The organism is Knoellia sp. B-D-2, assembly GCF_057714695.1.
In genome coordinates this window covers 2,715,131-2,771,935 of sequence record NZ_CM173189.1, presented here as the reverse complement: position 1 = coordinate 2,771,935, position 56,805 = coordinate 2,715,131, and the positions used below count along the sequence as shown (strand labels likewise).

The 56,805-nt window shown below is 72.1% G+C and carries 50 protein-coding genes (2 of these 50 only partly in view); 17 read left to right on the top strand and 33 right to left on the bottom strand.

Features of this window, described 5'->3' with window-relative positions; translation table 11 throughout:
* Window positions 1-826, bottom strand: partial view of a sensor histidine kinase gene (locus tag AC3EU2_RS13100; protein WP_488176739.1) — the 5' portion only. It extends 653 nt beyond the left edge of the window; the window shows 826 of its 1,479 coding nt (coding positions 1-826); its start codon is at window positions 824-826; the stop codon falls past the left edge of the window.
* 25 nt (window positions 827-851) lie between these two features.
* A complete protein-coding gene (locus AC3EU2_RS13095; protein ID WP_488176738.1) occupies window positions 852-5,795 on the bottom strand; it encodes an NAD-glutamate dehydrogenase in 4,944 nt (1,647 codons plus the stop codon).
* A gap of 142 nt (window positions 5,796-5,937) precedes the next feature.
* Between AC3EU2_RS13095 and AC3EU2_RS13090 the strand changes: the two genes are divergently transcribed.
* The 3 genes from AC3EU2_RS13090 to AC3EU2_RS13080 are packed head-to-tail and all read left to right on the top strand — an operon-like array spanning window position 5,938 to window position 7,274.
* A complete protein-coding gene (locus AC3EU2_RS13090; RefSeq protein ID WP_488176737.1) occupies window positions 5,938-6,216 on the top strand; it encodes a hypothetical protein in 279 nt (92 codons plus the stop codon).
* Entirely contained in the window at window positions 6,213-6,737 is a 525-nt protein-coding gene (locus AC3EU2_RS13085; protein WP_488176736.1) for a hypothetical protein, read from the top strand. The genes AC3EU2_RS13090 and AC3EU2_RS13085 overlap by 4 nt, the downstream gene beginning before the upstream one ends.
* A gap of 48 nt (window positions 6,738-6,785) precedes the next feature.
* Entirely contained in the window at window positions 6,786-7,274 is a 489-nt protein-coding gene (locus AC3EU2_RS13080; RefSeq protein ID WP_488176735.1) for a DUF2505 domain-containing protein, read from the top strand.
* A gap of 68 nt (window positions 7,275-7,342) precedes the next feature.
* On the opposite strand, the gene pruA is transcribed toward AC3EU2_RS13080, so the two are convergent.
* From pruA to AC3EU2_RS13055, 5 genes are all read right to left on the bottom strand, one after another.
* Window positions 7,343-8,971: an L-glutamate gamma-semialdehyde dehydrogenase gene (pruA, locus tag AC3EU2_RS13075; protein ID WP_488176734.1), complete on the bottom strand. Its 1,629-nt coding sequence runs from the start codon at window positions 8,969-8,971 to the stop codon at window positions 7,343-7,345.
* Between the two features lie 339 nt (window positions 8,972-9,310).
* Window positions 9,311-9,727: a DUF6912 family protein gene (locus AC3EU2_RS13070; RefSeq protein WP_488179489.1), complete on the bottom strand. Its 417-nt coding sequence runs from the start codon at window positions 9,725-9,727 to the stop codon at window positions 9,311-9,313.
* A gap of 17 nt (window positions 9,728-9,744) precedes the next feature.
* Complete coding sequence (locus AC3EU2_RS13065) at window positions 9,745-11,175, bottom strand: WS/DGAT/MGAT family O-acyltransferase (protein ID WP_488176733.1); 1,431 nt, start codon at window positions 11,173-11,175, stop codon at window positions 9,745-9,747.
* Between the two features lie 63 nt (window positions 11,176-11,238).
* A complete protein-coding gene (locus AC3EU2_RS13060) occupies window positions 11,239-12,651 on the bottom strand; it encodes a CpaE/TadZ family protein (protein ID WP_488176732.1) in 1,413 nt (470 codons plus the stop codon).
* Complete coding sequence (locus AC3EU2_RS13055; protein WP_488176731.1) at window positions 12,648-13,352, bottom strand: hypothetical protein; 705 nt, start codon at window positions 13,350-13,352, stop codon at window positions 12,648-12,650. Before AC3EU2_RS13055 ends, AC3EU2_RS13060 begins: the two co-directional genes overlap by 4 nt.
* A 209-nt stretch (window positions 13,353-13,561) precedes the next feature.
* Between AC3EU2_RS13055 and AC3EU2_RS13050 the strand changes: the two genes are divergently transcribed.
* On the top strand, window positions 13,562-13,774 hold the full coding sequence (locus AC3EU2_RS13050) for a helix-turn-helix domain-containing protein (protein ID WP_488176730.1): 213 nt from the start codon (window positions 13,562-13,564) through the stop codon (window positions 13,772-13,774).
* 3 nt (window positions 13,775-13,777) lie between these two features.
* On the opposite strand, the gene AC3EU2_RS13045 is transcribed toward AC3EU2_RS13050, so the two are convergent.
* On the bottom strand, window positions 13,778-14,320 hold the full coding sequence (locus AC3EU2_RS13045; RefSeq protein WP_488176729.1) for a hypothetical protein: 543 nt from the start codon (window positions 14,318-14,320) through the stop codon (window positions 13,778-13,780).
* Between the two features lie 140 nt (window positions 14,321-14,460).
* Here AC3EU2_RS13045 and AC3EU2_RS13040 point away from each other — a divergent pair, with 140 nt between their 5' ends.
* Window positions 14,461-15,225, top strand: coding sequence for a LysM peptidoglycan-binding domain-containing protein (locus AC3EU2_RS13040; protein ID WP_488176728.1), 765 nt, complete (start codon window positions 14,461-14,463; stop codon window positions 15,223-15,225).
* The gene (locus AC3EU2_RS13035; protein ID WP_488176727.1) at window positions 15,222-15,767 is read left to right on the top strand and encodes an Rv3235 family protein; all 546 of its coding nucleotides are present in this window, start codon (window positions 15,222-15,224) and stop codon (window positions 15,765-15,767) included. The genes AC3EU2_RS13040 and AC3EU2_RS13035 overlap by 4 nt, the downstream gene beginning before the upstream one ends.
* A gap of 93 nt (window positions 15,768-15,860) precedes the next feature.
* On the opposite strand, the gene secA is transcribed toward AC3EU2_RS13035, so the two are convergent.
* Complete coding sequence (gene secA / locus AC3EU2_RS13030) at window positions 15,861-18,770, bottom strand: preprotein translocase subunit SecA (RefSeq protein WP_488176726.1); 2,910 nt, start codon at window positions 18,768-18,770, stop codon at window positions 15,861-15,863.
* A 179-nt stretch (window positions 18,771-18,949) separates the two neighbouring features.
* Here secA and AC3EU2_RS13025 point away from each other — a divergent pair, with 179 nt between their 5' ends.
* On the top strand, window positions 18,950-20,071 hold the full coding sequence (locus AC3EU2_RS13025; protein ID WP_488176725.1) for a GNAT family N-acetyltransferase: 1,122 nt from the start codon (window positions 18,950-18,952) through the stop codon (window positions 20,069-20,071).
* Here AC3EU2_RS13025 and AC3EU2_RS13020 read toward each other — a convergent pair.
* The 15 genes from AC3EU2_RS13020 to AC3EU2_RS12950 form a co-directional block, all read right to left on the bottom strand.
* The gene (locus tag AC3EU2_RS13020; protein ID WP_488176724.1) at window positions 20,061-21,281 is read right to left on the bottom strand and encodes a winged helix-turn-helix domain-containing protein; all 1,221 of its coding nucleotides are present in this window, start codon (window positions 21,279-21,281) and stop codon (window positions 20,061-20,063) included. The two genes, AC3EU2_RS13025 and AC3EU2_RS13020, sit on opposite strands and share 11 nt — an antisense overlap.
* A gap of 53 nt (window positions 21,282-21,334) precedes the next feature.
* On the bottom strand, window positions 21,335-22,048 hold the full coding sequence (locus tag AC3EU2_RS13015; RefSeq protein WP_488176723.1) for a response regulator: 714 nt from the start codon (window positions 22,046-22,048) through the stop codon (window positions 21,335-21,337).
* Window positions 22,049-22,115: 67 nt separating this feature from the next.
* A complete protein-coding gene (hpf, locus tag AC3EU2_RS13010; protein ID WP_488176722.1) occupies window positions 22,116-22,784 on the bottom strand; it encodes a ribosome hibernation-promoting factor, HPF/YfiA family in 669 nt (222 codons plus the stop codon).
* 95 nt (window positions 22,785-22,879) lie between these two features.
* Window positions 22,880-23,632: a ComF family protein gene (locus AC3EU2_RS13005; RefSeq protein ID WP_488176721.1), complete on the bottom strand. Its 753-nt coding sequence runs from the start codon at window positions 23,630-23,632 to the stop codon at window positions 22,880-22,882.
* A gap of 90 nt (window positions 23,633-23,722) precedes the next feature.
* Entirely contained in the window at window positions 23,723-25,501 is a 1,779-nt protein-coding gene (locus AC3EU2_RS13000) for an LpqB family beta-propeller domain-containing protein (protein ID WP_488176720.1), read from the bottom strand.
* A complete protein-coding gene (gene mtrB / locus AC3EU2_RS12995) occupies window positions 25,498-27,177 on the bottom strand; it encodes an MtrAB system histidine kinase MtrB (protein ID WP_488176719.1) in 1,680 nt (559 codons plus the stop codon). Before mtrB ends, AC3EU2_RS13000 begins: the two co-directional genes overlap by 4 nt.
* 2 nt (window positions 27,178-27,179) lie before the next feature.
* The gene (mtrA, locus tag AC3EU2_RS12990) at window positions 27,180-27,857 is read right to left on the bottom strand and encodes an MtrAB system response regulator MtrA (RefSeq protein ID WP_035937865.1); all 678 of its coding nucleotides are present in this window, start codon (window positions 27,855-27,857) and stop codon (window positions 27,180-27,182) included.
* 108 nt (window positions 27,858-27,965) lie between these two features.
* A complete protein-coding gene (locus AC3EU2_RS12985) occupies window positions 27,966-28,874 on the bottom strand; it encodes a type II secretion system F family protein (protein WP_488176718.1) in 909 nt (302 codons plus the stop codon).
* 1 nt (window position 28,875) lies between these two features.
* Window positions 28,876-30,825 (bottom strand): type II secretion system F family protein, encoded by a 1,950-nt coding sequence (locus AC3EU2_RS12980; RefSeq protein WP_488176717.1) that lies wholly within the window; start codon window positions 30,823-30,825, stop codon window positions 28,876-28,878.
* Between the two features lie 5 nt (window positions 30,826-30,830).
* Window positions 30,831-32,198: a TadA family conjugal transfer-associated ATPase gene (locus tag AC3EU2_RS12975; protein WP_488176716.1), complete on the bottom strand. Its 1,368-nt coding sequence runs from the start codon at window positions 32,196-32,198 to the stop codon at window positions 30,831-30,833.
* Window positions 32,195-33,358, bottom strand: a complete 1,164-nt coding sequence (locus tag AC3EU2_RS12970; RefSeq protein ID WP_488176715.1) for a CpaE/TadZ family protein — start codon at window positions 33,356-33,358, stop codon at window positions 32,195-32,197. The genes AC3EU2_RS12975 and AC3EU2_RS12970 overlap by 4 nt, the downstream gene beginning before the upstream one ends.
* Complete coding sequence (cpaB, locus tag AC3EU2_RS12965) at window positions 33,358-34,185, bottom strand: Flp pilus assembly protein CpaB (protein ID WP_488176714.1); 828 nt, start codon at window positions 34,183-34,185, stop codon at window positions 33,358-33,360. Before cpaB ends, AC3EU2_RS12970 begins: the two co-directional genes overlap by 1 nt.
* Window positions 34,186-34,217: 32 nt before the next feature.
* Complete coding sequence (locus tag AC3EU2_RS12960) at window positions 34,218-35,489, bottom strand: pilus assembly protein TadG-related protein (protein ID WP_488176713.1); 1,272 nt, start codon at window positions 35,487-35,489, stop codon at window positions 34,218-34,220.
* On the bottom strand, window positions 35,486-35,893 hold the full coding sequence (locus AC3EU2_RS12955) for a TadE/TadG family type IV pilus assembly protein (protein ID WP_488176712.1): 408 nt from the start codon (window positions 35,891-35,893) through the stop codon (window positions 35,486-35,488). The genes AC3EU2_RS12960 and AC3EU2_RS12955 overlap by 4 nt, the downstream gene beginning before the upstream one ends.
* Window positions 35,894-36,003: 110 nt before the next feature.
* Window positions 36,004-36,174, bottom strand: a complete 171-nt coding sequence (locus AC3EU2_RS12950; protein ID WP_488176711.1) for a Flp family type IVb pilin — start codon at window positions 36,172-36,174, stop codon at window positions 36,004-36,006.
* Window positions 36,175-36,694: 520 nt separating this feature from the next.
* On the opposite strand from AC3EU2_RS12950, the gene AC3EU2_RS12945 reads away from it, so the two are divergent.
* A complete protein-coding gene (locus tag AC3EU2_RS12945; RefSeq protein ID WP_488176710.1) occupies window positions 36,695-37,315 on the top strand; it encodes a methyltransferase family protein in 621 nt (206 codons plus the stop codon).
* A gap of 104 nt (window positions 37,316-37,419) precedes the next feature.
* Here AC3EU2_RS12945 and ahcY read toward each other — a convergent pair whose 3' ends face one another.
* Window positions 37,420-38,856 carry an adenosylhomocysteinase gene (ahcY, locus tag AC3EU2_RS12940; protein WP_488176709.1) on the bottom strand — a complete coding sequence of 479 codons (1,437 nt, stop codon included), beginning with the start codon at window positions 38,854-38,856 and terminating at the stop codon, window positions 37,420-37,422.
* Between the two features lie 168 nt (window positions 38,857-39,024).
* On the opposite strand from ahcY, the gene AC3EU2_RS12935 reads away from it, so the two are divergent.
* On the top strand, window positions 39,025-39,201 hold the full coding sequence (locus AC3EU2_RS12935) for a hypothetical protein (protein WP_488176708.1): 177 nt from the start codon (window positions 39,025-39,027) through the stop codon (window positions 39,199-39,201).
* 42 nt (window positions 39,202-39,243) lie between these two features.
* Here AC3EU2_RS12935 and AC3EU2_RS12930 read toward each other — a convergent pair whose 3' ends face one another.
* Window positions 39,244-40,203, bottom strand: a complete 960-nt coding sequence (locus AC3EU2_RS12930; protein WP_488176707.1) for a S1C family serine protease — start codon at window positions 40,201-40,203, stop codon at window positions 39,244-39,246.
* A gap of 171 nt (window positions 40,204-40,374) precedes the next feature.
* Here AC3EU2_RS12930 and AC3EU2_RS12925 point away from each other — a divergent pair, with 171 nt between their 5' ends.
* From AC3EU2_RS12925 to AC3EU2_RS12915, 3 genes are all read left to right on the top strand, one after another.
* On the top strand, window positions 40,375-41,379 hold the full coding sequence (locus AC3EU2_RS12925; protein ID WP_488176706.1) for a DUF808 domain-containing protein: 1,005 nt from the start codon (window positions 40,375-40,377) through the stop codon (window positions 41,377-41,379).
* A 5-nt stretch (window positions 41,380-41,384) separates the two neighbouring features.
* Window positions 41,385-41,924 (top strand): YbaK/EbsC family protein, encoded by a 540-nt coding sequence (locus AC3EU2_RS12920; RefSeq protein WP_488176705.1) that lies wholly within the window; start codon window positions 41,385-41,387, stop codon window positions 41,922-41,924.
* Window positions 41,925-42,027: 103 nt separating this feature from the next.
* On the top strand, window positions 42,028-42,648 hold the full coding sequence (locus AC3EU2_RS12915; RefSeq protein ID WP_488176704.1) for a pyridoxamine 5'-phosphate oxidase family protein: 621 nt from the start codon (window positions 42,028-42,030) through the stop codon (window positions 42,646-42,648).
* A 27-nt stretch (window positions 42,649-42,675) separates the two neighbouring features.
* On the opposite strand, the gene AC3EU2_RS12910 is transcribed toward AC3EU2_RS12915, so the two are convergent.
* Genes AC3EU2_RS12910 through AC3EU2_RS12900 form a run of 3 tightly spaced genes read right to left on the bottom strand, consistent with a single transcriptional unit; the run spans window position 42,676 to window position 45,516 of the window.
* Window positions 42,676-43,863 (bottom strand): SIS domain-containing protein, encoded by a 1,188-nt coding sequence (locus AC3EU2_RS12910; protein ID WP_488176703.1) that lies wholly within the window; start codon window positions 43,861-43,863, stop codon window positions 42,676-42,678.
* 19 nt (window positions 43,864-43,882) lie between these two features.
* Window positions 43,883-44,068: a Trm112 family protein gene (locus AC3EU2_RS12905; protein ID WP_035937822.1), complete on the bottom strand. Its 186-nt coding sequence runs from the start codon at window positions 44,066-44,068 to the stop codon at window positions 43,883-43,885.
* Entirely contained in the window at window positions 44,068-45,516 is a 1,449-nt protein-coding gene (locus AC3EU2_RS12900) for a phosphomannomutase/phosphoglucomutase (protein ID WP_488176702.1), read from the bottom strand. Before AC3EU2_RS12900 ends, AC3EU2_RS12905 begins: the two co-directional genes overlap by 1 nt.
* 84 nt (window positions 45,517-45,600) lie before the next feature.
* On the opposite strand from AC3EU2_RS12900, the gene AC3EU2_RS12895 reads away from it, so the two are divergent.
* Window positions 45,601-47,964 (top strand): ATP-binding cassette domain-containing protein, encoded by a 2,364-nt coding sequence (locus AC3EU2_RS12895; protein WP_488176701.1) that lies wholly within the window; start codon window positions 45,601-45,603, stop codon window positions 47,962-47,964.
* Between the two features lie 522 nt (window positions 47,965-48,486).
* On the opposite strand, the gene AC3EU2_RS12890 is transcribed toward AC3EU2_RS12895, so the two are convergent.
* A complete protein-coding gene (locus AC3EU2_RS12890) occupies window positions 48,487-48,867 on the bottom strand; it encodes a DUF3499 domain-containing protein (RefSeq protein ID WP_488176700.1) in 381 nt (126 codons plus the stop codon).
* A gap of 159 nt (window positions 48,868-49,026) precedes the next feature.
* Between AC3EU2_RS12890 and AC3EU2_RS12885 the strand changes: the two genes are divergently transcribed.
* Window positions 49,027-49,353, top strand: a complete 327-nt coding sequence (locus AC3EU2_RS12885; RefSeq protein WP_488176699.1) for a metallopeptidase family protein — start codon at window positions 49,027-49,029, stop codon at window positions 49,351-49,353.
* Between the two features lie 12 nt (window positions 49,354-49,365).
* On the opposite strand, the gene AC3EU2_RS12880 is transcribed toward AC3EU2_RS12885, so the two are convergent.
* From AC3EU2_RS12880 to AC3EU2_RS12870, 3 genes are read right to left on the bottom strand one after another with little or no spacing between them, the layout of a single operon-like run.
* Window positions 49,366-50,832, bottom strand: a complete 1,467-nt coding sequence (locus tag AC3EU2_RS12880; RefSeq protein ID WP_488176698.1) for a DUF5719 family protein — start codon at window positions 50,830-50,832, stop codon at window positions 49,366-49,368.
* A complete protein-coding gene (locus tag AC3EU2_RS12875) occupies window positions 50,829-53,870 on the bottom strand; it encodes a glycosyltransferase (protein ID WP_488176697.1) in 3,042 nt (1,013 codons plus the stop codon). The genes AC3EU2_RS12880 and AC3EU2_RS12875 overlap by 4 nt, the downstream gene beginning before the upstream one ends.
* Window positions 53,871-53,889: 19 nt before the next feature.
* A complete protein-coding gene (locus tag AC3EU2_RS12870; protein ID WP_488176696.1) occupies window positions 53,890-54,153 on the bottom strand; it encodes a WhiB family transcriptional regulator in 264 nt (87 codons plus the stop codon).
* A 200-nt stretch (window positions 54,154-54,353) separates the two neighbouring features.
* On the opposite strand from AC3EU2_RS12870, the gene cofD reads away from it, so the two are divergent.
* The 3 genes in view from cofD to AC3EU2_RS12855 are tightly spaced (at most 4 nt apart) and all read left to right on the top strand, a layout consistent with a single transcriptional unit that may run on beyond the window.
* A complete protein-coding gene (gene cofD / locus AC3EU2_RS12865) occupies window positions 54,354-55,322 on the top strand; it encodes a 2-phospho-L-lactate transferase (protein WP_488176695.1) in 969 nt (322 codons plus the stop codon).
* Between the two features lie 4 nt (window positions 55,323-55,326).
* Window positions 55,327-56,487 carry a coenzyme F420-0:L-glutamate ligase gene (locus tag AC3EU2_RS12860; protein ID WP_488176694.1) on the top strand — a complete coding sequence of 387 codons (1,161 nt, stop codon included), beginning with the start codon at window positions 55,327-55,329 and terminating at the stop codon, window positions 56,485-56,487.
* Window positions 56,484-56,805, top strand: the 5' portion of a protein-coding gene (locus AC3EU2_RS12855; RefSeq protein ID WP_488176693.1) for a hypothetical protein. The gene runs 293 nt beyond the window's last position; the window shows 322 of its 615 coding nt (coding positions 1-322); the start codon lies at window positions 56,484-56,486; its stop codon lies off the right edge, out of view. The genes AC3EU2_RS12860 and AC3EU2_RS12855 overlap by 4 nt, the downstream gene beginning before the upstream one ends.

Sequence of the window (56,805 nt, the reverse complement as noted above, 5' to 3'; positions counted from 1 at the left end):
ACACGTCTCGCAGGAGGAGCATCGCCCCGTCGCGCTGACCTCCATCGGTGAGCGGGATGGCACGCATGGTCACGCTGGCCGACAGCGTCGACACCTCGGTCCACCACGGGGCGCGGCCGGTGGTGACGACCGCCAGGGACTCGTCGACCGTGGAGCCGGAGGTCTGCAGCAGGTCGGCGACCACCGTCGCGAGGACCTCGCCGATGACGTCGCCGCGGTGCCCCAGGCGGTGGATGGCACTGATGGCGTTGGGACTCGCGTAGAGCACGGCGCCCTCGACGTCGAGGTGGACGACCCCGTCACCGACCCTGGGCGCGCCGCGGCGGGCGCCCGTCGGCGCGGACGGGCTGGGGAACTCCCCCGCCGCGATCATCCGGGTGAGCGACCCGGCGAGCAGGCGGTAGGTCAGCTCGAGACGGCTCGGGGTGCGGCCGCCCAGGACGTTGGTGTGCTGGGTCATCACCGCGAGCGAACGCCCCTGGCGCACGACCGGGACCGCCCGCTCCCGTACCGCCATCTCGTCCTGGCGCTCCGGCTCGCGACCGTCGACGATCCGCTGGTGCCGGAAGGCCTCTGAGAGCATCGGGTCGCGCCCGCTGCCGGAGCTGCGCCCCACGACGTCGTCGTAGAAGACCATCGGGCCGGTGTTGGGGCGCACGTGCGCCACCGCCCGCCAGCCGTCGAGGCCCGAGGGGACCCAGAGCACGAGGTCGGCGAATGACAGGTCGGCGATGAGCTGCCAGTCCCCGACGACGAGGTGCACCCACTCGATCTCGTGGTCCTCGAGTGTCGTGGAGGACCGGAGGGAGTCGGCGAGGGTGCTCACGCGCCGAGCCTAGGTCCTGCCCCGGTCAGCTCCCCGTGCGGACCACCGAGCGCAGCGAGCGGAGCGCGACCGACAGGGCCGCGATCGTCGGCTTCTCGAGCCCGAGGATGCCGGTGAGCTGGCTCTCGGCTCGCGCGACGCCGTCCTTGTTCGACCGGCACCACCCCTCGATCCGCTCGTCGGCGCTGACCGTGCCGTCACCATCGAGGTCGTCCTCGACCTCGAAGGCGTTGCGGGTGTAGGCCTCGAGGACGGCATACAGGTCGTCGCGCAGGGCGCCACGGGCGAGCGCGTCCCACCGGTCGTCGCGCGCGAGCTGCGCCACGCGGTTGAGCATCCCGTCGATCCCGAAGCGCTCCGACATCTTGAAGTACACCTCGGCCACGTCACCCGGGGTGCGGTCGAGGTCGGACGCGATCTCGACGACGTCGAGCAACGAGTAGCTGTCGAGCAGGGTCGCAGCCCGCGCGGCGAGGTCCGCGGGGACCCCGTCGTCCTCCCAGCCCGTCGTCTGGCTGACGACGCGATCGCGCTCGCTGCCCTGAAGGAGGTCGGGGATCCGTGGCGCGAGCTCGGCCACCACGGGGCCGAGTCGCGTCACCTCGGTGGTGATGTCGAGGGTCCCGGGCCGCGCGGCGAGCAGCCACCGGACCGACCGGTCGAGCAGCCGGCGGAACTCGAGGTAGAGCCTGGTCTGCACGGCCGTCGGCAGGACGTTGTCGAGCCCTTCGACCCGCTCGACGTAGGCACGCAGGCCGAAGACCTCGCGGGCCACGATGAAGGCCCGCGCCACCTGCTCGGGGCTGCCGGCCGCCTCCTCCTGGGTCCGGAAGACGAAGGTGATGCCACCCCGGTTGACCATCGAGTTGACGACCGAGTTGGTGATGATCTCGCGCTTGAGCGGGTGGCGGCCGAGCTCGGCGGCATACGTCTCGCGCAGCGCCTGCGGGAAGTAGTCGGCCAGGGTCGCCGCGAAGTACGGGTCGTCCGGGAGGTCGCTGTCGAGGATGTCCTTCTTGAGCGCCAGCTTGGCGTAGGCGACGAGCACGGAGAACTCCGGCGACTTCAGGCCCACGCCCTCCGACACCCGCTTGGCGATCTCGGCGTCGCTCGGGAGGAACTCGAGCGAGCGGTCGAGCTCACCGCGCTTCTCGAGCCAGCGCATGAGCCGCACGTGCACGGGCACCATGGACAGCTCCTGGGCGCGCGCGTTGCCGAGGAGGACGTTCTGCTCGTAGTTGTCGCGCAGCACGTGCTCGGCCACGTCGTCGGTCATCGAGGCGAGCAGCGTGTTGCGCTCCTCGGTGGTGAGGTCGCCACGGCGCACGACGTCGCCGAGGAGGATCTTGATGTTGACCTCGTGGTCGGATGTGTCGACGCCGGCACTGTTGTCGATGGCGTCGGTGTTGACCCGGACCCCGGACAGCGCGGCCTCGATGCGGCCGAGCTGGGAGAGGCCGAGGTTGCCGCCCTCACCGACGACCTTGACCCGCAGCTGTTTGCCGTCCACGCGGATGGCGTCGTTGGCGCGGTCGCCGATCGAGAGGTGGTCCTCGGACGCCGCCTTGACGTAGGTGCCGATCCCGCCGTTCCACAGCAGGTCGACCTCGGCGAGCAGCACCGCGTGGATCAGCTCGGTGGGGGTCATGGTCGCGACGTCGTCGGCGAGGCCCAGGGCCGCCCGCATCTGGGGCGTGATCTCGATGGACTTCAGGGAGCGCGAGAACACGCCGCCACCCTCGGAGATCAGCGACCTGTCGTAGTCGTCCCACGACGAGCGCGGCAGCTCGAAGAGCCTCTTGCGCTCCGGGAACGACTGCGCCGCAACCGGATCGGGGTCGATGAAGACGTGGCGGTGGTCGAACGCGGCGACGAGGCGGATGTGCTCGGAGAGCAGCATGCCGTTGCCGAAGACGTCGCCGCTCATGTCGCCGACGCCGACGACGGTGAAGTCCTCGGACTGCGAGTCGACGCCCATCTCGCGGAAGTGCCGCTTGACCGACTCCCACGCACCGCGGGCCGTGATGCCCATGGCCTTGTGGTCGTAGCCGGCCGAGCCACCGGAGGCGAACGCGTCGTCGAGCCAGAAGCCGTACGACTGCGCGACGCCGTTGGCGATGTCCGAGAAGGTCGCCGTGCCCTTGTCCGCGGCGACGACGAGGTAGGAGTCGTCGCCGTCGTGCCGCACGACCCGCTCGGGCGGCACGATGTCGGTGCCGTCGCGGTTGTCGGTGACGTCGAGCAGCGCGGAGATGAAGGTGCGGTAGGCGGACTTCCCCGCCTCCAGCCAGGCCTCGCGCGACACCGTCGGGTCCGGCAGCTTCTTCGCGTAGAAGCCGCCCTTGGAGCCGGTGGGGACGATGACGGCGTTCTTGACCATCTGGGCCTTGACCAGCCCGAGGATCTCGGTGCGGAAGTCCTCGCGGCGGTCGCTCCACCGCAGGCCTCCGCGCGCGACCGAGCCGAAGCGCAGGTGCACGCCCTCGACCTGGGGGCTGTAGACCCAGATCTCGAAGGCCGGCCGCGGGGCCGGGAGGTCGGGGATGACCGTGGGGTCGAGCTTGAGCGAGACGTAGGGCTTGGGTGCGGCCGCCACGGCCTGCCCGGCCTCCGCGCCCTGCGGTGCCTCCGCACCCTGCCCGCCAGACGCGACCTGGAAGAAGTTCGTGCGCAGCGTGCCGCGCATGACGGCGAGGAAGGACCGGATGATGCGGTCCTCGTCGAGCGAGCTGACGTCGTCGAGAGCGCCGGTGACCCGCTCGGCGATCTCGCCCTCCTCGGCGGCCCGGGCCTCGACGTCGCCCTGGCGGTCGGGGTCGAAGCGCGCCTCGAAGAAGGCGACGAGGTCGGCGGCGATGGCCGGGTTCGAGACGAGGGCGTCCTCGAAGTAGGACTGGCTGAAGGTGGCCTGGGTCTGGCGGAGGTACTTCGCGACCGTGCGCAGGATGACGACCTGGCGCCAGGTCAGCCGGGCGGCCAGCACGAGCTGGTTGAAGCCATCGGACTCGGCGCGTCCGTCCCAGACGGCGAGGACGGCGCTCTCGAAGAGGTCACGCAGCTCCTCGTGCGCGACCCGCGACCAGATCTCGGGGTCCTGGACCCGCATCCCGAAGTCGTAGACGTGCAGCAGGACGCCGTCGGAGCGCGTCACCTCGTAGGGCTGCTCGTCGACGACCTCCACCCCCATGTCCGTGAAGATCGGGAGGATGTCGGTGAGCGAGAGCGGGTCGACGCGGAACAGCTTGAACCGTCGGATGTTCTCGGGTGAGTCGCTGGGCCGGTAGAGCGCGACGCTCGTGCGCCGCCCGTCGCCGAGGCGGTCGAGGTGCTGGAGGTCCGCGACGCCCTGGACGACCGAGAACGTCTCCTCGTAGCTCGTCGGGAAGCCGCGCCCGAAGCGGTCGAGCAGCCGGTCGCCCTCGACCTCGCCGAGCCGGTCGCGCAGCCCGTCGCCGAGCCGGTCCGCCCAGGTGCGGCTCACCTCGACGAGCCGGCGCTCGAGGTCGGAGCGCTGCTCCTCGTCGAGGTGACGGACCCGCTCCCCCACGGGGACCCGCACGACGAACTGCAGCCGCGACAGCGCCCGCTCGCTCACCCGGGCGGTGAACTCGACGCTCTCGCCACCGAACGCGTCCTTGAGGATGGCGGCCATCCGGGTCCGCACGCCGGTGTTGTAGCGGTCGCGCGGGATGTAGACCAGGCAGGAGACGAAGCGACCGAAGTCGTCCTCGCGCAGGAAGAGCTTGGTGCGGCGGCGCTCCTGGAGCTGGGCCACGGCCATCGCCGTCTCGAAGAGCTGGTCGGGCGAGGCCTGGATGAGCTCGTCGCGGGGGTAGGTCTCGAGAACCTCGACGAGGTCCTTGCCCGTGTGCGAGTCGGGCGCCAGTCCCGAGCGGTCGACGACGGCCTTGACCTTCTCGGCGACGACGGGGAGCCGCAGCACGGACTCGGTGTAGGCGGTGGAGGCGTAGAGCCCGAGGAAGCGCCGCTCCCCCAGCGTGGTCCCGTCGGCGGTGTAGGTGCGGATGCCGACGTAGTCGAGGTATGCCGGCCGGTGCACGGTCGAGAGCGAGTTCGCCTTGGTGAGGACGAGCACCCCCTGCTCGCGCGCCTTCCGGCTGGACTGCGGCGAGAGCGGGGTCAGCTTCTTGTCCGCCGGCGGGTCCTGACGGAGGACGCCGAGACCGGTGCCGCCGAGCGGCCGGATGACGTCACCCTCCGGGGTCTCCTCGAGCGCGTACTCGCGGTAGCCGAGGAAGGTGAAGTGGTTGTCGGCCATCCAGCGCAGGAAGGCGATCGCCTGCGTGACCTCGTCCTTGTCGACCCCGCGCGGCGGGGCGCCCTCGAGCTCGGCGGCGATGACGAGGCAGCGGGTGCGCATCGTCGGCCAGTCGGTGACGGCTCCCCGCACGTCGGTGAGGACGTCCTCGAGGGCGGTCGCGAGCTCGTCACGGGCGGCTTCGTCGCCCACGCGGTCGATCGTCAGGAGGATCCACGACTCCGAGAACACGTCCGGCGCCTCGGCCCCCGGCCCGCCCGAGTCCTCGTCGCACGTCTCGACCAACTCGCCCGACGCGTCGCGGCGCACGCGCAGCTGCGGGTGGACGACGAGGTGGATGTCGAGGTCTCGCTGGACGATGGCCCCGGTGACGGAGTCGACGAGAAAGGGCATGTCGTCGGTGACGACCTGGATGACGGTGCGGGCGCTCGACCACCCGTCGGTGTCGGTCGTCGGGTTGAACACGCGCACGGCCGCCTGGCCCGGCGGGCGCGACTGGGCCAACTCGAGGTGCGACTTCACCGCGCCGGCGAGGGTCCGCGGCGGTCGCGCGCTGAGCTCCTCGTCGGGAACGTGCCGGAAGTAGCGGCCCACGACGACCGCCCCGTCGGGCCGTGGGTCGAGGGCGGCGAACGCCGTGCCGATGGCGTCGAGCGTGGCCGATCGGGGCTGGACCGATGACTCCGTCATGGTGCGCTGCAGATCCTTGCGTCGCGGCGTCGCCGATGGCCTCGGCGGGACACGTCACTGTGTCCTGCACCGAGACTACCCACCCTCGTGGGCCTGTGGACGAGGGGCCGGAGGTGTGGCGGGTGAGCACTAGAGTGACGACGTGCGACGGCCGGTGGACACCGAGGGGCTCACCGCGGTGGGCGCCGATCTCGGGAAGGTCGGACCGGGCCTCGCCGGGGCCGAGGACGACCTGCTGTCCTGCCTCGTCGTCATGGGCGAGCCCGACCCGCAGCGCTCCGTCGACGCCTGGGTCGACCAGGTCGCCGACGTGCTCCGGGCCGTCGACGAGGTCGTGACGCACCATTGCTCGACCATCGCCCGGTCCGTCGCCCGCCGCCCGGTCGCGGGCGCCGGACCTGTCAGGACGGCGCGGCGATGAGGCACCCCGTCCCCGGGGACCCCGCCTCCCTGGCCGCGGCCGGGGCCACGGCGCGCCGGGTGGCGCGCGAGCTCGCCGTGGTGCAGGGACGCGGCACGACGGCATACGCCTCCCTGGGGGAGGTCTGGACGACGTCGACCTCGGTGCGCACGCGCAAGGAGGGTCGCCGGGCGATGGCCGCGCTCGCCGACGTCGGGTACCAGACCGAGCAGGTGGGCGAGGCGCTCCAGGCGTATGCCGCGGAGCTGAGCGAGCTCCAGGCGCGGGCCCGCGCGGTGGTCGACGCCGCTGCGGCGCTCGGCCTGGTCGTCGCCGAGGGCCGGGTGCGCCCGGCGTGGGGGGTGACCGGCGAGGCCGACCCGCGCACCGCGAGCGAGCGCGACGCGCAGGCGGGTGCCCTGCAGGCCGAGCTCGACGCCGTCGCCGTCCAGCACCGGCGACGCCGCGACCGGCTGCTGGCCCGGCTCGCGCAGGCACGACAGGACCTCGAGGTCCTCGCGGCGGCGCTGCGGCTCGGGTGAGGCCGCGCGGTGGCAGGATCGGGGGTCCGACCACGTGAGGAGCCACTGGTGAAGTTCACCCACCGAGCCGAGTACCCCGCCGCCCCCGAGGCGGTGTTCGCCGTGATGTGCGAGCCGGAGTTCCAGGACGCGAAGTGCGACGCGACGACGACCGGGACGTGGAAGGCCGACGTGGTGACGGTGGCCGACCGCACGACGATCACGACCGAGCGGGTCCTGCCGACCGACGGGCTGCCCGACATCGCCCGCGGCTTCGTCGGCGAGTCGCTGACGGTCGTCGAGGTCCAGACGTGGGCGCCGGCCGCTGCGGACGGGTCGCGGGTGGCCGACCTCAACCTCCACGTCAAGGGCGCGCCGATGACGCTCAAGGGGACGATCCGCCTCTCCCCCACCGCTGCCGGGAGCGTGCACGAGGTGGACGCCGACCTCCGGGCCGGCGTCCCGCTCATCGGCGGCAGGCTCGAGAAGGCCGCCGCCGAGCCGCTCCTCGCCGCTGCCCACACCGAGACGACCCTGCTGCATCGCCGGGTCGGCTGACGACCCGACTGATGGCGCCCAGCGTTCACGCCGGGTCGGCTGACGTCCCGACTGTTTGGGTGTTGCGGTCAGCCCATGTGGGGGTAGGCGTGCTGCTTCGGCGGCACGAACGTCTCCTTGATCGAGCGGGGGCTCGTCCAGCGCAGGAGGTTCTGGGCCGAACCCGCCTTGTCGTTGGTGCCCGACGCGCGCCCGCCACCGAACGGCTGCTGGCCGACGACGGCGCCGGTCGGCTTGTCGTTGACGTAGAAGTTCCCCGCCGCGAAGCGCAGCCGATGGCTCGCCTCGGCGACGGCCGCCCTGTCCTGGGCGATGATCGAGCCGGTGAGGGCGTAGGCCGAGGCCGAGTCGATGGTGTCCATGACCTTGCCGAACTGGCGGTCCGGGTAGACGTGCACCGAGAGCAGCGGGCCGAAGTACTCGGTCGTGAAGATCTCGTCGTGCGGATCCTGGCCGACCATGATCGTCGGCCGGACGAAGTAGCCCTCGGAGTCGTCGTACCTGCCGCCGGCGACGACGTCGATGCCGCTCGTCGCCTTGGCCCGGTCGATGGCGGCCTTGTGCTTGGCGAACGCCCGGTCGTCGATGACCGCGCCCATGAAGTTGGACAGGTCGGTGACCTCGCCCATCGTCAACCCCTCGGTCAGGTCGTGCAGATCCTTTCGAATGACCTTCCAGATGCTCCGGGGGATGAACGCGCGTGAGGCGGCCGAGCACTTCTGGCCCTGGTACTCGAACGCGCCGCGGATCATCGCTGTGCGGACGACGTCGGGGTCGGCGCTGGGGTGGGCGAGGATGAAGTCCTTGCCGCCGGTCTCGCCGACGATGCGCGGGTAGTGGCGGTAGGTCGTGAGGTTCGCGCCGATCCGCTGCCACAGCTGCTGGAAGACCCGCGTCGACCCGGTGAAGTGCAGGCCGGCGAACTCCGGGTGGCCCAGCACGACGTCGGAGACCTCGGTGCCGTGGCCGGCGACGAGGTTGATGACGCCCGGCGGCATGCCGGCCTCCTCGAGGATCTCGAGGAGGAACTGGGCCGCGAGCTGTTGGCTGTGCGACGGCTTCCACACGACGGTGTTGCCCATGAGGGCCGGGGCGGTCGGGAGGTTGCCCGCGATCGCCGTGAAGTTGAACGGCGTGATCGCGTAGACGAAGCCCTCGAGCGAGCGGTAGTCGGTGCGGTTCCAGATGCCCGGGGAGTTCGCCGGGGGCTGCTCCTCGAGGATCTGGCGGGCGAAGTGGACGTTGAAGCGCCAGAAGTCGATGAGCTCGCAGGCCGCGTCGATCTCGGCCTGGTATGCCGTCTTGCTCTGTCCGAGCATCGTCGCTGCGTTGACCTTGGCGCGGTACGGGCCGGCGAGCAGGTCGGCCGCCTTGAGCAGGATCGCGGCGCGGTCGTCGAAGGACATGTCGCGCCACGCGGGGGCGGCGGCGGTGGCGGCGTCGACCGCGGCGGTGGCGTCGGCCTTGGTGGCGTCACGCAGGGTGCCGAGGACCTTGGTGTGCGCGTGCGGCTGGCGCACCGTGATCTTGGTGCCACGACCCTCGACGCGCACTCCCCCGATGGTGTGGGGAAGGTCCCAGCGGGTCCCGCCGACCTCGACGAGCGCCACCTCCAGAGCAGCGCGCTCCGGGCTGCCCGGCGCGTAGTCGCGGACGGGCTCGTTGGTGGGGGCGGGGACGTGGGTCACAGCGTCCATCGGTGTCTTCCTCGATTCCGTGGGTGGCGGGTTCGCCCCCATGCTCCCACGCCCCCCGGCACGCCCTCGCGCCCCCGGCTTGCTAGCGTCCGCAACCCTGGTCGCGATCCCGATCACCTTTGCGGACGCTGGGGAGGCCGGGCGGACGCTGAGGCCCCCGGCTTGCTAGCGTCCGCAACCTTGGTCGCGATCCCGATCACCTTTGCGGACGCTGGAGAGGCCGGGCGGACGCTGGGGAGCTCCGGCTTGCTAGCGTCCGTGACCCTGGTCGCGATCCCGACCACCTTTGCGGACGCTAGGGAAGCCGGGGGGCGGGCGGTGAGGGGGTGGGGCGGAGGGTTAGGGGGTGGGGCGGGCGGCGAGGGCGATGACATCGTCCAGCTCGGTGACGTCGTACCAGAGGAGGTCGGCCGTCTCGCCGCCCGGCTGCTCGTCGATGTGGAACGAGGCGATCCGCGACAGCGCGACGACGACGTCGAGCTCGACGGCGGTGGAGTCCTCGTCCTCGCGGCGGACCACGGCGGTGTCGACGTCGGCGGAGGCCACGACGCGCCGACCCCCGTCGGGGGCACGGTCGGCAGCGTCGGCTGCGGCGGCCCACCAGGCGGCGTACTCGCGATCCTCGTCGTCCTTGCCCGACGTGCGGGCCGCGATGTCGAGGGCAGCGTGCGCGCTGACCGGGACGGGGCCGACCTCACCGCGCCGGCGCAGACCCTCGAGGGCGGCAGGGTCGAGAGGAACGTAGACACGAACCATCGGCACGGCAGGTCCTCTCAGCGGGTCCGGGAACGAGGAGCCTCGAGCAGCTCCTGCAACGAGTCGACGATCGACTGCCCGAGGACGTCGACGTCCGGCAGGGCGTCGCGGTCGGCGTAGAGCCCGTAGTAGACCCCGCCGTCGTAGGACGTCAGCCCGATCGACAGCGCCTTGGACACCCCGAGCGGCATGACGGGGTAGGTCGAGGCCATCTGCGCGCCGGCGACGAAGAGCGGGTGCTGCGGGCCGGGCACATTGGTGATGGCGACGTTGAACAGCCGTCGCGAGACCGCGCCGCCGAGCCGGGCGGCAAGGGTGTGCATCGTCGGCGGCGCGAACCCGCCGAGCCCGACGAGGGTGTCGGCGCCGACGGCGCTGCCCGCCTCCATCTGCTGGCGCATGGCGAACGCGATCTGGTGCAGGCGCATCGATGCCCCGGACTCGCCGACCGGCAGGTCGACGAAGCAGGCCGTGAGGTGCCGGCCCGCGGACAGCTCGCTCTCGACGTCGTGCACGCTCACCGGGACCATGGCCCGGATCGTCGTCGCGCCGTGAACGCTCTCGCCGCGCATCATCAGCCAGGTGCGGAACGCGCCGGTGATCGTGGCGAGGATGACGTCGTTGATGCTGACGTCGTCGGCGAAGGCGCCCTGGGTGAGGCGCGAGCGCACCTTCTTGTAGTCGTCGAGGTCGGTGCCGACCATGACGTAGCGCCGGGCCCGCCCGACGCGGGCGTTGAGCGGCGACGTGGGTGCCGGGCTCGCCGACGCCCGGGCCACCGCGGAGACGACCTCGCCGGCGACGCCGAGCACCCGCCCGGCGGTCGCCTTGACGTCGGTGATCCCCGACTGGACCGTCTCGACGAGCTGGCCGGGCGCGCGCACCGTGTCGGCAAGGGCGCTGACGATGAGCTCGGTCTGCGACGGTTCGCGGCTCGGGCGCCACGTGTCGGCGACGCTCTGCGACCCGGGGTTCTCGGAGTCCTCGAGGATGAGGTGGGCGATGTCGACGGCGTTGACCCCGTCGACGAGGGCCTGGTGGGTCTTGGTGATGATCGCGAACCGGTCGTCGGCGAGCCCCTCGACGAGGTAGACCTCCCATAGGGGGCGGCTGCGGTCGAGGGGTCGCGGCTGGATCCGCGCGATGAGCTCCTCGAGCTGCTCGTCGCCCCCGGGGCGGGGCAGCGCCGAGCGACGCACGTGGTAGGTCACGTCGAACCGCTCGTCGTCGATCCACACCGGGTTCGCGAGTCGGCCGGGGACGGTGCGGACGCGCTGCCGGTAGCGCGGGACGTAGGCGATGCGGCGCGCGATGATGCCGACGAGCCGGTCGTAGTCGAACCCCTCGTCCGGAGCGTCGAAGACCATGACCGAGCCCACGTGCATCGGCGTGGACGGCTCCTCGAGCGCGAGGAAGCTGCTGTCGAGGGTGCTCATCCGGTCGGCCACGTGCCCATCGTGTCAGACGGGTGCACACCGCCGTGCCGGGCACGGAAAGGCCCGGGCCCGCGCTCAGGCGGACCGGTGTGACCCCCGTCGCCACCGCGCTCGCCGGCCGCGTCGAGCGGCCCGACCGGTGGGGGCCAGGCCGGGCCGGACCGACTCGGCGATCCGGGCTACGGCCGCGGTCACGGGCGCGGTCGGCGCCTGCTCGACGAGGCTGCGGCCGGCGAGGAGCGCCGCGTCGCAGTCCTCCGGGGCCCACGGGACGAAGATCGGGTCCTCGAGCCCGGCGAAGCGGGAGAGCACGTCGGCGAGCGCGTGCTCGGGCCTCGGTCCGGTCGCCGAGGCGCGCACCTTGTTGACGACGACGGTCGGCACGGGCGAGGGGACGACCCCGACGTCCTGCACGGCTCGGACGAGCCGCTGGAGGCCGATGGGGTCGGCGGCGCCGACGGCGACCAGCGAGTCGCTGCGCTCGAGCGCGGTCAGGGTCGTCGCGTTGCGGCGCGGCGCCGCCGTGTCGTAGCTGAGCTCCTCGTCGTCCTCGAGGGCGAACCCGCAGTCGACGACGACGTGGTCGACGAGGCCGCGGGCCTGCTCGAGGATGTCCTCGACCGCCCCGGTCCGGAGCTCGGGCCACCGCGACGGCGTGGGTATGCCGGTCAGTACCCGGAGCCGTGACGTCACCTCGGGTGCCACGCGGGACAGGGCGGCCACGTCGAGCGTCCCCTGCTCCGAGGCTCGCGCGGCCGCCGCCACCCCGGGAGCCTCGTCGATGAGGGCGAGGTACTGGGCGACGCTCGCGCCCCACGTGTCGAGGTCGACGAGCAGCGTGCGGACGCCCCGGCCCGCGAGGTGGGATGCCAGGGCCACGGCGATCGTCGTCCGCCCCGGGGCGCCGGTCGGTCCCCACACCGCGGTGACGAGGGCCCGCGCCGGCAGGTCGTCCTCCACCGCATCGTTCTCCGCACCGCCGTCCGCCTCGGATGGGCCGCCGTCGGAGGCGTGGCGGCGCGCGGGTCCGTCGAGCCAGCGCGTGAGCTCGTCGTCGGTCACCGTCGCGTGACCTGCGCTCACGCCGGCGCCGACGCCCGCACCTGCGCCCCGAAGCGGAAGCGGCCCACCCCGTCCCTCGGCCAGGTCGACGAGCGTCGCGGCGAGGTCGACCGGGTCGTCGGTCGGCCGGACCAGGGTGCGCACGCCCAGCTGGAGCAGCCGGGCCTCGGCCGCCTCGTCGCCGCTGCCGACGAGGCCGGCGACGCGCACCCCGTGGCCGGCCAGGTGCCGTAGCGCGTCACGGTCCAACCCGCGGAAGTCCGCCGAGACGACGGCGACGTCGGCCACCCCCGCGGCTCCGGTGGACAGCAGCTCGGCGACGTCGGCGCACCGCCGCACGACCACGACCGCGTCGGCGCTCTCGAGCAGCGAGACGAGCTGCTGCTCGTGGTGGTGGGACACCCCGGTGATGACGGCGGCGGTCATGACGCCTTCTGCGACACGGCGCCGGGGACGGCGACGAGGGTGATCCTCGCGCCCAGGTCGACGTCGCCGACGAGTCCCTGCACCTTGTCCTTGGGCACCATGACCTGGACGGCTCGAGTGTCCCCCCGTCCGCCCATGACGGTGTCGTCCTCGGAGAGCCCCAGGACCGTGACGCCCTCGAGGGCAAGCTCTGGGCCGGCGAGCGGGTGGGACCCGACCGGACCCGCTGCACCTGCCGCTCCTGCCGGGCCGGTGGCCGGCTCGACGGGGCGGTTCACGTAGACGTCGACGACCGAGCCCGCGCGCAGCGTCGACGCCGAGGTGGCGTCGACCTGCAGCGCGACGGGCTGGTTCGTCGCCCGCTCGCGGGTGCCGAGAGCGGTGCGCGGGATGAGCTCACCCGCGCGCACCTCCCGGAGGATGAAGAGGTTCGGCGCCACGTCCTGCTCCGCGCTCACGTAGTCGGCGGCCGTGTCGCCGAGCAGCACGTCCACCCGCACGACGTCCTGCGCCGACAGCGGCTGGCCGGGCACGAGACCGGACCTCGCGGCATACATCGGCACGCGGTCGTCGGCGCGGCTCATGACCCAGGCGCCGACGGCGGTCGACGCGAGCACGAGGAGCACCCCGACGAGCAGGCGGCTGTCGCGCCACGACGGCCGGCGCAGTCGCTGCGCGGCGGGCGTGGACAGGTCGGACATCGGCGAGGCTCCGGGTCGTGAGGAGGCTGGACGGGGGGTCGCGACACCTCCCCTTCCTGAGATTGTGGCGCAGGACGGCGCGACGCGCCCAGCGCATCAGGGGACCTGTGGACGGCGCCGCCCGCGGGTCGGTGCTGTGGACGAGCGCCACGAGCCCGGCCGGACCGCGTGGCAGACTGGCCGTCGCAGCCGACGAGAGGAGCCCGCCCGTGGCCAAGCGGTTCATCCCGCTCACCGAGGTGTCCGAGATCCTCGACATCTCCTCGGCGCAGGCCTACGCGTTGGTGCGGTCCGGTGACCTGCCGGCCATCAAGGTCGGGGGACGCGGCCAGTGGCGGGTCGAGACGACCGTCCTCGAGGAGTACATCCAGCGCATGTACACCGAGACCCGGAAGTTCGTCCGGTCCCAGGGCGACGACTGACCGTCACCGCGACTCGACGAGCACGAGCGCGCTGAACGGCACCGTGTGCCGTCCGGTGACGTTCTCCTCGCGCCGGCTCTCCCCCAGTGCGTGCTCGGTGAGGTCGAGGAAGTCCGCCCCGACGCCGTCGATGGTCCCGGTGAGGGTGCGCCCGCCCGCATCGGTGACCGCCACCTGCGCCCGGTCGCGGGAGAGGCCCCGCAGGGCGTAGCCGAGGGCGAACCGGCGTGCGGTCCGGGTGGGTGAGGCCCGGGTCGGCAGCCCGGTGACACCAGCCACGGCGTGCACCGGCACGACCGCTTCCCCACCGGACTCGGTGCGGACGAGCAGCCAGTCCTCGCCGAGGTCGAGCAGCTCCCCGCGGACCTGCGCACCGGTCACGAGCCGCAGGCGCAGGACGCTGCCCAGGGCCGCCGCGAACCGGGCGGCGAGCGCCACGGTGGCGCGTTCACGGCGAGTCCGGTCGGCCACCTCGGAGTCGCGCTCGCGCCGTTCCTGGGCTCCGAGCTGCGCCTCGAGGTCGTCGAAGAGCTGGTCCCACCGCATGCCGGGAGCCTAGGGCTCCCCTCGACTCACGATGCCTCTTGCGCCGTCGTGGATCGAGGAATATCGTCAAACACATGCAAACAGCATCAAACGACACCAAAGGCAGGTCGCACAGGCGTGTCGCCCGAGGAGTGCTCCTCGTGCTGGGCGTGCTCGGGGGCGGACGCCTCCTCGCCCTCGCCTGGACGTCCGCCTGGGAGCGGGTGCAGGCCCCGGGCCCGGCCGCCGCCGACGAGGTGGTTGCCCTCACGGCCGCAAGCCTCGCGGCAGGGATCGCGGCGTGGCTCCTGTGCGGCGTGGTCCTCGAGCTCGCCACCCGCCTCCCGGGCCGCTGCGGCCGAGCCGCCGGCCGGTGGTCGCGTCGGGTCACGCCGGGGCTGGCCCGGAGGGCGGTGGGCTTCGCCCTCGGCGTCGGGGTCGGCGTCCTGGGTGGCCCCGCCCAGGCCGTGGCGACCGGCTCCCCCACCCGCACCGTCGTGGCGGGCCAGCCGGGCGACCAGCCCGCCCCGGACCCGGCCTTCCGCGCCGCCGCCACCCCGGCTGCGTCAGCAGTCGCGTCGGCGCCCGCCCCCGCGCCCGCCGCCTCGTCCGCCGCGACGCCGCCGCCCGCGCCGGGCTTCACCCCCGCCGCTCCCCGCGTCCGCCCGCAGGCGGACCCCGGCCTCCTCGGTGCCCGCGGCGCGGCCCCCACCGAGGACGAGGTCGTCGTGCACCGCGGCGACTCGCTCTGGTCGATCGCCGCCCGCCACCTCGGCACCGACGCGAGCGCCGCCGAGATCGACCGCTCCTGGCGACGATGGTTCGCGCTCAACCGCGACCGGGTCGGCCCGGACCCCGACCTCATCCTCCCCGGGCAGGTCCTGCGCGTCCCCGGCCCCGAGCACGCCGGAGCCGACCTCCGGTGAGCCGCACCGTCCCGTCCCACCTGCATCCGGTGACCATCCAGCCGCCGGTGAGCCACCGCCCCGCGGCCGTCCCCCTCGCCGAGGCCCTGCGGAGGTCGGAGGACGAGCGGGGCCACCCGGCATACGTCCAGGACGCGCTGGCCCTCGACCTCGCGATGGCCAGCGACGAGCAGGTGTTCGGCCCGCAGAGCACCACCCGCGCGGACCTGCCCGAGCCGGGCCCGTGGGCCGGGCAGATCGCCCAGGCGATCATCGAGGTGATGTCGGGCCTGCGTCCCGCCCCGCAGGTCCTGCGGTGGACCACTCCCCCGGTGTATGCCGTCATCGCCCGTCGCGGGGCCCTCGCCGCCCGTCGCCGTGCGGCGGGGACGCGGTCAGCGGCGCGGCGCGCCGTGGTCCGGACGGTCCACGTGAGCGAGCCGGCCGACGGCGTCGCCGAGTGCAGCGTCGTCGTCAGCGAGGGCGTGCGGGTGCGGGCGATGGCCCTGCGCCTCGCGGGCCAGGACGGCCGGTGGCGGGTCGAGGCCCTCCAGATCGGCTGACGCCGCACCGGGCGACGCCGCAACCGGCTGCGCGTCCCGTCCCGGCGATGAGGGCCGTGGATGGAACGCGCAGTCGAGGGTGGAGCCGAAGGGTCAGGCCTTGGCGCCGTGGCACATCTTGAACTTCTTGCCCGAGCCACAGGGGCACGCCGCGTTCTTCGGTGTCCGCGCGAGCTGCTCGGCGGTGAGGCCGCCGGCCCCGCCGCTGCTGCCGTCCCCGGCGACGTCGCGCTCGACGACCTCGCCGGTCTCGGACGGCGCGGTGTAGTGCAGCTGCGCCGGCTGGCGCGGTCGCTCGATGCCGACCCCGGCCACCTCGACCCGCGGGGCGTGCTCGTGGTCGTGCTCGTGGTCGTGGTCCTCGCCGGCCGCAACGGCCGCAACGGCCTCCGGGGAGACGTCCGAGCCCGCGAGCCCACCGAACATGTCCGAGACGTGCTGCGGGGCGGCGGCCACCTCGGGCGCGGGCTGGTCGACCTGGACGTCGACGTGGAAGACGAGACCGACGGCCTCCTCCTTCACCGACTCGTTCATCGCCTGCCAGAGCTGGAAGCCCTCGCGCTGGTACTCGACGAGCGGGTCGCGCTGGGCCATGGCCCGCAGACCGATGCCCTCCTGGAGGTAGTCCATCTCGTAGAGGTGCTCGCGCCACTTGCGGTCCAGCACCGACAGCATGACGCGACGCTCCACCTCACGCATGACCTCGGTGCCGAGCAGCTCCTCGCGGGCGTCGTAGGCGTGGTGGGCGTCCGAGAGCAGCTCCTCCTTGAGCGTGTCGGAGTCGAGGCCGGAGCGACCACCGGCCGCCTCGACGACCTGATCCTGCGTCAGCGACACCGGGTAGAGCGCGCGCAGCGCGGTCCACAGGCGGTCGAGGTCCCAGTCCTCGGCGAAGCCCCCGGCCGTCTCGGCGTCGACGTAGCCACCGATGACGTCGGTGACGAAGAAGCGCATCTGCTCGTGGAGGTCCTCACCCTCGAGGACGCGGCGACGCTCGTCGTAGATGACGGTGCGCTGGCGGTTGAGGACGTCGTCGTACTTGAGAACGTTCTTGCGGATCTCGAAGTTCTGCGCTTCGACCTGGCTCTGGGCCGAGGCGATGGAGCGCGACACCATCTTGGACTCGATGGGCTGGTCGTCCTCCATGCCGGTCGAGCTCATGACCCGGTCGACCATGCCCGCGTTGAACAGCCGCATGAGGTTGTCCTGGAGGGACAGGTAGAAGCGCGACTCGCCGGGGTCACCCTGACGGCCGGAGCGACCACGCAGCTGGTTGTCGATGCGCCGCGACTCGTGGCGCTCGGTGCCCAGGACGTAGAGACCACCGAGGTCGGTGACCTCCTCGTGCTCGGTGGCCACCTTCGCCTCGGCCGCGTCGAGGGCCGCGTCCCACGCCGCCTCGTACTCGTCAGGCGTCTCGACGGGGTCCAGCCCGCGAGCCTTGAGCGCCGCGACGGCCATGAACTCGGGGTTGCCACCGAGCATGATGTCGGTGCCTCGACCGGCCATGTTCGTCGCGACCGTGACGGCGCCCTTGAGGCCGGCGTCGGCGACGATCGCGGCCTCGCGCTCGTGGTGCTTGGCGTTGAGGACGGCGTGCCGGATACCGCGGCGGCGCAGCTGCTCGGAGAGGTGCTCGCTCTTCTCGACGCTGACGGTGCCGACGAGGACCGGCTGGCCCTTCTCGTGGCGCTCGGCGATGTCGTCGACGACGGCGGTGTACTTGGCCTCCTCGGTCCGGTAGACGAGGTCGGCCTGGTCCTTGCGGATCATCGGGCGGTTGGTGCGGATCGGGACGACGCCGAGGCCGTAGATCGAGTTGAGCTCGGCGGCCTCCGTCATGGCCGTACCGGTCATGCCCGAGAGGGTGTCGTACATGCGGAAGTAGTTCTGCAGCGTGATCGTCGCGAGCGTCTGGTTCTCGTTCTGGATCGTCACGCCCTCCTTGGCCTCGATGGCCTGGTGCATACCCTCGTTGTAGCGGCGGCCCTTGAGGATGCGACCGGTGTGCTCGTCGACGATGAGGACCTCGCCCTCCATGACGACGTAGTCCTTGTCGCGGGTGAAGAGCTCCTTGGCCTTGAGCGCGTTGTTGAGGTAGCCGATGAGCGGGGTGTTGGAGGACTCGTAGAGGTTGTCGATGCCGAGGTAGTCCTCGATCTTCTCGATGCCCGGCTCGAGGACGCCGACGGTCTTCTTCTTCTCGTCGACCTCGTAGTCGCCCCGGCTCGGGATGCCGCGCATCTGGTCGGCACCCTCACCGCGCTCGAGGTGCATGACCGCCTTGGCGAACTCGGCGTACCACTTCGTCGGCTGGTCGGCCGGGCCGGAGATGATGAGCGGCGTGCGCGCCTCGTCGATGAGGATCGAGTCGACCTCGTCGACGATCGCGAAGTTGTGGCCGCGCTGGACCAGCTCCTCCGTCGACCACGCCATGTTGTCGCGCAGGTAGTCGAAGCCGAACTCGTTGTTCGTGCCGTAGGTGATGTCCTTGGCGTACTGCTCGCGCCGCTGGTCCGGCGTCATGTTGGCGAGGATGCAGCCCGTCTCGAGACCGAGGGCGCGGTGGACGCGACCCATGAGCTCGGCCTGGTACTCGGCGAGGTAGTCGTTGACCGTGACGACGTGCACGCCCTTGCCCTCGATGGCGTTGAGGTAGGACGGCAGGGTCGCGACGAGCGTCTTGCCCTCACCGGTCTTCATCTCGGCGACGTTGCCCATGTGCAGCGCCGCGCCACCCATGATCTGGACGTCGAAGTGGCGCTTGCCGAGGGTGCGCTTGCCCGCCTCGCGCACCGCCGCGAAGGCCTCGGGGAGGACGTCGGCGAGGGCCTCACCGTCGGCGAGGCGCGTCCGGAACTCGTCCGTCATGCCGCGGAGCTCCTCGTCGCTCATCGCGGCGAAGTCCTCCTCGATGGCGTTCACCTGGTCGGCGATGTTCTCGAGCTTCTTGATCGTCCGGCCTTCACCGGCACGCAGCAGCTTCTCGACGATCTTCACCACGGGTTGGACTCCTCGTTGCAACGGGCGCGTTCGATCTCGGCCGATGACGTCGACGAGACCCGTACAGGGTAGTCGAGCCGCGGCAGGGAGCCGTACCTGACGCGGCTCTCCACCCCACTCCAACGCGACGCCACGCGTAATCGTTTCCGGGCCCGCCGCCATCCGTGATGACATGCCGTATGCCGTTCCCCGACTCCGTCCCCCACCTCACCGACGGCGTGGTGCGCCTTCCCCCGCACTCCCCCGCCGACGTGGACCGCATCGTCGAGCAGTGCCTCGACCCGGCGAGCGTGCGCTGGACGCAGGTTCCGCGCGACTACACGGCCGACATGGCGAAGGAGTGGCTCACCGCCATCGCGGCCGGCTGGGACCAGGCCGACGGGGACGGCGACCGACTGTGGGCCCTCGAGGAGGTCGCCGACGACGCGCACCGATTCCTCGGGACCATCGACCTCCGGCTCCGGGCCGGTGGGCGCGCGGAGATCGGCTACGGCCTCCACCCGGACGGGCGCGGGCGGGGTCTCATGGCCCGGGCCCTGCGGCTCGTCGACCAGTGGTGGTTCGACCGGGGCGGCCGCCGGGTCGACTGGTACGCCGAGAAGGGCAACTTCGCGTCGTGGGCGGTCGCCCGCGCCGCCGGCTACGAGTTCGTCACCACCCTCCCCGAGCACGTCACCCACGGCGAGGGGCACCTCGTCGACGCGTGGTTCGCCTCGATCGGGCGCGACGACCCCGCCGAGCCGAGGGCGGCGTGGCTCGTCCCGCCGGTCCTCGAGGCCGACGGGGTCCGCCTGCGCGAGTGGCGCGACGACGACGTCGCGTCGGTGGAGGCACCCGACCACCCGCCGCACTTCCTGCCGTCGCGTGCGATCCCCACCGTCGACTCCTGGGACGCCTGGCTCACCCGCCGGCGCCTCTTCATGGCGCGCGGGTCGAGCGTCAACTGGTGCATCGCCGACGCCGCGACCGACGAGGCGCTGGGCGAGGCCCTCGTCTTCGTCCACTCCGGGGCGATCGCCGAGGGCGACACCGCCGAGCTCGGCTACTTCCTCCACCCGCGCGCCCGCGGCCGCGGCGCCGCCCGCACAGCGGCCCGCCTTGCCGTCGGCCACGCCTTCGCTCCCCACGAGCAGGGCGGGCTGGGACTGCGTCGCCTGCTCGCCGAGACGGCCTCGGACAACGTGGCGAGCAACGCGGTCCTCGAGTCGGTCGGGTTCACCCGCTGGGGGCACGAGGCCGAGGCGACCGCCCCGGACGGCTCCGTCGGCCCGGCCGACCACTGGGAGCTGCTCAGGCGCTGAGCGCGGTGACCTCGACGGCGACGAGGCCGAGCCAGTCGGCCATGAGCGCGAGCTCCTCGTGCAGCTCCCGCGAGTCCTCGGCGCCGCCGCGCCCCGCCTCCCACGTGAGTCGGCGCACGAGCAGCCGCGAACCCGCCCGGTCGGCCTTGAGGTCGACCCGCCCGACGAGGTCCTCGCCGAGCAGGAACGGCAGGACGTAGTAGCCGTGCACCCGCTTCGCCTCGGGCGTGTAGATCTCGAGGCGGTAGCCGAAGCCGAACAGCGCCGCGGTCCGGTCGCGCTGCCAGATGAGGGAGTCGAACGGTGACAGCAGTGCTCGCGCGACGATCCGACGTGGTCGCCGCGCGTCACGGTGCAGGTATGCCGGGCGCTTCCATCCGTCGATGACCACCGGCACGAGCTCGCCCGACTCGACGAGCGCGTCGATCGCCGGCCGGGCCTGCTCGGGCTTGAGCCTGAAGTAGTCGCGCAGGCACTGGGCGGTGCCGACTCCCATCGCCCGGGCGGCGATCCGGGTCAGCTCGAGGAACGCCTCGTCGTCCGGCAGCGGGGCCTCGATCGACTCGACCACGTCGCGAAGGTGCGGTGGGAGGACGCGGGACGGGACGGCATACCGGCGTTCGAACTGGCTCGTGCGCCCGGCCGAGCTGACCTCACCGGCCCAGAAGAGCTGCTCGATGGCGCTCTTGACGAGGGACCAGTTCCACCCCCACTGGTCGCGGTCGCGCGGCAGGTCGTGCTCGAGCGCGGCCTCGAGCTCCCGGCTCGTGAGCGGGCCGCGCCTGCGGACCTCCGTGAGGACGGCGTCGACGAGCGCGGGATGCTCGCGCAGGACGCTCCGCATCCCGCCCCAGGACTCGTCGTGGGCCCGGCGCATGCGGAAGGTGAGCAGCGGCCAGGTCGACGGTGGCACGAGCGAGGCCTCGTGCGCCCAGTACTCGACGAGCCGGCGCGGCGCCCGGTCGCGGGACCGGTCGACGAGGTCGCGGTCGTAGGGCCCGAGCCGCGAGTAGAACGGCAGGTAGTGGCTGCGCGAGACGACGTTGACGCTGTCGATCTGGACGACCCCGACGGTGTCGATGACTCGCTGCACCTGGCGCGAGGTGGACGTCCACGGCGCGGGCCGGGCACGGTCGAAGCCCTGCGCCGCGAGGGCGATCCGGCGTGCGGCGACCTGGCTGAGGCGGGTCACCGGCGCGGACGGGGTCATGGCCCCATCCTCGCGGGTCGCACCGACAGCGGTCGGCACCGACGGTGGTCCGCTCAGGCGTCCGGCTCGATGAGGTTGCGACGCATCGCGTAGAGGGCGGCCTCGACGCGCGAGTGGAGCTGGAGCTTCTCGAGGATGTTGCGGACGTGGTTCTTCACCGTGTTCTCACTGATGAAGAGCATCGACGCGATCTCCTTGTTGGCCTTGCCGCGCGCGACCAGGGCGAGGACCTCGAGCTCACGGTCGGTGAGGCGCGGGCCGGGCGCGGAGTCCTTGGCCGGCTCGTTGCTCAGGCGCGAGAACTCGGCGATGAGCTGGCTGGCCATGTGCGGCGGGATCATCGACTGCCCCGAGTGCACCATGCGGACGGCCTCGGCGATCTGCTCGGTCGGCAGGTCCTTGAGGAGGTAGCCGCTCGCCCCGGCCTTGATCGCCGAGAAGAGGTCGGACTCCTCGTCGGAGGCGGTGAGGATGAGGATCTTGGTCCGCGGCGCCTTCTCCTTGATCGCCGTGCACGCCTCGATGCCGCTGTTGCCGGGCATGCGGACGTCGAGCAGGACGACGTCGGGCTCGTACTCGAAGACCTTCTCGACGGCCTCGGCGCCGGACCCGGCCTCGGCCACGATCTCGAGGTCGGGCTCGAGGCCGATGACGGCCTGCATGCCACGGCGGTAGAGGTCGTGGTCATCGGCGATGACGATGCGGATGCGGCGAGCCTCCCCCGGGGACGAGGCCCGCTCCTCGGCTGCTGGCAGGGGCGGACTCACGTGGCAATCTTGACACGGGAATCCGCCCCTGTCGGTCAGTTCGAAAAACAGTGCCCTGCCACTCGGGTCACGAGACGGTGGCGCGCTCCGCGGACTCGGCGCTGGCGGTGTCCGCACCCGTGGGCGGCGACGGCGCGGCGCTGCCGTTGAGGTCGAGGTGGAGGACGCCGTAGGACCAGCCGCGGCGACGGTAGACGACGCTCGCCTTGTCGGTGTCGAGGTCGTGGAAGAGGTAGAAGTCGTGTCCGACGAGCTCCATCTCCTGCAGCGCCTGGTCGAGCGTCATCGGCGCGGAGGTGTGGACCTTCTCGCGGACCTCGATGGGCGAGTCGCCGTAGTCGGCGCCGACGTCACCGCTCTCGTCGCTCGAGGTCTCGGGCTCCGGGGGCACGAACGCGGTCTTGGCGGAGACCGACTCCGCGGGGTTCCGTCCGCGCTTCACGTGGCGGTCATGCTTGCGACGCAGCCGCTCGAGGAGCTTCTCGAGGGCCACGTCGAGCGCGGCGTACCTGTCCTCCTCGCACGCTTCGGCGCGCACGACCGGGCCCTTGATGTGACAGGTGATCTCCACGCGGTCACAGGCCTTGGCCTGGCGACGGTTCGGCTCGTGGCTGATGACCACCTCGATGCGGCGGGTGCGCGGCGCCAGCTGCTGGACCTTGTCCAGCTTCTCCGCGATGTGCTGCCTGAATCGGTCCGAGACGGTCGTGTGGCGTCCGGTGACGACAATGTCCACTGGTCCTCCTGGTTTGGGGTGCGTGCCCGTCGTGTGCCTGTCGAGGGCTAGGAGCGGCGGCACCACCTCCCGAGGATGTCTCTCATGCACTGACGTTAGACCCCTCTCGGGGGCCTTTCAACCGGGGGGTCAGGTCGAGTTTGGGCGGCGACGATCCGCCTCTGCGTGGCGCCGATCGCCGCGGCGAGGACCCGGGCGGCCCCGGCCCCCCGGAGGGCCCGCGCCGCCTCCGCGAGCGTCGCACCGGTCGTCACGACGTCGTCGACGACGACGCAGACCGCCCCCGACACCACCGGCTCGTGCAGTCGGCGCACCCGCATCGCGCCGCTGAGGTTGGCCGCCCGGGCTGCCGCGTCGAGGGTGGCCTGGTCCACCGTGACCCGGGTCGTCGTGAGGACGCTCGCGACGACGGCTCGGCCGGTGACTGCCCTCGCAGCGGTGTGGACCAGGGGCACGAGGGGTGCGTCGCCGCGGCGTCGGCGGGCGCGGGGTGACCCCGGCACGGGCACGACGAGGAGCCCCCGGTCGCGCAGGGCGCGGCGCGCCGACGGGTCCGCTCCGGCGACCGCCCGCAGGGCCGGCGCCAGCCAGCCGGCGAGCTGTGGCGCGAGGTCGCGCCGGTCCTCGTCCTTGTATGCCGTGACGACGGCCCGCAGCGCGCCGCGCGCCTCCCCGGTGACCCAGCACACCGGCATACCGGCTGGTGAAGGGGACGGCACGGCCGGCCTTGGGGACGGGTGCAGGCAGTCGGTCACGTCGCTGCGACAGCGGGCACAGAGGGAGTCGCCGGGACGGTGGCAGAGGGCGCAGGTCGACGGCAGGACGAGGTCGACGAGGTGGGACAGCACGACCCGACCCTGCCGCGCGCGGCCACGCCACGCCACCACCCCGGAACGCGCCTGTGGACCACGAGGCGTCCCCGGGTGGGCTGTGGACGGTCAGCGAGCGGGGATGGCGACGTCGGTGCCCTGACCGAGCGAGAGCCACTGCTGGCCCGCACGCCGCAGCACGGTCCCGCCGGAGGTCGTGACGATGATGTCGCGTTCGCCACCCGCCGAGGTGATGGCGACACCGGTGGGCGTCTCGGCGAGCGCCTGCTCCTCGCCGTCGACCGAGATGACGTAGGGGCGGAGCCGCTCCTTGCTCCCGACGCGACGCGCGAGGGTCGCCACGGAGAGGTCGGAGAGCCAGACCAGCCCGGTCGGCGCGACCAGAGTCGTCCCCAGCCGCAGGGGCTGCGCCAGCCGCTGGGGAATGCCGCCGGAGCCGCGGGTCACCCCGGTCACGTCGATCTGCGCGCCCGAGCCGTCCTCGGCCGTGTGCAGGATCGCGACCCGGTCGCCGTCGGGCGAGGGCTTGGCCTCGACGACACGGCGCTTGGCCAGCCACGGGGCGTCGAGGGCGGTGGCGGCGGGGCGGGCGACGGACGGGTCGCCGGTGACGTTGAAGACCCAGAGGCGCAGGGCGCTCTGGTCGTCGAGACCGATCCCCCCGGCCCAGAGGAACCCCCGCACGTCGTATGCCGGGTGGCCGACCTTGGTGCCGAAGAACGGCATCTCGTACCGCGTGGTCCCGCGGAACCGGGACAGCCCCTGGCCGTCGGGGTCGACCGCGGCGACGTCCGTGCCGTCCGCGGACAGGGCGAGCGAGTGGTAGCTCGGGATGACGTTGACCAGGCCCGACGGGCGGGGCTCCCGCTCGAGGGTGCTCGTGCTCGGGAGGAGGGAGAGGACGTCGCCGCGGCGGATCACCGGCTTGCCGAGCGGCACGTCGGGCAGGACGGGGAAGCCGACCTGCTCGACCGTGCGGACCGGGAGGTCGACGTCGGGCAGCTCGAGGGTGACGTCCCCGATGCGGATGGACACGCCCTGCACGGTCGGGTCCTGGAGGAGGGTGGACACGAGCTGTGCCCAGACGTTCTCGCGCTGCGTCTGGTCGGTGGGGACCTGACCGGTGATCTCGACGCGGGCGACACCGTCGGCGACGGAGACCGAGTCGGCGGTGAGGCGCGAACCGCGCGGGATGCTGCTGCGCACCGCACCGTCGAGGTATGCCGGTGGGTCGGCGAGCTGTGCTCGGGCGAGCCGGGTCGCGAGGTGGTCGCGGGCGAACCAGCGACGGTCGGGCACGAGGGCGCGACGGTCGGTCGCGACGTAGTGCAGGTCGTAGGGCTGGAGGAGCCGGCCGAGGTCGGAGGTCGTGAGCCACCGTCCGAACTCCTCGGGCACGGCGCTGATCCGCCACTGCCCGTCGATGCGGGCGAACTCGAAGGCTGCCTGCCGCCTCGCCGTCGCGGACGCTGCGACGTAGCGACCGTCGGCGCCGATCGTGGCCGCGACCGCCCCGGACAGGACGGCGGCGTTGGGGGCGCGCGGGGTCACGGTCAGCGGGGTGGTCGTCGAGTAGAGGACGACCTCCTTCTCCGGCGACCACGCCTTGACCGCGTCCGGGGTGAGGAAGCTGCGGGCGGTGTCGTAGTTGCCGTCGCTGGCCGCACCGGCTCGGACGAAGCCGCGCACGATCTGGTCCTGGGTCGCGTCGGCAGCGGGCCCGGGGAAGAAGGCGCGGACCGGCTGGACGTCCCCACCCTGCACCTCCAGCCCCGGCTGGACCGACGTGCCGCTGCCGATGCCGCTGCAGCCGACGAGGACCAGGAGCGCGCTGAGCAGGGCGCCCGTGGTGCCGAGCCGGGCGCGGCGGTGCTGGCCGTCGTTCACGACCGTTCACCCGGTGAGAGCGCCAGCGGTGACGCGGTGAGGGAGTGGCCGGCCTGCTGCGGCAGCGTCAGCCGGAAGCGCGACCCGACCCCGGGCTCGCCCCAGGCCTGGAGCCAGCCGTGGTGCAGCCGGGCGTCCTCGAGGGCGATGGCGAGGCCCAGGCCGGTCCCGCCGGTGGTGCGGGCCCGCGCGGGGTCGGCGCGCCAGAACCGCGTGAAGACCATCGACGCCTCGCCCGAGCGCAGCCCGACGCCGTGGTCCTCGACGACGATGGCCACCGCGCCGTCCTCCGCGCGCAGGCGGATGGTGACCGGCTTGCCGTCGCCGTGCTCGATCGCGTTGACCACGAGGTTGCGCAGGATGCGCTCGACCCGGCGCTCGTCGACCTCGGCCTCGATCGGGCCGCGGGCGAGCACCTGGACGGTGGAGCCACGGCGCTCCGCGAGGGGGCGGGCCGCCGCGACGACCTCGGCGACCGTGTCGCGCAGGTCGACGCGGTCGAGCTCGAGGGCTGCGGCCCCGGCGTCGAACCGGCTGATCTCGAGCAGGTCCGACAGGAGCGACTCGAAGCGGTCGAGTTCGCCCTGGAGCAGCTCGGCCGAGCGGCTCATCACCGGCTCGAAGTCGGCTCGTGCGTCGTAGATGAGGTCGCCGGCCATGCGGATCGTCGTCAGCGGCGTCCGCAGCTCGTGCGAGACGTCGGAGACGAAACGCTGCTGGACCCGGCTCAGTCCCTCGAGCTGGCGGATCTGCGCCTGGAGGCTGTCGGCCATCGCGTTGAACGACGTCCCGAGCAGGGCGAGGTCGTCCTCGCCGCGCGCCGGCATACGTTCGTTGAGCTTGCCGGACGCCAGTCGCTCGGCAACCTCGGCCGCGCGTCGGACCGGGGAGACGACCTGCTTGGTGACGACCCACGCCACGGCACCCAGGAGGACGGTGAGGATGAGCCCCGCCAGCGTGAACGCCGTGGAGATGAGGCTCATGGTCCGCAGCTCCTGTGTCATCGGGTAGATGAAGTACAGGTCGTAGCGGCCGGCGGTCGGCACCTCGACGCCGGTGCCCACGAACACCGCCGGGACCTGGGCGCCGTCGACGAGGACGTCGTTGACGACCGTCTGCTGGCGGCTGGGGTCGGCGGCCACGGCCTGCCGGAGCTCCTGGCTCACCGAGGCCAGCCCGAGGCCCCCGGACCCGAGCGGGTCGAGGACGGTCGGGCTCGTGTTCTTGGCGCCACGGATCATGACGACGTAGCGCGAGGGCTGCGGTCCGGCCGGTGTGAGCGTCGACCGCATGAGGTCGAGCGCGATGATGTTGAGCTCCTGCACCGTCGTCGCGGTGGTGTTGTCCCAGCGCTCCTGGGCCTGGGCCGTGAGCGTGCGGGCCTCGTACTCGCTCGTTGCGACCCGGTCACGGCGCAGGCCGTCGGCGATCTCGCTGTAGAGGTAGGAGCCGAGCAGGGAGACGACGACGATGCCGAGGACCACCGTCGTCGACACGACCCGGAACTGGAGCGAGCGCCGCCAGGTGCGCAGGAGCCAGCGGGCCAGCGAGACGACGGCGCCTCCGGCAACGCGCAGACCCTGCATCGCCCGGCCACCGATCTGCCGGACGTGCCCGGACAGGGTGGGTGACGGTGACGTCCCGGCGCCGGTGGTGGCGGTCGGCGTCCCCGACATGGTCAGGCCGGTCCGGCCCGGTAGCCGACCCCGCGCACGGTGACGACGATCTCGGGGCGCTCGGGGTCCTTCTCGATCTTGGACCGCAGTCGCTGGACGTGGACGTTGACGAGGCGGGTGTCGCCGGCGTGCCGGTAGCCCCAGACCTGCTCGAGGAGGACCTCGCGGGTGAAGACCTGCCAGGGCTTGCGGGCGAGCGCCACGAGGAGGTCGAACTCGAGCGGCGTGAGGTTGAGCGACTCCTCGCCGCGCTTGACCGAGTGGCCGGCGACGTCGACGGCGAGGTCGCCGATGGTGAGGCGCTCGGGCTCGGCGTCGTTGTCGCGGCGGAGGCGCGCGCGGACCCGGGCGATGAGCTCCTGCGGCTTGAAGGGCTTGACGACGTAGTCGTCCGCCCCGGACTCGAGACCGACGACGACGTCGATGGTGTCCGTGCGGGCGGTGAGCATGACGATGGGGACGCCGGACTCGGCGCGGATCCGTCGGCACACCTCGAGGCCGTCGATGCCGGGAAGCATGACGTCGAGGAGCACGAGGTCGGGCCTGGTCTCGCGGAAGGCGGCGAGCGCACCGGAGCCGTCGGCCACGTGGCTGACCTCCAGGCCCTCGTTGCGCAGCACGATGCCGAGCATCTCCGACAGAGCGAGATCGTCGTCGACGACGAGCACGCGACCCTTCACGGTCAGTCCTCCCTCAGTGGCTACACGGCTGGGGCGGCGCTGTCGCCGCGCCACTGGAGCAATGTTCGCACAGCGAACTGTGCCGGTCGGAGAGGCCCGACCCGACGTTCACCCGCCGCCGATCACCGACTGGTAGATGCTGATGGCAGCGGGGCCGAGGATGACGATGAAGATCACCGGGAAGATGCACAGCAGCACGGGGAAGACCACCTTGACGGTGACCTTCTGCGCCTTCTCCTCCGCCAGCTGGCGGCGCACGACGCGCATCTCCTTCGTCTGCTCCCGCAGGACCCCTCCGATGGGGACGCCGAGGCGGTCGGCCTGGACGATGGCGGAGATGAAGTTCTTGACCTCGGGTGCCGTGTTGCGCTGTGCCATCGCCTGGAAGGCGTTCGACCGGTTCTTGCCGATCTGGACCTCGGCGATGACGCGGGCGAACTCGCCGCCGATGGGACCGGGGACGGTCCGTGCGACCTGGGCCAGGGCCGCGTCGAACCCCTGCCCCGCCTCGACACACACCGTGAGCATGTCGAGGGCGTCGGCAAAGCCCCTGCGCAGCTGCTCCTGACGCCGCAGACCGATGTTGTAGACGAGCAGGTCCGGAAGGAAGAACAACGCCACGGCCATGACGGCCCCGGCGACGAGCCCGGTGAAGGTGACCCCTGCATACAGGACGCCGATGATGACACCCGCGACGAGCCCGAGACCCTTGGCACCGAAGAGCCGCTCGACCGGCCACGCCGCGGGGTTGCCCGCACGGTCGAGGTTCGCGGCCAGTCGCTCAGCAGTGCCGCCCGGGGAGAGCCGGTGGGCCAGTGACTTCAGGGCGGCCTCGAACGGGAGGACGAACCGGTCCCGCGCCGCGAGGTCCGCACTGGAGACGTTGCGGCTGTCGGGGCGGTAGTTGATCAGCTCGAGCGAGCGGGCGACACCGGTCGCGCCGACGTTGATGGTGCCCGCCAGCAGGGCGAGGACCCCGAGAGCCAGCGCGACGAGGAGAGCTCCGAGGACGAGCACGTCAGACCTCGATCCGGACGACTTTGCGCAACCAGAGTGCCCCGACGCACATGCCGACGACCGCGCCGACGAGCAGGATGACTCCCGGCACGGTGGTCCACAGGATCGCGATGTACTCCGGATTCACCCGCGTCATGTAGAGGAAGATGCCCACCGGCAGGGCCATGAGGATCCATGCCGAGAGTCGGCCCTCCGCGGACAGCGCGTTCACTTGGCGGTGGAGGGACTCTCGCTCTCGCAGCGTGTGGGCGGTCGTGCGCAGCGTGTCGGCGAGGTTGCCCCCCACCTCCCGCTGGATCCGGATCGCCATGGTCGTCCAGGTCAGGCTCTCGCTGCCCATGCGCTGGGCCGTGTGGTCCAGGGCGTCGGACAGGTCAGCACCGATGCGCGCCTCGGCCAGGGCTCGGGAGAATTCCTTGCCCGCCGGCTCGGCCGCATCCCTCGCGACGGAGTCGAGGGCCTGCGGAAGGCTGAAGCCGCTCGCCAGCGTGGTGGCGATGAGCATCATGACGTCGGGCAGCATCGCCTCGAACCTGCGCGCCCGACGAGCCGCGAGGGTGCGGAGGACAACGGCGGGCAGGAAGAAGCCGACGAGGAAGCTGGTCGGTGCTCCGATCCACCACGGGAGCGGCGCGAGCGTCGTCACGAGCGCCACGGCGACCACCACCGCGAGGATCCGCAGCACGAACCACTCCCCCGCGCGCAGTGGCAGGTCGGCCCGGCGGATGAGCTCCATGGTGCGTGCCGTCGACGAGCGCCCGGCCATGACCTTCTCGCCCATGCGCACCGCCGACTGCGCCACCGCGGAGGGTGTGGCCTCGACCTGCCTCGCTGACCCGCCGGACCCGACGAGCGTGTAGTTGGAGACTTCGGCAACGCGGTCGCGGCGTGACGACCGGAACGGGTCGGCGATGGCAATGACCAGCACCGCGACCGCGACGAACAGTGCCAACAGCCCCCCGACGAGCATCCGGCCCTGGCCTCCACCGACCCGGGTGAGCACCACCGGACCCGTGTCCGGAGCCGTGACGACGGTTGGCGATGGGGAGGCGGCGGCACTGGGCGACGCTCCCAGGTCGACGGTCGTCGCCATGGTGAACGGACGGCCGCTCGCCGTCCCGGTGAGCACGAGCGGCACGCGTCCCGTGACGTTCGCGGGGCGGGTCAGGTCGAACTCGCTCTGCGCGTCGAGCACCTTCGCCGCGACGAGGAACGCCGCGCGCACCGCTGCCGTGTCCGTGGCCTCAGCGACGGAGCCACCGCCCGCCTTGGCGAAGGCAGCCAGGGCGGCGGGATCGTTCTCACCGGTCGTGAACCGCACCACCTCGACGCGCACCCGCGAGCGGGTGAGCGCCGCGACCGCGGCCGCGAGCCCCGTGGTGCGGTCACCGACGGTGTTCTTGCCGTCACTGAGCAGGACGATGCTGCGGTCGGCCGCCGTGCCCAGCATGCCGACGGCCTGGGTGACACCGGCGAAGAGCGCAGTCTCACCGTCGGCTCGGAGTCCGTCCACGGCGCGCTGGACCGCGGGCCGGTCGAGGGTGGGCGCCAGCTCCGGGCCGGCCGTGTTGCCGAAGGAGACCACCCCCACCTTGACGTCCTGGGGGGCGGTCGCGAGGAAGTCCTTCACCGCCGACCGCACGGTCGCCATGCCGGACCGGCCCATGGAGCCGCTCGCGTCGATGAGCAGGACGGTGGTGCGCCTCGCCGGGGCGAGCTGCTTCGTCGACACCGACGCGTCGGCGCCCCCCAGCGTGGCCGTCAACCCCGGGTCGACGGACACGACCTGCTGCCCCGCCCTGAGGTTGAGCACGCCGGTGACGTGCTCGCCGGTGACCCGGACGTTCCCGATCGAGCCCGGGACGGGCGGCACCGGGGCGGCCACGGCCTGCCCCACGCCAGCGGCGCAGGCGGCCGTCAGGAGCGCGGCCACGAGCCGGGAGGTGCGCACCAGCTTCATGGCAGGGGGGGCGCGAAGAGCGGGATCGGCAGCTCCACGCCGAGATCGTTCAGCTCTTGGGTGAACCTCGGCCTGATCCCCGTGCTGCGCAGCTCGCCGAGGAACCGGCCGGTGTGGTCCCGACCCGCGCCGTAGTCGAAGGTGAAGAGGTCCTGGAGCGTGATGATGTCACCCTCCATCCCCACCACCTCGGTGATCTGCGTGATGCGGCGCGACCCGTCCTTGAGGCGAGCCTGCTGGATGATGAGGTCCACGGCACCCGAGACCTGCTCGCGGATCGCCCGGATCGGCAGCTCGATGCCGGCCATTAGGACCATGGTCTCGAGCCGGGACAACGAGTCGCGAGCGCTGTTGGCGTGAACCGTCGTGATCGAGCCGTCATGGCCGGTGTTCATGGCCTGCAGCATGTCGAGGGCCGCGCCGTCCCGGACCTCTCCGACGACGATCCGGTCGGGGCGCATCCGCAACGCGTTGCGCACGAGGTCACGGATGGTCACCAGTCCGGTGCCCTCGATGTTCGCGGGACGGGACTCCAGGCGCAGCACGTGCTGCTGCCGCAGCTGGAGCTCCGCCGCGTCCTCGATGGTGACGATGCGCTCGTCGTCGGGCAGGAAGGACGAGATGACATTGAGGGTCGTCGTCTTGCCCGAGCCGGTGCCCCCGGAGATGATGATGTTGCGACGTCCTCGGACACAGGCGAAGAGGAAGTCCCGCACCGGTGGCGTGAAGGTCCCGAAGGACACGAGGTCCTTGTCGGTGAACGGGTCCGGCGAGAACTTGCGAATGGTCAGGATGGCGCCATCGAGGGCGATGGGCGCGACCACGGCGTTGACGCGTGAGCCATCGGGCAACCGGGCGTCGACCAGTGGACTGGCCTCGTCGACGCGCCGTCCGATCCGTCCGACGATCTTGTCGATGATCCGCCGCAGGTGGGTCTCGTCACCGAACCGGGCGGTGGTCGGGTAGATCTTCCCTGCCCGCTCGATGAAGATGCTGTCGGGTCCGTTGACCATGATCTCGGTCACCTCGGGGTCGCGCAGCAGCGGCTCGAGTGGTCCGTGACCGAGGATCTCGTCGGAGACCTCCTGGGCGATCTGCGTCCTGTCGGCCAGCGACAGCGGCGTGTGCTCGGCGTCGATGACCTCCTGGAGGGTCTGGCGCACCTGGCCCGCGAGCACCGACTCCTTGAGGTGGGGGTCGTACAGCTGAGGGCCCAGAGCGTCCATCAGCCCCTGGTGCACCCGCTCCTTGACCGCCACCAGGGGGCTGGCCCCACGGCGGCGCTCGACGGTCGACCCCGAGGACGCACCGATCGGGTCCTGGGCGCGCCGTGCGCTGTCGAGGCGGTCTGCCAGGGTGCTCACCGGCTTCTCCTGCTGAAGAGGCTGCGGCGCTGGGGTTCCTCGACCGGCCCGCCGAAGCGGGCCCGGATGTGGGTGTCGGCGATCTCGCGCAGGGCCACGCTGACGGGGTCGCGCGGCGACTCCAGCACCAGTGGCACGCCGCGGTTGACCGACGCCGGGACGCTCGTGCTCGCCGGGATGCTCACCGCGATGGGAGCGCCAATGGCCTGCACGACGTCCTCGAGGTCGAGGCCCACCTTGACGTCCGCACGGTTGAGCACGATGACGCGAGCCTCCCGGGGACTGCCGAGGGCGTCGAGCGTGTCGAGGGCGAGCTTGAGGTTCTTCACCGCGGGGATGTCGAGCGTGGCGATGAGGATGAGCAGGCTGCTCAGGTCACAGGCAGCGAGCACGTGCTCGGTGAAGGAGGGCGGGGTGTCGACGATGACGAACTCGTATGACCCTGCAGCCACGCGTAAGAGCTCGGTGACGACCTGGGCGCTGATGCGGTCCGCCAGTGACGGGTCGATCGGCGCGGCCACGACGTCGAGCCCGCTCGGCTCGTGCCGAGTGACCAGCTGCGCGAGACCCTCGGCGTCGAGGTTCCCGCCCATGGCCACCGCGTCGTGCACCGAGCTCGTGGGCATGAGCTGCATGCTGATGCCCACGTCGCCGAACGAGAGGTCGAGGTCGACGAGCAGCGTGCGCAGGCCGCTGAGCGCCAGGTGGGTGGCGAGGTTCGTCGACAACGTCGTCTTGCCGACCCCACCCTTGGCCGAGAAGACGGTGACGATGCGACCCTGGGTCGACGTCGCGCCGTGGTGGCCCGCGAGCTTCGCGGTGAGGTCGCGGCTGCGGCGCACCGCGTCGGACAGCGCGGGCGCGTCGTCCGAGGCGATGACCTCACGGAAGCCGCTGCGCAGTGCCTGGCTCATCGTCGTGACGTCGAGGCGGTGACGCAGCAGGATGAACCCGATCTCGGGCCGGTCGGCCCGGACCGACTCGACGAGGCGCGAGGCCTCATCCAGGTCGACCAGGGGCCCGATGACGACGAGGTCGGCGTGCTGGTCCTCGTCGAGCGCTCGGTGCACGAGCGGCGCGGACGCGAGGAGGTGGACCCGACCCAGGGCGAACTGGTAGCGGTCCTCCGCCCCGGCCTCGTTCGCCCAGAGAATGGTCATCAGGGAGCCCCGTGGTAGCGGAAGTCGTCGGTGGTGAGCTTGGGGTCCACGGTGGTGTCTGATCCCTCGAGTCCGAAGTAGATGTGCTTCGCCGGGTTGTTCTGGGACTCGCCGTGCTGGATCGCGTGGACGAGCTTCAACGACTCGGCGGGGGTCACGGCCACGGTGACGAGGTAGCTCTGCACCGGAGTGGCCGTCGTCGTCGCGGTGCCTCCCTGAGCGTCCTCGGCGGACGTCGGCGAGACCGTCGCACCGGACAGGCTGGAGGTGCCGATGCCGATGACCTGGACCTTGGTGAGCAGCACGGACGTCCCCTTGATCTTCAGCTCGTTGTACTGCTTCGTCGCCTCGTCGGTCCCGAGCTTCTCCAGGTCGTACGTGTCGTAGAGGGTGATGGTGCTGCCCGGTGTGACGAAGGCCCCGACCCGGTTGGGGTCCTCGAGACTGACCGAGATGGCCACCTTCCCGGCCGGGACGCCGATCGCCTTCTGCCCGATCCGCTCGCTCCCGAAGGCCGCGTCGAGCACCACTTGACCGGGGGCGATGTCCGCGACGGCGACCAGCCCACTGTTGTCACCGTGCACCTCCGCGAGGGCGCCCGCGGGCTTGGCCTTGGCCGCGACTTGCGTGCGCCTGAGGAGCCCGCCGCGCTCGGCGTCCTTGAGCGTGGTGCCCGACGGCACGAGCTGCTCGGCCACGAAGACCGTCTGGGGCTGCTGGCCCCGGAGCGCCCGGTCGTCCGCACCGCGTGCGTAGAGCAGGACGAGCGACGCGCCGACGAGCGCGAGCACGACTGCGGCGATGAGGGCGAGAACGCGACGACCCATGAACTGATGGCCTTTCGGGAGCGGAGAGTGGCTCAGCCGGCGGCGATGACGGCCGAGAGGCCGAAGCCGGGGTGGGAGGCGGTGGGCGGCACCACGGTGCCGGCGGGGTTGTTGAGCACGCCCTGGACGAACCAGCCCGAGATGCACCGGACCGAGCCCGAACAGGGGACCGCTCCCGTGACCCGGCTCGGTCGCGTCTCGCCACCGGTGATGCGGTAACCACTGAGATAGAAGCGGGCGATCCCAGCCAGGTGATACGTCGCGTTGGACCCGTGGCCCGAGCTGCAGTCGGTCGCCGGTGTCACGGCTCCTGACCCGTTGTTGACGATGCAGTCGAACACCGGGAGGTCCATGACCGGTCCGTTGTCCCGAAGGCTGGCGATCGCCGGCCTGCACGGGTTGGGTGCCGAACTCCCCGTGTCGACGAAGGCCCAGTAGTCGACCCCGTTGGTCGTCGTGGTCGACACGGTGCAGGGGGACGTCGTCGCGAGGTATCCGAAGCCACCCGGCGCGTCACCGCCGCTCGGCCCCGCCGGACACTCCCCGTCCGCCGGGTTGTGGAGCGTGATGACGATCTCGCGTCCGGGGGTGTTGGGCGTCGTCGGACCCAGCGGCCACGCGGACTGGCCCGCTCCGCCGTACCCCGGCCACGCTCCTGCCGGCGCGGGGTGGTAGATGGTCCCACCGTTGGAGAACTTGTTCCACTCACACGTGGAGATGGCGATCGGGGCGGTGAACGTCCCGGACGTGGGTATGCCCCAGGCCGCGCGGGAGCAGGACAGGACGTCGCTCGTGTCCGGTCCCGTCGTGTTGACCCTGGTGAACGGGTTGGGGATGCTGGCGGCGCCACCGTCGTTGGCCCGGACCCGCACCTCCACATAGGGCAGCGGGCCGACTCCCGACGGCAGCGGTGGGCACTCACGCAGCACGACATCCTGCGGCGTCGTCGGGGACGGCACCGGAGTCGGGCATTCTGGCAAGTTCGTGACCGCACCCGCCGGCAAGTTGCGCCTGCACTGGCGCTCGATGGCGTGGGTTCGAGTGCCGTTGTTGACCGTGTTGGCACCGACCAGCGCCGGGAGGCTGTCGGCGTCCACGGTGCAGTTCGAGCTGGCACAGCTCTGGGCGAGCGCGAGGGCGGCGGCGTCCGCGGCGTTCTGGGTCTGGCGCCGCTCCCAGAACACCTGGCCGGCGTCAACCGACCACGCGAGCAGCCCAGTGACGACGAACAGACCGACGAGAGCCGCGACCAGGGTTGCCACGGCGCCGCGCTCGTCGCGCTGCCGGTGGGGTCGGGGGCTCATCCGCCGCACCGCATCGAGGACGTCGCTCTGGGGATCGGTGTGGGGATCGCCCCGCCCAGCGCGCCGAGCCCCACCCAGGCGAAGCCCACCGTCTCCACCCTGACCGTCGCGGCGGACGTCGGGGTGCGCGGCGTCGGACAGGGCGTCACGACGATCACGCGTGTGCCACCGGGACCCGAAAGGGGGCCCAGACCTGGCATGGAGGCGTCGACCCGCGTCGTCAGGCCGGCGTCGACGATGTTGAGCGACGCCATCCGGGCCCCTTCACGGGCACCGTTGGTGACCATCGCCTGCACGAGGAACATCCGCCCCATGTCGATGAGGCCGAAGAGGACCAGCAGGAGGAGAGGGGTGAGCAGGGCGAACTCGACCATGGTCGCGCCGCGGTCGTCCCGTCGCCTCATGTCGTGCCCCCTGGATGTCATCGTGACGTGCTGTGGTCGTGCAGATGGGCGATCGGCTGCTGGTGGTGGGTCGCCGTCCGCGAAGGCCGTCGACCCACCGTCAGCACTGCTCAGATCGCTGCGGTGATGGTCCCGAACATCGCCGCGATGGCGGTGCCGAGGGGACCGACCGCGGCCATGACGATGACCGCGATGAGCGCGACCATGAGGCCGTACTCGACCATCGTTGCGCCCTTCTCGGAGGTGACGCGGCGACGGAGGCGCAGGAGCGAAGAGGACATGTCGTGACTTCTTTCTGTTGGTGTGGAAGGGGTGACGAGGGAGGACAAGCTCAGAGGGAGCTCCGAAGCCGGTACACGGCAAGGGGACAGCCGTGCCGGAGACCGGTGCCTCCCCGAAGCCGGGCACGGGTGGAACGTCACCAGCACGTCGGGCTCGGTTTGCCCCGTCTGAGGGTGTTGCACTGAGCGCCCGGATTCCCCCGGCTCCCGCGGACCATCGTGGAGGGTAGCGACTCTCGGTAGCCATGGTGCTTACTAGCCATCTTGTACTAGTTCATTTGAGCCATTATCGAGTAGTCATCACATGAACGTATCCGGCCTGACACCGGCGGACCGGGTGCCAGGCGCCCTCCACGCTTCGAATTCGTGCTCAGACTCGTGGCACGACGGAGAGTATGCGGTGTTTGAGCCCAAATCTGCCTCTGAGCAGTGACCCCTTTTGAAGATGACAAGACTGAACTAGGTGACGATATCGCTGAAACCGGGACATCGAGGGCGGTCCGCAGTGATACTGCGGTCCATGCGCCCCACACCTGGGCCGGACCTCGGCCGCGCGATCCTCGTGCCGGTCTGCGCCGGTCTGATCGCCCTCAACGTCGCGAAGCTCCTCGGCGACGACGCACGCTCGAGCGTCGCCACGCTCGGGACCGCGGCTGCCCTGGCCTTCTACGCCGTCCTCGCGGTCATGTACCTCCGGCGCGGGACGGCGTCCCGCACGGACCGACGGCCGGAGGTGTGGATGGTGGCAGGAGCAGCGACGTTCTCGCCCTTCATCATTCCCGTCGTGGCGCCGGGTGGGGCGAACGCGAGCGCGGCAACCGCCGGATCCTTGCTCGTCGTAGGCGGAGTCGCCCTGTCGACGTGGGCGCTGCTCGTCCTCAACACCAACATCAGCGTCGTGCCGCAGGCACGGGAGCTCGCCACCAGCGGGCCGTACCGCGTCTTCCGGCATCCGCTCTACGTCTTCGAGTACCTCGCTTCCATTGGCCTCGCGCTGGTCGCAGGTGGGGGCTGGGCCTGGCTCGTCGTCGGGTTCCTCGGGATGTTCCAGGTGCTGCGCGCCCGGTGGGAGGAGAAACTGCTGCGAGACGAGGTCGCCGGCTACGCGGCCTACGCCCTGCGCACGCCCGGATTCTCGTGAGCAGCCGCTGAGGACAGGCGTCCTCAGCGCCCGGAGACGCAGGTATGCCGTCCGCTCGAGGTGAGCAGACGGCATACCCGGGGTGTGGCTGCGAAAACCTCGGCTCAGTACCGGTAGTGGTCCGACTTGTACGGGCCGGCCACGTCGACGCCGATGTACTCGGCCTGCTCCTTGGTCAGCTCGGTGAGCTCGACCCCGACGGCCTCGAGGTGCAGGCGCGCGACCTTCTCGTCGAGGTGCTTGGGCAGGACGTAGACCTGCTTGTCGTAGTCGTCGTTCTTCGTGAACAGCTCGATCTGGGCGATCGTCTGGTTCGCGAAGGAGTTCGACATGACGAAGCTCGGGTGGCCGGTGGCGTTGCCCAGGTTGAACAGCCGGCCCTCGGACAGCACGATGATGGATGTGCCGCCGGAGAAGGTCCACTCGTGGACCTGGGCCTTGATCTCGGTCTTGGTGATGCCCGGGACCTTGGCGAGGCCGGCGATGTCGATCTCGTTGTCGAAGTGGCCGATGTTGGCCACGATCGCCTTGTTCTTCATCTGCTGCATGTGCTCGGCGGTGATGATGTTGAAGTTGCCGGTCGTCGTGACGTAGATGTCGGCGATGCCGATGACGCTCTCGAGCTTGGCGACCTGGTAGCCCTCCATCGCGGCCTGCAGCGCACAGATCGGGTCGATCTCGGTGACGATGACGCGAGCACCCTGGCCGCGCAGCGCCTCGGCGCAGCCCTTGCCGACGTCGCCGTAGCCGCAGACGACCGCGACCTTGCCGGCGATGAGCACGTCGGTCGCGCGGTTGAGGCCGTCGATGACGGAGTGGCGGCACCCGTACTTGTTGTCGAACTTGCTCTTGGTGACCGAGTCGTTGACGTTGATGGCCGGGAACAGGAGCTCTCCGGCGCGGGCGAGCTCGTAGAGGCGGAGCACGCCCGTGGTGGTCTCCTCGGTGACGCCCTTGATCTCGGCGGCGACGGTGGTCCACTTCTGCGGGTCGGCGGCGAGGGTCTTGCGCACGAGCTCCTTGAAGACACCGACCTCCTCGGAGTCCGCGTCGTCGGTGGGGGGCACCTGACCGGCGGCCTCCCACACGCGACCCTTGTGGACGAGCATCGTGGCGTCACCACCGTCGTCGAGGATCATGTTGGCGCCGTGGCCACCGGGCCAGGTGAGGATCTGCTCGGTGCACTCCCAGTACTCGGTGAGCGTCTCGCCCTTCCAGGCGAAGACGGGGACACCCTGGAGGTCGTCGGCGGAGCCCTGCGGCCCGACGACGACGGCCGCGGCGGCCTCGTCCTGGGTGGAGTAGATGTTGCAGGAGGCCCAGCGGACCTCGGCGCCGAGCGCGGTGAGGGTCTCGATGAGCACGGCGGTCTGCACGGTCATGTGCAGCGAGCCGGCGATGCGGGCGCCCTTGAGCGGCTGGGACGCTCCGAACTCCTCGCGCAGGCTCATGAGGCCGGGCATCTCGTGCTCGGCAAGACGGATCTGGTGACGGCCGGCCTCGGCGAGGCTCAGGTCGGCAACCTTGTAGTCGAAGGACATGCGAAATCTCTTCCCTGTCGAATGTGGTTGTCAGACCCGGCGCAGCCCATCTGGGCGTTCACGAGAACGGGGTATCACCCGCGCCGGCAGCCCCCATCGTACCGACTCGACGCGGTAGACATGACGTGTGCGGGGCCGGCCCGCGCGGGGACGAGCGGAGCGCACGCGATGAGTGAGACCTTCGCCAGCGGCGACAACGGCGACGAGGTGCGGGACGAGGTCCGCCTCGACCTCGACGAGGACAAGCTCGACACGTGGGAGGACGTGCGCGGCGACTACGCCGTGGACCCCGACTCCGAGGTGGCCCGTCCTGCCGTCGTCGAGGGTGAGGACGGCGAGAGCTGAGCACGCAGGTCTGCGATCCGAGCGCGTCCCGGACCCCCGCCCCTACCTGATCGGCGACTCGTCGGGAAGCTCGCTGGGCAGCACGACGGCGTCGACGAGGGCGCCGTTGCGCAGGACGGTGATCTCCATGCGCCTCCCGATCGCGTCGGCGAAGAGGTGCCTCTGCAGCGACTGGGCATCACCGAGCGGCGCGCCGTCGATCGCGAGGACCAGGTCGCCCGCCCGCAGACCGCTCTGGGCGGCCGGGCTCCTCTCCAAGACCTCGACGACGCGCAGCGCGACGCGCTGCCCGTAGTGCTCCGCCTGGGCCGGCATGAGCCGTGCTGGCGTGCTCACCACACCGAGGTAGGCACGCCGCACCCGCCCGTCGTGCATCAGCGTGTAGATGATCCGGTGGGTCGTGGCGTTGATCGGAACCGCCAGGCCGAGGCCCGCTCCGGCGACGGCCGTGTTGATGCCGACGACGCGACCGCGGCTGTCGGCCAGGGCGCCGCCGGAGTTGCCGGGGTTCAGCGCGGCGTCCGTCTGGATGACGTCCTCGATGAGGCGCGCCGAGGTGCGGGTCCGCACCGGCAGGCTGCGCCCGAGCGCGCTCACCACTCCCGCCGTCACCGTCCCGGTGAGTCCGAGCGGGTTGCCGACGGCCACGACGAGGGACCCGACGAGCAGCGCATTCGCATCCCCGTACTCGGGCGGGCTGGGCACCGCTCCGTCAGCCCTGATGACCGCGATGTCGGACAGCGCGTCGCGGCCCACGAGCTCGAAGTGGGCGACCGTGCCGTCGGCGAACTCCGCGTCACCACCGGTGGCGTCGCCGACGACGTGGGCGTTGGTGATGAGGTGGGAGTCCTTCGTGAGGACGACGGCGGAGCCCGCCGTCTCGCCGCGCCGCGACCGGATCCGGAGCGCCGCGACCTTCGGTGTCAGCTGGGCCGCGACGGAGGTGACGATCGCCGAGTAGGCGTCCAGCGCGGCCGACTCCGCGCCCGGGTCAGTGCTCATGGTGTGACAACGGCCGGAAGGCGCGACGGAATTCCTGCCCGGAACGGCACCCGACGGCCCGCCCTCCCATCCGCGCCCGCGCCCTCCTTCGCGTCCGTTCCACCCGCCGGCCCGTGGGTAGGCTGTCCGGGTGCTGCACCTCTTCCCCCTCACAGACCGACAGGTGACCTGATGGCCGGCGGTCTGTTCGCCCTGCTCGACGACATCGCGGTGCTCGCCAAGGCGGCCGCCGCCTCGATCGACGACGTCGCCGCCGCAGCCGGACGCGCCAGCGTCAAGGCCAGCGGTGTCATCGTCGACGACACCGCGGTGACGCCGCAGTACGTCCAGGGCATCGACCCCAAGCGCGAGCTGCCGATCATCAAGAAGATCGCGATCGGGTCCCTGAAGAACAAGCTCCTCTTCATCCTCCCCGCTGCCCTGCTGCTCAGCCAGTTCCTCCCGCAGGCGCTCACGCCGCTGCTCATGATCGGCGGCACCTACCTCTGCTTCGAGGGCGTCGAGAAGATCTGGGAGCGGGTCAGCGGCCACAGCGAGGACGCGGCCGACAAGGCTCACGAGGCCGGGGAGGTCGCCGACGAGGACACCATCACGAGCGGCGCGATCCGCACCGACTTCATCCTCTCGGCCGAGATCATGGTCATCTCGCTCAACGAGGTCAAGGACGAGGGATTCGTCCTTCGCGCGGCGATCCTCGCCGTCGTCGCCATCGCCATCACCGCGCTCGTCTACGGCGTCGTCGCCCTCATCGTCAAGATGGACGACGTCGGCCTCCACCTCGCCGGCAAGTCCGGCACCCAGGCCACGATCGGTCGCGGCCTCGTGGCGGCGATGCCGAAGCTCCTCAGCACGCTCTCCGTCGTCGGCATCGCCGCGATGATCTGGGTCGGCGGGCACATCATCCTCGTCGGGCTCGACGAGCTCAGCCAGTACTGGTCGCCGCTGCACTACCCCTACGAGTGGGTCCACCACGCGGAGGAGGCGGTCCACGAGGCCACCGGGGCCCTCGGCGGCGTCCTCGGCTGGGTCACCAACACCATCGGCTCGGCCATCCTCGGCCTCATCATCGGCGCCGTCGTCGTCGCGATCATGCACGTCGTCCCGCGCAAGGGCGGCCACGGCGAGCCCGAGGGCTCCCACCCCAAGGCGGACGTCCCCAGCGACGAGAAGCATTGACCCGTATGCCGTCCGCCCGCGGATCGCTCGACTGGTCACCTGCGCTCGCACACCCGGACCTCCTCGCGGCCCCGGTCGCCGCCGCTTTGGCGGCGTCCGCGGGCATCGCGGCAGCGCAGGTGGCGCCCATCGACGCGACCCTCGCGGACACGGCAGCGTTCTGTGCGGCATACGACGTCTCGCCGCAGGCGAGCGCCAACTGCGTCATCGTCGCGGGCAAGCGCGCGGGTGAGACGACCCACGCGGCGGTCCTCGTCCTCGCGACGCACCGCGCCGACGTCAACGGGGTCGTGCGACGGCACCTGGGGGTCCGCAAGATCTCGTTCGCCGCGCACGACGACGCGGTCTTGCTCACCGGCATGGAGTTCGGCGGGATCACCCCGGTCGGGCTCCCGGCCGACTGGCCGCTCCTCGTCGACGCCGCCGTCGTCGCCGCCGGTGACGTCGTCATCGGCAGCGGCATCCGCGGCAGCAAGATCCTCGTCAGCGGCGCCGCCCTCGCGGACCTGCCGACCGCCGAGGTCCTCGACCTCGCCCAGCACTGAACCGACGCGTGACGGCGCACTGAGAACGTCGCATACTCGGAAGGTGAGGCACGGTGGGCTCGCCCGGGGTGGTCCGAGGCGCCGGGCCGGAGTAGGAGGAGCCATGGGCTCGGGATACCACGACGGCAGCCGCGGCCTGCAGGACCGCTTCGACACGAGGGCCCTGGCCGACCGCATCGACGGCCTGCTCGTCGACGACACGATCGACGACGGCGACCGCGCGTTCATCGAGGCGTGCGACATGTTCTTCCTCGCGACGGCCGACGCGCAGGGCCGGCCGACCTGCAGCTACAAGGGCGGCGACCCGGGCTTCGTCAGGGTGCTCGACCAGCGCACGGTGGCGTTCCCGAACTACGACGGCAACGGCATGTACCTCTCGACCGGCAACATCCTCGTCAACCCCGCCGTGGGGATGCTCTTCATCGACTTCGTGCGCGGCCACCGGATGCGCCTCGAGGGCGAGGCGAGCATCGACCTGGACGACCCGCTCCTCGGCGAGTGGCCCGAGGCGCAGTTCGTCGTGCGGGTGCACGCGACCAGGGTGTACCCGAACTGTCCGCGCTACATCCACCGCTACGAGCTGATCCGGCGCTCCCGCTTCGTCCCCCACGACGACTGCGCCACGCCCGTGCCGGAGTGGAAGCGCTCGGACTGGGCATTCGACTCCCTGCCCGAGCACGACCCGGCTCGGGACCCGGGCGACCGCGAGGTCCTCGGCCGCTGATGCTGCTGCTCGGCCGGTCCGGCGTGCTCAGCTGGTGCGGTCGCGCAGCTCGGTGACGTGGCGCGACACGGCGGGGTCCAGCCCGAGCCCGAGCGCGAGGTAGGTCGCGGCGTAGTCGGTCATCGCGATGAGCGAGGCCAGCCGCTCGATCGGGTGCCCGGCGAGGGCCTCGACCTCCCAGACCTTGACGCCGGCGTCGCGCGCGGACTCGGCGACCGCCTCGGCGAGGTCGACGGCCGGGAAGCCCGACACCGGGGCGCCGCGCTCGCGGTGAGCCTCCAGGTGGTCGCGGAGGAGGAGCAGGCCCAGCTGCGGCGCGGGCGGACCGTCGAGGAACGGGTCCGCGAAGATGCCGCTGCCCGCCGACCCGTTGCCGGTCGGCTCCCCCGACCTGCCGAACGGCCCGTCGAAGCAGGCGACGACCTGCGAGGCGGCGTCCGGCAGCGCGCCGTGGGTGGTGGGCACCCCCGCGGTGCGCGCGAACATCGCCGCGGTCCGGCTCGCGGCCACCCCGGTGAGGGCCCCGTCGCCGAGGACGACCGGCACCGTCTCGGCCAGTCCGATGGCGAGGATCTTGGCGGGATTGACGAACGACTCCGACGACGGCCGGCACTCCTCGGCGCGCCCGTCGAGGAGGTCGGCGACCCGCTCGAGCACCTGCTCGGAGCACTCGACGAGGCCGAGGCGGTCGGCGGCGAGCAGCACCGGCGTGAGCATCGACCACAGGGCGGCGCGCGACGTGGGGACCGACGCGGCGATGTCGACGTGGACCCCACGACCGCGGGCGCAGACGTCGGCGAGCGGGGAGTCGGGGGCGCCGACGGTGAGCAGCGACGCACCGCGGCGCGCAGCCTCGGCCGCGAGCGCGAGCGGGCCCGCGGCGCGGCCGGACTGGGAGACGGCGATGACGAGGTCGAGCGGCCCGATCCAGCCGGGGAGCGGCGCCTCGCGCCGCGTGGTCAACGGGACCGGTGAGCCGGGCTCGGCGAGCACGTCGAGGACGTCGCAGACGACCGACGAGCCGCCGAGGGAGGCGACGAGCACCGACCGGGGCCGGTCGCCACCGGCGACCCGGTCGATCCCGGCCTCACGTGCGGAGACGATCGCCCGCCGCACCTGGGCGCCCGCGGACGCGAGCGCGCGCAGGGACCCGCGGCTGTCGAGGGCCTCGAGGGACTGGGCGGAGTCGAGGAACGCCTCGTCGAGGTGCGGCACGGTCGTGCGGCGCGGCCGGTCAGACCGGCTTGCGCGCCTCGTCGACGAGCAGCACCGGGACGCCGTCGTCGATCCGGTAGACGAGCCCGCACGTGTCGGAGGTGCAGGCCAGCTCGGGGCCGGTCTCCCCCGTCTCGTCGCGCAGCTCGGAACGGCAGCTGGGGCAGCGCAGGATCTCGCGCAGCCAGGGCTCCATCGTTGACATCAGCTGTCTCCTCTCGCAGTGCGTCGTACAACGCTCAGCACATCGTCGCGGATCGCGGCCATCGTGGCCACATCGGCTGCCTCGACGTTGAGTCGCAGCAGTGGTTCGGTGTTGGAGCCGCGCAGGTTGAGCCACCACATCGGGTCGCCCTCCCCGCCGGCGTGGGTCAGGGTCAGCCCGTCCAGCTCGTCGACCTCGACCTGCTTGTCCCCCGCCCAGGCGCGCACCGCCTCGGTGCTCGCGGCCTGGTCGTCGACGGTCGAGTTGATCTCGCCGGAGGCGGCGTATGCCGCGTAGCCGGCCATGATCTCGCTGAGGCTGCGTGGCTGCTCACCGAGGGCGGCGAGCGTGTGCAGCGCCGCGAGCATTCCCGTGTCGGCGAACCAGAAGTCGCGGAAGTAGTAGTGCGCGCTGTGCTCCCCGCCGAAGACGGCATTGGACCGGGCCATCTCGCCCTTGATGTAGGAGTGCCCGACGCGGGTGCGGACGGCCTTGGCCCCCAGCGCGGCGATGACCTCGGGGACCTGCGCCGAGGTGATGACGTTGTGGACGATCGACACCTCGCTCGCCAGCGTCCCGGTCGCGACCTCGCGGGCGACCTCACGGGTGGCGATGAGCGCCGTGATCGCGCTCGGGCTCACCGGCTCCCCGAGCTCGTCGACGACGAAGCAGCGGTCCGCGTCACCGTCGAACGCGAGCCCGATGTCAGCGCCGTGCTCGAGGACGGCGGCCTGGAGGTCGCGCAGGTTCGCGGGCTCGAGCGGGTTGGCCTCGTGGTTGGGGAAGGTCCCGTCGAGCTCGAAGTAGAGCGGGACCACCGTGAGCGGCAGCGCCGGGAGGCCGGCGCCGGTCTCGAGGACCGCCGGGACCGTGTGTCCGCCCATGCCGTTGCCCGCGTCGACGACCACCGTGAGCGGCCGGATCTGCGAGAGGTCGACGAGGTCGCGCAGGAAGGCGGCGTAGTCGCGCAGCACGTCGCGCTCCTCGCTCGTCCCCAGCTCCGCGTGGCGCTGCTCCGCCGTGCCGTCGAGGAGCTCCTGGGCGAGGTCGCGGACGTCGGCGAGGCCGGACTCCAGCCCGACCGGTGCGGCGCCCGGCCGGCACAGCTTGATGCCGTTGTAGGCCGCGGGGTTGTGGCTCGCGGTGAACATGGCGCCGGCCAGCCCGAGGTGGCCGCTGGCGAAGTAGAGGCCGTCGGTGCTCGCCAAGCCGATGTGGGTGACGTCGACGGCGCGGCTCATGACGCCGGTCCCGAAGGCCCGGGACAGCTCCGGTGACGAGGCGCGCATGTCGTGACCGATGACGCAGCCGCGTCCGCCCTCGCGCAGGACGACGACCTCGGCGAACGCCGCCCCGAGCGCCCACGAGACGTCGACGTCGAGCTGCTCGGGGACCAGGCCGCGGACGTCGTAGGCCTTGACGAAGTCGGAGAGGTGGTGAGGCGGCACGCAGTGACCCTACTAGGAGGCACGATCGTCGGAGCTGGCCGCTAGCGTGGCCTGAGCCCGCCGTCCCACCAGCCTGGAGACCCGATGAGCCCCACGTCGCACCCCGCGGACACCCACGACCTCATCCGCGTCCAGGGCGCCCGCGAGAACAACCTCAAGGACATCAGCCTCGAGCTGCCCAAGCGCCGCCTCACGGTCTTCACCGGCGTCTCCGGGTCGGGCAAGAGCTCGCTCGTCTTCGGCACCATCGCGGCCGAGTCGCAGCGGATGATCAACGAGACCTACAGCGCGTTCGTCCAGGGCTTCATGCCCTCGCTGGCGCGCCCCGAGGTCGACCACCTCGACGGGCTGACAACCGCGATCATCGTCGACCAGGAGCGCATGGGGGCCAACCCGCGCTCGACCGTCGGCACCGCCACCGACGCCAACGCCATGCTCCGCATCCTCTACAGCCGCATCGGCGCGCCCTACGTCGGTCCGCCGACGGCATACAGCTTCAACGTGCCGACCCGGAAGGCGAGCGGCGTCATGACGACCGAGAAGGGCGGCCACACCGAGAAGCGCGTCGCCCAGCAGCAGGTCTACCTCGGTGGCATGTGCCCGCGGTGCGAGGGCATGGGGCACGTCAGCGACATCGACCGAGCGGCGCTCTACGACGACAGCAGGTCGCTGAACGACGGCGCGCTCACCGTCCCCGGCTACTCCATGGACGGCTGGTACGGCCGGCTCTTCGAGGGCATGGGCCTGCCGATGGACACGCCGATCGCGAAGTTCACCGCCAAGCAGCTCGAGACGATGCTCTACGCGCCCCCGACGAAGATCAAGGTCGAGGGCATCAACCTCACCTTCGAGGGCATCATCCCGAGGATCCAGAAGTCGATGCTGTCCAAGGACACCGAGGCGATGCAGCCGCACGTGCGCCGCTTCGTCGAGCGGGCGGTGACGTTCCAGGAGTGTCCCGAGTGCCACGGCACCCGCCTCACCGCCGACGTTCTGAAGTCGAAGATCGGCGGGAAGTCCATCGCCGACCTGTGCGTCATGCAGATCAGCGACCTCGCCGGGTGGGTCCGCGACCTCCGCGAGCCGTCGGTTGCTCCCCTGCTCAAGGGGCTGCAGCACCTGCTCGACTCGTTCACGGAGATCGGGCTCGGTTACCTCTCGCTCGACCGGCCCGCCGGCACCCTGTCGGGCGGTGAGGCACAGCGCACGAAGATGATCCGCCACCTCGGGTCCTCGCTCACCGACGTCACCTACGTCTTCGACGAGCCGACCATCGGGCTCCACCCGCACGACATCGCGCGGATGAACGACCTGCTGCTCCGCCTGCGCGACAAGGGCAACACCGTCCTCGTCGTCGAGCACAAGCCCGAGACGATCGGGATCGCCGACCACGTCGTCGACCTCGGCCCGGGAGCCGGGTCCGGCGGTGGCGAGATCGTCTTCGAGGGGTCCGTCAAGGAGCTCCGCAAGGCGGGCACGCTCACCGGACGCCACCTCGACGACCGCGCCCGGCTCAAGCCCGAGGTGCGGTCGGCCACCGGCACCCTCGAGGTCCGGGGCGCCTCGACCCACAACCTGCGCGACGTCGACGTCGACATCCCGCTCGGCCTCCTCGTGGCCGTGACCGGCGTGGCCGGATCCGGCAAGAGCTCCCTCGTCCACGGCTCCCTCGACGGTCGCGACGGCGTCGTCGTCGTCGACCAGGCCGCGATCAAGGGCTCACGCCGCAGCAACCCGGCGACCTACACCGGCCTGCTCGAGCCGGTCCGCAAGGCGTTCGCCAAGGCCAACGGCGTCAAGCCCGCCCTGTTCAGCTCCAACTCCGAGGGCGCCTGCCAGACGTGCAACGGCGCCGGCGTGATCTTCACCGAGCTGGGCGTCATGGCAACGGTCGAGTCACCCTGCGAGGAGTGCGAGGGGCGGCGGTTCCAGGCGTCGGTGCTCGAGTACACCCTCGGTGGTCGCAACATCGCCGAGGTGCTCGCGATGTCGATGGACGACGCGCTGGCCTTCTTCGCCGAGGGAGAGTCGCGGATCCCGGCCGCCCACACCATCCTCGGCCGCCTCGTCGACGTGGGGCTGGGCTACCTCACCCTGGGGCAGCCGCTCACGACGCTGTCCGGCGGTGAGCGCCAGCGGCTCAAGCTCGCGGTGCAGATGGCCGACAAGGGCGAGGTCTACGTGCTCGACGAGCCGACGACCGGCCTGCACCTCGCCGACGTCGAGAACCTCCTCGGCCTGCTCGACCGGCTCGTCGACGGCGGGAAGTCGGTCATCGTCATCGAGCACCACCAGGCGGTGATGGCGCACGCCGACTGGATCATCGACCTCGGACCCGGTGCCGGGCACGACGGCGGAACGCTCGTCTTCGAGGGGACACCCGCCGACCTCGTCGCCGACCGCTCCACCCTCACCGCCCAACACCTCGCCACCTACATCCAAACCTGACCCACCCAGAACCCGACTGATGGCGCATTCCGACCAGACCGACTCCCCGGCTCGCCCGGCGCCGTCCGGCGCCGGCCGGCCCACCACCGGCCGCCCCGCAGCCCGACTTATTGCGCTTTTCGACCAAGAAATGCTCCCGGCGCCTGACCGCGGAACGGGTCGAAAAGCGCAATAAGTCGTCACCCACCAGCCTCGCCCAGAGACGTCGGCCGCCGACCTCCCCGCCGGACCACCCGACTGCCTCAGAGCGACCAGACCGGCCCGGCCGCACTGGCGCCGCGCGTCCGGCCCAACTGCCCCACTGGCCTTGCGCGGCGCCGGGCCCCACAGCACGACTTGTTGCGCCTTTCGACCAGGGAATGCTCCCGACGCCTGACCGCGGGACGGGTCGAAAAGCGCAATAAGTCGTTCCTCCCCCTGGCCTCCCCAGCCCCACGCTCCCCCGACCTCGCCGAGGCGGTCGCCAGGCCCTCGGCTCTCAGGCTCCAAACCCTCAGCTCTGAGGCCCTCAGGCCGTGCAGGTCAGGCTTCGCCGAGGCCGGGCAGGACGCGGAGGTGGCCGCGGCGCTGCTCGCCCGGCAGCGGCATCGCGCTGGCGACCGCGCTCGCGACCGTGGGCTGCGGCGGGTGGATCTCGCGGATCTCGCGCACTGCCTCGACGACGGCGACGAGGTCGTCGATCTCCGGGGCGGGCTCGTAGCCGTCACCCTCGAGGCGCACGACCTCCCAGCCCTGAGGGACGGTGAGGCGGATCGCGTGCTCGGAGCACAGGTCGTACGAGTGCGGCTCCGCGTAGGTCGCCAGCGGACCGAGGACGGCGGCGCGGTCGGCGTACGCGTAGGTCAACGTCGCGACCGCGAGCTGGGCGCACGCGGTCTTGGTGCACTTCCTGGACGCGTTCACCCGAGGGACTCTAATTCACCGCTCCGACGACCCCGGGTCGGCGCGCCGTAGTCTCGTGCCGTGGCCCCCGTCGACCCCCCGTCCTCCGCGTCTGCGCGCCGGCGCGACCGGCGCGGCCGTGGCCCCCGCGGCCCCTTGGCCTGGCCCGCGGTGCCGGCGATGAGGTCGCGCCGGGAGACGTTCGACGACATCGTCATCGAGGTCGCCGAGCGGGCCCGTGAGTACCTCGGCACCCGATATGCCGGTGTCGAGTTCGCCGTGGAGGAGGTCCCGTCGAGCGACCCCGCGCCGTGGGAGGAGCAGGCCGCCGCCGTCGGCCGGCTCGTCCCCGTCGGCGGCGCCGCGGGTCACCGGATCGTCATCTACCGGCGCCCAGTGGAGACCCGGGCGCGAGATGCCGCCGAGGTGTCCGTCATCGTGCGTGAGGTCGTCGCCGAGCAGGTGGCGGCGCTGCTCAACGTGCCCCCGTCCGAGATCGACCTCTGAGACCGGAGTCGTTCAGGGAACGGGGTACGCCCGGCTGACCTTGGAGATCACCGCGCTCTCGACGAGGGGCGCGGCGGAGAGGTGCCGTACGCCCGCCCCACCGCCGATCGAGGCGACCGCGGACCGCACCTCACCGACACCCGAGCTGCGCTGCACCCAGACCGAGTCCACCGTGCCGATGTCGAACGAGGTTGCCGAGTCCCGCGACAGATCAAGCTCGCGGGTCGTCCACCCGTCGTCCCCTGCGGTCCGCCAGGTGACGGTGACGCCTGCCGGCCCTCCGGTCGCCACGACACTGACCACCCGGTGGGGCTTGTCCGGCGACGACGGATAGGCCGCGCCGAGCAGCCCTCCGCTGGCAGAGGTGGAGGGTGCCCAGAGGAAGTCACCGGGACCGTTGCCGACACGTCCGCTCGACCACAGGGAGGCGACGATCGGGACGTCGGACGTGAGCTCGACGGCATACGTGCCCTGGGCGAGACCGGCGAGCGCGAGCTCACCCGTCGATCGGGCTCCGACCCGGGTCACCCCGCCGCGAAGCGGAACGGGACCGTCGGTACCGATGATCCGCGCGCTGACCACGGCCTGTCGCCGGTCGGGAACGGCGATCCGAATGGAGCCGGACGTGCCGACGACTGCGGCGGGGATGACCTGACGACGGGCAGGCGCGGCCGTGGGTACGGTCGTCTCGGCCCCGACGGGCACTGACCCGTCGAGCCAGATGTCGCTCATCACGGCACGCACCGTCCCGCCGTTGACGCGGACGCGGACGACCGGGGACCTTTCGGTTCCGGTGATGGCGTCGAGGAGGAGGGCGACGCGGCCGCCCGCCGGGACCACGGTCGCACCCGTCGGGGACGGCACCACTCCGCGACGACCGAGAACCGTGAGGTCGACCGTGACCTCGTTGGCACCGGGGTTGGTCAGGACGAGTCGCTCCTGACGGCCCGCTGCGCCGCCGCCACCGATGAGCCACAGGTCCGACCCCGGTGCGGCGCACGGGACCGTGGCGAGCCCGCGCACCTCCGCACGGGCGACCGACCACTCTTGTGTCGCGACCACGCCGGGTGCGAGAGAACCCGCCGCGACGACGTCGCTCGAAGACCCGGGGGCAGTCCGCGCGGTCGTGGTCACACCCCTGACGGTGACCGGCGTGCTGGCCGCGCGTCCGGTCCGCACGGCCAGGGTCCCTTCCCCGCGAGATCTGATGGGCGCGATGACCGCCTCGGGCGCGGCGGCGGCCCCGACGAGGGCGGGGACGTCGATGTCCTCGACGCCCGAAACACCACTCAGCTCGGGCCCGGGGCAGGACAGGTCGGCGGAGGTGACCGGCGCCAAGGTGGGTGCGACGAGCCCGGGGACAGCCGGGACCGCTCCGGCACCGGGGACGGGGGACGTCGTCACGAGGGCGACCAGACCTCCCGCGACGGCAACGGTGAGGGCGAGACGGCCGGGGCCCACCCAGCGCCGGCGGTTCATCGACCCCTCCTGAAGGTGCTCGTCCCGAAGGGAATCGCGAGGAACCCGACGACGAGGACCGCGAGGCCCTGCAGGAGGCGCCACCAGGGGTGCTGCGGCTCGACGTCGATGGTGAGCGCGTGCTCGCCGGCCGTCAGGGCGTAGGTCGGCCGGGGCGCGTCGGCCAGGGCGCGGAGCTCGCGGCCGTCGACCTCGACGGTGGCGTGGTCGGCCCAGCGCGGCGGCGCGGCGACCGTGAGGACGTCGCCGCGTTGCGCCGTGACCGTCGTGCTCGTCGCGCCGTGCTGACCCGTGGTCGCGACAGCGGCGGTGTTCGTGCCCGTGACGATCGTGAGCCGGGATGGTGCCACCGCGCGGTTGGTGGCGGTGCCGACGGCGGCGATGCGCCACATGTCGTAGCCACCGCGGCTCGCGAGCCGGGACAGGCCGCGGGCCGAGTCGAGGGTGCGCGTGACCTCGTCGCCCGCGTCCTGCGCGACGGCGACGAAGCCGACGGCCTGCTGGGCCAGGCGTACCCCGGCGTCCGCGCGGGTGCCGTCGAGCAGACCGCTGACGTCCCCGGCGATGAGGGCGTCGCCGATGAGGGGCTGCGGGAGGATGCGGGCCAGCTCTCCGGTCTCGCGACCGACGATCCGGTATGCCGCACCGCTGGGTCCCGGGGTGACGAAGACCATGCGGTTGGCGAGCTCTCCCCCGGCCTGCTCGACCGCGACGGCAGGCCTCGGGTCGGACCAGGTGCGCAGGCCGTCGTCGAAGCCGAACCAGCCCAGCGCGCCTGCGGACACGGCGGCGACGAGTCCGAGGCCGACCGCCGCTGCGGGGCGGACGCGGCCGGAGAGGGACTGGATGCCGAGGACCGCCGCGGCGATGAGGGCCAGCGCGAGCGGCAGCATGAAGGTGCCGACCCACGGCGTGACGGTGCCGCCCGACGTCGCGGTGGACGCGGCGAGGTCGAGCCGGGGGGCGAGGAGGACACCGGCCAGCGACAGGAGGGCGAGCAGCGCCGCACCGGTCGACACCGAACGCACCCGGCGCTGGCCGAGCAGGCCGGCGAGCCCGGCAGCCACGACGGCCGCTCCGACCCACCACGGGGTGCTGCCTAACCCACCGGGGTGGAGGAGGGCGAGGGCGAGCGGCTCGGTGTCGTTGGACGACCACGCGCTCAGCCCCGGGCCGGTGGCGGCCAGGGCCCAGTCGTCGGCGAGGTCGGCCAGCCAGGGGCCGAGGAGCAGCGGCGCGACGACCGCCGGGACGAGGGCGCGGGCCCGGGCGGCTGCCCCGCAGAACACGGCGACCCCGAGGCAGCAGAGCACGACGAGGGCGAGCAGCGGGGGTGCGAAGGCTCCCAGCACGGCGGCGCCGAGTGCCGTGGCGAAGGCTCCCGTCGCGGTACCGGTCGGGCGGGCAACGAGGACGATCCCGCCCAGCACCACCGGGAGCAGGATGAGGGCGACGAGGGCGCCCAGCCGGCCCTGGGCGACGGAGGCACCGGCCGCGCCCGTGGTGGCCCAGAGGACGGCAGCGACCCCGCGCAGGGCGCGGGAGGTCGTGAGCACGCGGGAGGAGGCGTAGGCCGACAGCGCCGCGAGGGGCAGCGTGAGGACGAGGAGGGCCCCGACGAGCGCGCCGGCGGGCGACGTGACGTCCGACCCGCCGGGGAGCTGCTCGACCAGCCACGTGGGGACGGCGAGCAGCGCGAGCGCCGGGCTGACCGCTCCGTCGCCACCGAGCCCGGTGCCGTGCCATCCGTCGAACGCGGCACTCCACAGGCTGCCCGAGGTCGCGGGGCTCGCGACGAGCTCGCCTCCGGTGACCCCTGATCCGAGGCGGCCGAGGAGGTCGCCGCCGATCTCGCGTCCCGCGGCGACGACCACGGCGAGGACGGCCACGACCGCCAGTGCGGCGGGGTGGGCCAGGACCCGGGACAGCGAGGAGGACTCGTCGTCGCGCGAGCCCTCGTCGGGCAGTCGCGTGGGAGCCACGATGGCCTCGTGCGCGCGGTCGAGCGCGCGCCGCACGACGAGGGAGCCGGGGACGAAGAGGGTGTCGATGTCGCCGTGGCCGAGCTCGCGCGACCCGCGGCCGCGGACTCGGGCGAGCACCCCGGCGACGGGGTTGAGGGCGCCGAGGTCGGCGAACGTCTGCGCGGCGGCGCGTGGCCGCTTGAGGAGGAGCAGGCCGAAGCCGGCCGCCACCGAGCTGACGAGGACCCAGAGCGCGAGGAAGGGCGCCTGCCACGACGGTGCAAGGGTCAGGGCCACCCGGCGGGCGGCGCGGCGTCGCGCCGGTGTCGTGGCGGTCGCCAGCCCGAGGGACGCGACGGAGCGCAGCCGCGCGTCCGGAGCCACGACGACCCGGTGGCCCGCGAGCTGCGCCCGCCAGCCGAGGTCGAGGTCGCCCCCCAGGTCGCCGAAGGACAGCTCCCACCCGAGCTCGCGCAGGACCCGGACCGTCGCGACGAGGCCGGCGAGGGGGACGGCGATGACGTCGCGGCGCAGGTCGTACTGGCCCTGGTCCGGCTCACCGAGCGGCGGGTCCTCGACGACGCGCCCGGTGCGGGTGACAGTGATGCCGACGGAGCGGAGCCGCCCCGGGTCGGAGGCGTCGACGTGCTTGGGTCCGACGACGCCGACGGACGGGCTCCGACGGTGCGCCGCGAGCAGGCGGGTCAGGGCCTGGGGCTCGGGGACGCAGCCGACGGGCAGGACCCAGACGAGGTCGTCGTCGGCGAGGTCGGCGGACCTGACCCAGTGCGTCACCGCCGCGCGATCCGGCATACGGGGGTCGACGCCGACGTGCTCGACGGGGAAGGAGGGGGACGTCGCCGAGGCGACGAGGTCGGCGGCGGAGGCGGACCCGTCGGGCCCGGACCGGTCGAGGACGACGACGCGGTCAGGTCGGGCCGCGGAGGCAGCCAGGGAGTCGAGGAGCGCGCGCAGACCGGAGTGGGTCCCGGACGTGACGACGACGGCCTGGACGACCGGCCCGTTCAGGGGGGCGGGGGCGTCGGGCAGCACGGCGGCAGTCGTCAGCGTCATGGAGTGGTCGCGCGACCGGTCAGACGGCGCGCTTCTTCAGCTTGCGACGCTCCCGCTCGGACAGACCGCCCCAGATGCCGAAGCGCTCATCGTTTGCCAGGGCGTACTCGAGGCACTCCGGGCGCACGTCACAGCCGACGCACACCTTCTTCGCCTCACGGGTGGAGCCGCCCTTCTCGGGGAAGAACGCCTCCGGATCCGTCTGTGCGCACAGGCTGCGCTCCTGCCAGGACAGGACCGTCTCTTCGTCCCCCATGGCGTCGACCAACGTCAACTCGTGCATCGCTGCCTCCTCGACCCTTCTGCGACCCAACTCGTGATCCAGACTTTCTTCCCTCGACCGAGGGGACGTCTGCTGGAACACAATGATGAAATTACACGCGTGTCATACCCATTCGTCAAGCGGAGATCTGCTATCAGTACCGCGGGTGGGTCGCGAACCGGCGTGTCGGGGCGACTCGCCGGTGGGTCAGACTGTCCCGCATGCGAATCACAGCCCTCGCGGGCGGCGTCGGCGGAGCGCGCTTCATCAGGGGGCTGCGGGCCCATCTCGACCGTGTCTCACCGGAGTCCGATATCACCGTCATCGCCAACACCGGCGACGACATCAGCCTCTTCGGGCTGCGCGTGTGCCCCGACGTCGACACGCTGCTCTACACCCTCGGGGGCGGCATCGACGAGGAGCAGGGTTGGGGCCGGGCCGACGAGTCGACGCGGGTTCAGGGCGAGCTCGAGGCCTACGGCGCCCTCCCCCAGTGGTTCACCCTCGGCGACCTCGACCTCGGGACGCACATCGTCCGGTCCCAGTGGCTGGCTCAGGGGCAGACCGCGTCGGAGGTGACCGCCCGCCTCGCCGCGCGGTGGGGCCTGCCGGAGCAGCGGATCACGCTGCTGCCCATGACCGACACCCCGGTCGAGACCCACGTCGTCCTCGACGAGGGTGAGACGCAGCGGGCCGTGCACTTCCAGGAGTGGTGGGTCCGGCTGCGTGCCGCGGTGCCGGCGTCGCGGTTCGTCGTCGCCGGACTGGACCGGGCGGCTGCCGCGCCGGGTGTCCTCGACGCGTTGCGCGATGCCGACGTCATCGTGCTGCCGCCCAGCAACCCGGTCGTGTCGATCGGCATCATCCTTGGCGTTCCCGGCGTCCGCGACGCGCTGCGCGGCTCGAACGCGCCCGTCGTCGGCGTCTCGCCGCTCATCTCCGGACGACCCGTGCGCGGGCACGCCGACGCGTGCCTGTCGGCCATCGGCGTCGACTCGACGAGCGCCGCGGTGGCGGGGCTCTACGCGGACTTCCTCGACGGGTGGCTGGTCGACCCCGCCGACGCGTCGGTGAGGGTCCGTGGCGTCGAGACCGCCGTCCACGGAGGGCCGCTCCTCATGACCGACGTCGACGCGACCGCAGCGATGGCGGCCGACCTCCTCGCCCTCGCCGAGCGCGTCCGACGGTGACCGCGTGACCGCCTCCCTGACGATCGTCCCGCTGCTCGGGGTCCCCGAGGTGCGGACGGGTGACGACGTCGCGGCGCTCCTGCTGGCAGCGCTCGGGCCCGACTCCCTCGCGGCCGGTGACGTCGTCGTCGTGTCGAGCAAGGTGGTCTCGAAGGCGTTGGGGCTCAGGGCATCTGGCGCTGCCGCTGCCGCGGGCAAGGCCGAGGTCGTGCTGCGCGAGTCGAGCCGAGTCGTCGCCGAGCGCGCCTCTGGCGAGCAGGTGACCCGGGTCGTCGAGGCGCTGGCCGGACCGGTCATGGCCGCCGCCGGCGTCGACGCCTCCAACACCGGGCCGTCGGGTGACCTGCTCCTCCTTCCCCACGACCCGGACGCGTGCGCCCGTGACCTTCGTGGGTCCCTGCTCTCACAAGCCGGTATGCCGTCCCGCGCACCTGTCGCCGTGGTCCTCAGCGACACGGCGGGTCGGCCGTGGCGAGAGGGGCTGACCGACTTCGCCCTGGGGTCGGCCGGGCTGCGCGTCCTGCTCGACCACCGCGGCGAGGATGACGTCGACGGACGGATGCTGGCGGTGACGGCTCGGGCCGTGGCCGACGAGATCGCCTCTGCCGCAGACCTCGTCAAGGGCAAGGCCGACGGGGTGGCCGCGGCGCTCGTGCGCGGGCTGCCGCTCGCGTGGTTCGAGGGCGAGGGTGGCGAACTCGTTGCTGGTGCAGCGGAGCTCGTGCGGACGGGGGCCGGCGACTGGTTCGCGCTGGGTCACGTCGAGGCGCTGCGCGCAGCCCTGGGCGTGGCGCCGGGGTCAGCGGACTCGGACACCGTCGGGATCAGGTCGGTGGGTCCCGAGACCCTCGCCGCGCGGATGTCCCGGGTGGTCGCCCTCACCCTCTGGGCCGATGAGGACGCGAGCCTCGACCTCGAGCTGTTGGACGTCCCGGACGACTCGCTCGGTGCGTCCGCCGACGGGGAGCCGCTCGCCGCAGTGACGCTCGGCGCGTCCGACGCCTTCCGGCTGGGTCGCCTGGCGCAGCGGCTCGAGGTCGCGGCTGCCAGTGAGGACCTCGCCCTGATCGGGTGGGGTGAACCGACGGCCGAGGACACCATCACCGTCTCAGTCATCAACGTCTTGGTCCGCGCCACCCCGAACCCTCGGCGCCCGGTGCCGTGACCTCGTCGGCGGACCCGCCCAACGGCGGCCGGACGTGGGTGCTCCTCGAGGGCACCAGCGACGTCGCGGCCGTACGCGCACTGCGGGCCACGCGAGGGGTTCGGCCCGAGGACGAGCCCTGCCGTCTCGTCGACATGGGCGGCGCGACCAACATCCGTCGCCACCTCGAAGCGGCACGAGCAGCCGACCCCCGCCCCACCGTCGTCGGGCTCTGCGACGAGCGGGAGGCGACGTTCTTCGTCCGGGCGCTCGAGGCCGTTCACGGGGTGCCGGTCGACGGGGGTGGGGTCGGGGACCTTCTCTCGGTCGACGAACTTC

What these genes read in the sequence shown, in the direction of transcription:
- AC3EU2_RS13095 (WP_488176738.1), bottom strand. Translation starts at nt 5,795, where the DNA reads ATGACGGAGTCATCGGTCCAGCCCCGATCGGCCACGCTCGACGCCATC.
- AC3EU2_RS13085 (WP_488176736.1), top strand. Translation starts at nt 6,213, where the DNA reads ATGAGGCACCCCGTCCCCGGGGACCCCGCCTCCCTGGCCGCGGCCGGG.
- pruA (WP_488176734.1), bottom strand. Translation starts at nt 8,971, where the DNA reads ATGGACGCTGTGACCCACGTCCCCGCCCCCACCAACGAGCCCGTCCGC.
- AC3EU2_RS13070 (WP_488179489.1), bottom strand. Translation starts at nt 9,727, where the DNA reads ATGGTTCGTGTCTACGTTCCTCTCGACCCTGCCGCCCTCGAGGGTCTG.
- AC3EU2_RS13060 (WP_488176732.1), bottom strand. Translation starts at nt 12,651, where the DNA reads ATGACCGCCGCCGTCATCACCGGGGTGTCCCACCACCACGAGCAGCAG.
- AC3EU2_RS13055 (WP_488176731.1), bottom strand. Translation starts at nt 13,352, where the DNA reads ATGTCCGACCTGTCCACGCCCGCCGCGCAGCGACTGCGCCGGCCGTCG.
- AC3EU2_RS13045 (WP_488176729.1), bottom strand. Translation starts at nt 14,320, where the DNA reads ATGCGGTGGGACCAGCTCTTCGACGACCTCGAGGCGCAGCTCGGAGCC.
- AC3EU2_RS13025 (WP_488176725.1), top strand. Translation starts at nt 18,950, where the DNA reads ATGCCGTTCCCCGACTCCGTCCCCCACCTCACCGACGGCGTGGTGCGC.
- AC3EU2_RS13020 (WP_488176724.1), bottom strand. Translation starts at nt 21,281, where the DNA reads ATGACCCCGTCCGCGCCGGTGACCCGCCTCAGCCAGGTCGCCGCACGC.
- mtrB (WP_488176719.1), bottom strand. Translation starts at nt 27,177, where the DNA reads ATGTCGGGGACGCCGACCGCCACCACCGGCGCCGGGACGTCACCGTCA.
- AC3EU2_RS12970 (WP_488176715.1), bottom strand. Translation starts at nt 33,358, where the DNA reads ATGACCATTCTCTGGGCGAACGAGGCCGGGGCGGAGGACCGCTACCAG.
- cpaB (WP_488176714.1), bottom strand. Translation starts at nt 34,185, where the DNA reads ATGGGTCGTCGCGTTCTCGCCCTCATCGCCGCAGTCGTGCTCGCGCTC.
- AC3EU2_RS12960 (WP_488176713.1), bottom strand. Translation starts at nt 35,489, where the DNA reads ATGAGCCCCCGACCCCACCGGCAGCGCGACGAGCGCGGCGCCGTGGCA.
- AC3EU2_RS12955 (WP_488176712.1), bottom strand. Translation starts at nt 35,893, where the DNA reads ATGAGGCGACGGGACGACCGCGGCGCGACCATGGTCGAGTTCGCCCTG.
- AC3EU2_RS12950 (WP_488176711.1), bottom strand. Translation starts at nt 36,174, where the DNA reads ATGTCCTCTTCGCTCCTGCGCCTCCGTCGCCGCGTCACCTCCGAGAAG.
- AC3EU2_RS12945 (WP_488176710.1), top strand. Translation starts at nt 36,695, where the DNA reads ATGCGCCCCACACCTGGGCCGGACCTCGGCCGCGCGATCCTCGTGCCG.
- ahcY (WP_488176709.1), bottom strand. Translation starts at nt 38,856, where the DNA reads ATGTCCTTCGACTACAAGGTTGCCGACCTGAGCCTCGCCGAGGCCGGC.
- AC3EU2_RS12935 (WP_488176708.1), top strand. Translation starts at nt 39,025, where the DNA reads ATGAGTGAGACCTTCGCCAGCGGCGACAACGGCGACGAGGTGCGGGAC.
- AC3EU2_RS12930 (WP_488176707.1), bottom strand. Translation starts at nt 40,203, where the DNA reads ATGAGCACTGACCCGGGCGCGGAGTCGGCCGCGCTGGACGCCTACTCG.
- AC3EU2_RS12925 (WP_488176706.1), top strand. Translation starts at nt 40,375, where the DNA reads ATGGCCGGCGGTCTGTTCGCCCTGCTCGACGACATCGCGGTGCTCGCC.
- AC3EU2_RS12920 (WP_488176705.1), top strand. Translation starts at nt 41,385, where the DNA reads ATGCCGTCCGCCCGCGGATCGCTCGACTGGTCACCTGCGCTCGCACAC.
- AC3EU2_RS12915 (WP_488176704.1), top strand. Translation starts at nt 42,028, where the DNA reads ATGGGCTCGGGATACCACGACGGCAGCCGCGGCCTGCAGGACCGCTTC.
- AC3EU2_RS12905 (WP_035937822.1), bottom strand. Translation starts at nt 44,068, where the DNA reads ATGTCAACGATGGAGCCCTGGCTGCGCGAGATCCTGCGCTGCCCCAGC.
- AC3EU2_RS12895 (WP_488176701.1), top strand. Translation starts at nt 45,601, where the DNA reads ATGAGCCCCACGTCGCACCCCGCGGACACCCACGACCTCATCCGCGTC.
- AC3EU2_RS12885 (WP_488176699.1), top strand. Translation starts at nt 49,027, where the DNA reads ATGAGGTCGCGCCGGGAGACGTTCGACGACATCGTCATCGAGGTCGCC.
- AC3EU2_RS12880 (WP_488176698.1), bottom strand. Translation starts at nt 50,832, where the DNA reads ATGAACCGCCGGCGCTGGGTGGGCCCCGGCCGTCTCGCCCTCACCGTT.
- AC3EU2_RS12875 (WP_488176697.1), bottom strand. Translation starts at nt 53,870, where the DNA reads ATGACGCTGACGACTGCCGCCGTGCTGCCCGACGCCCCCGCCCCCCTG.
- AC3EU2_RS12870 (WP_488176696.1), bottom strand. Translation starts at nt 54,153, where the DNA reads ATGCACGAGTTGACGTTGGTCGACGCCATGGGGGACGAAGAGACGGTC.
- cofD (WP_488176695.1), top strand. Translation starts at nt 54,354, where the DNA reads ATGCGAATCACAGCCCTCGCGGGCGGCGTCGGCGGAGCGCGCTTCATC.